56 protein-coding genes and 2 tRNA genes (1 of these 58 only partly in view) are annotated in these 55,536 nt (G+C 62.9%); 29 read left to right on the top strand and 29 right to left on the bottom strand.

Annotation, left to right across the window (positions count from 1 at the left end):
* Window positions 1-743: 743 nt before the first annotated feature.
* From QRO91_RS05245 to QRO91_RS05270, 6 genes are all read right to left on the bottom strand, one after another.
* The gene (locus QRO91_RS05245) at window positions 744-1,394 is read right to left on the bottom strand and encodes a hypothetical protein (RefSeq protein ID WP_171968764.1); all 651 of its coding nucleotides are present in this window, start codon (window positions 1,392-1,394) and stop codon (window positions 744-746) included.
* Window positions 1,394-1,666, bottom strand: a complete 273-nt coding sequence (locus tag QRO91_RS05250) for a hypothetical protein (protein ID WP_171968763.1) — start codon at window positions 1,664-1,666, stop codon at window positions 1,394-1,396. The genes QRO91_RS05245 and QRO91_RS05250 overlap by 1 nt, the downstream gene beginning before the upstream one ends.
* A gap of 348 nt (window positions 1,667-2,014) precedes the next feature.
* Entirely contained in the window at window positions 2,015-3,139 is a 1,125-nt protein-coding gene (locus tag QRO91_RS05255; protein WP_285310307.1) for a hypothetical protein, read from the bottom strand.
* Window positions 3,140-3,706: 567 nt separating this feature from the next.
* Window positions 3,707-4,045, bottom strand: a complete 339-nt coding sequence (locus tag QRO91_RS05260; protein WP_285310308.1) for a hypothetical protein — start codon at window positions 4,043-4,045, stop codon at window positions 3,707-3,709.
* The gene (locus tag QRO91_RS05265; RefSeq protein WP_164207812.1) at window positions 4,042-4,353 is read right to left on the bottom strand and encodes a hypothetical protein; all 312 of its coding nucleotides are present in this window, start codon (window positions 4,351-4,353) and stop codon (window positions 4,042-4,044) included. Before QRO91_RS05265 ends, QRO91_RS05260 begins: the two co-directional genes overlap by 4 nt.
* Window positions 4,354-4,422: 69 nt before the next feature.
* Window positions 4,423-5,196 (bottom strand): hypothetical protein, encoded by a 774-nt coding sequence (locus tag QRO91_RS05270; protein WP_164207810.1) that lies wholly within the window; start codon window positions 5,194-5,196, stop codon window positions 4,423-4,425.
* Window positions 5,197-5,307: 111 nt separating this feature from the next.
* Here QRO91_RS05270 and QRO91_RS05275 point away from each other — a divergent pair, with 111 nt between their 5' ends.
* The 3 genes from QRO91_RS05275 to QRO91_RS05285 all read left to right on the top strand — a co-directional run bounded on the left by QRO91_RS05275 (window position 5,308) and on the right by QRO91_RS05285 (window position 7,024).
* On the top strand, window positions 5,308-5,649 hold the full coding sequence (locus QRO91_RS05275) for a helix-turn-helix domain-containing protein (RefSeq protein WP_088429199.1): 342 nt from the start codon (window positions 5,308-5,310) through the stop codon (window positions 5,647-5,649).
* The gene (locus QRO91_RS05280) at window positions 5,646-5,897 is read left to right on the top strand and encodes a hypothetical protein (RefSeq protein WP_088429173.1); all 252 of its coding nucleotides are present in this window, start codon (window positions 5,646-5,648) and stop codon (window positions 5,895-5,897) included. Before QRO91_RS05275 ends, QRO91_RS05280 begins: the two co-directional genes overlap by 4 nt.
* A gap of 71 nt (window positions 5,898-5,968) precedes the next feature.
* A complete protein-coding gene (locus QRO91_RS05285; RefSeq protein ID WP_164207808.1) occupies window positions 5,969-7,024 on the top strand; it encodes a DUF3800 domain-containing protein in 1,056 nt (351 codons plus the stop codon).
* On the opposite strand, the gene QRO91_RS05290 is transcribed toward QRO91_RS05285, so the two are convergent.
* Window positions 7,021-8,511 carry a hypothetical protein gene (locus tag QRO91_RS05290; protein WP_239591823.1) on the bottom strand — a complete coding sequence of 497 codons (1,491 nt, stop codon included), beginning with the start codon at window positions 8,509-8,511 and terminating at the stop codon, window positions 7,021-7,023. The two genes, QRO91_RS05285 and QRO91_RS05290, sit on opposite strands and share 4 nt — an antisense overlap.
* A 102-nt stretch (window positions 8,512-8,613) precedes the next feature.
* Window positions 8,614-10,005 (bottom strand): site-specific integrase, encoded by a 1,392-nt coding sequence (locus QRO91_RS05295; protein ID WP_164207806.1) that lies wholly within the window; start codon window positions 10,003-10,005, stop codon window positions 8,614-8,616.
* A gap of 387 nt (window positions 10,006-10,392) precedes the next feature.
* Between QRO91_RS05295 and QRO91_RS05300 the strand changes: the two genes are divergently transcribed.
* From QRO91_RS05300 to QRO91_RS05315, 4 genes are all read left to right on the top strand, one after another.
* Complete coding sequence (locus tag QRO91_RS05300) at window positions 10,393-10,632, top strand: hypothetical protein (RefSeq protein ID WP_164207768.1); 240 nt, start codon at window positions 10,393-10,395, stop codon at window positions 10,630-10,632.
* Window positions 10,633-11,005: 373 nt separating this feature from the next.
* On the top strand, window positions 11,006-12,307 hold the full coding sequence (locus QRO91_RS05305; RefSeq protein ID WP_164207804.1) for an SIR2 family anti-phage-associated protein: 1,302 nt from the start codon (window positions 11,006-11,008) through the stop codon (window positions 12,305-12,307).
* On the top strand, window positions 12,304-14,073 hold the full coding sequence (gene herA / locus QRO91_RS05310; RefSeq protein WP_164207802.1) for an anti-phage-associated helicase HerA: 1,770 nt from the start codon (window positions 12,304-12,306) through the stop codon (window positions 14,071-14,073). Before QRO91_RS05305 ends, herA begins: the two co-directional genes overlap by 4 nt.
* Before the next feature lie 612 nt (window positions 14,074-14,685).
* Entirely contained in the window at window positions 14,686-15,453 is a 768-nt protein-coding gene (locus QRO91_RS05315) for a HEPN domain-containing protein (RefSeq protein WP_164207800.1), read from the top strand.
* 502 nt (window positions 15,454-15,955) lie between these two features.
* Here the strand turns inward: QRO91_RS05315 and QRO91_RS05320 are convergent.
* Window positions 15,956-16,453, bottom strand: a complete 498-nt coding sequence (locus QRO91_RS05320; protein ID WP_164207798.1) for a hypothetical protein — start codon at window positions 16,451-16,453, stop codon at window positions 15,956-15,958.
* A 66-nt stretch (window positions 16,454-16,519) separates the two neighbouring features.
* A complete protein-coding gene (locus QRO91_RS05325) occupies window positions 16,520-16,723 on the bottom strand; it encodes a hypothetical protein (protein WP_164207796.1) in 204 nt (67 codons plus the stop codon).
* A gap of 230 nt (window positions 16,724-16,953) precedes the next feature.
* On the opposite strand from QRO91_RS05325, the gene QRO91_RS05330 reads away from it, so the two are divergent.
* Window positions 16,954-18,483 (top strand): MobA/MobL family protein, encoded by a 1,530-nt coding sequence (locus QRO91_RS05330; RefSeq protein ID WP_164207794.1) that lies wholly within the window; start codon window positions 16,954-16,956, stop codon window positions 18,481-18,483.
* Window positions 18,484-18,995: 512 nt separating this feature from the next.
* On the opposite strand, the gene QRO91_RS05335 is transcribed toward QRO91_RS05330, so the two are convergent.
* From QRO91_RS05335 to QRO91_RS05350, 4 genes are all read right to left on the bottom strand, one after another.
* Window positions 18,996-19,769: an NYN domain-containing protein gene (locus QRO91_RS05335; protein WP_049450268.1), complete on the bottom strand. Its 774-nt coding sequence runs from the start codon at window positions 19,767-19,769 to the stop codon at window positions 18,996-18,998.
* Between the two features lie 11 nt (window positions 19,770-19,780).
* A complete protein-coding gene (locus QRO91_RS05340) occupies window positions 19,781-21,277 on the bottom strand; it encodes a restriction endonuclease (RefSeq protein ID WP_204314520.1) in 1,497 nt (498 codons plus the stop codon).
* Between the two features lie 201 nt (window positions 21,278-21,478).
* On the bottom strand, window positions 21,479-22,954 hold the full coding sequence (locus QRO91_RS05345; protein ID WP_164207790.1) for a DUF6538 domain-containing protein: 1,476 nt from the start codon (window positions 22,952-22,954) through the stop codon (window positions 21,479-21,481).
* 84 nt (window positions 22,955-23,038) lie between these two features.
* Window positions 23,039-23,131: transfer RNA gene (locus tag QRO91_RS05350), tRNA-Ser, on the bottom strand.
* A 144-nt stretch (window positions 23,132-23,275) separates the two neighbouring features.
* Here QRO91_RS05350 and dnaX point away from each other — a divergent pair.
* The 4 genes from dnaX to QRO91_RS05370 all read left to right on the top strand — a co-directional run bounded on the left by dnaX (window position 23,276) and on the right by QRO91_RS05370 (window position 26,757).
* On the top strand, window positions 23,276-25,321 hold the full coding sequence (gene dnaX / locus QRO91_RS05355) for a DNA polymerase III subunit gamma/tau (protein WP_197619973.1): 2,046 nt from the start codon (window positions 23,276-23,278) through the stop codon (window positions 25,319-25,321).
* Window positions 25,322-25,327: 6 nt separating this feature from the next.
* Window positions 25,328-25,648 (top strand): YbaB/EbfC family nucleoid-associated protein, encoded by a 321-nt coding sequence (locus QRO91_RS05360; RefSeq protein ID WP_004154630.1) that lies wholly within the window; start codon window positions 25,328-25,330, stop codon window positions 25,646-25,648.
* A gap of 82 nt (window positions 25,649-25,730) precedes the next feature.
* The gene (gene recR, locus QRO91_RS05365; protein WP_049430204.1) at window positions 25,731-26,330 is read left to right on the top strand and encodes a recombination mediator RecR; all 600 of its coding nucleotides are present in this window, start codon (window positions 25,731-25,733) and stop codon (window positions 26,328-26,330) included.
* A gap of 67 nt (window positions 26,331-26,397) precedes the next feature.
* Window positions 26,398-26,757: a histidine triad nucleotide-binding protein gene (locus QRO91_RS05370; RefSeq protein WP_049430202.1), complete on the top strand. Its 360-nt coding sequence runs from the start codon at window positions 26,398-26,400 to the stop codon at window positions 26,755-26,757.
* 112 nt (window positions 26,758-26,869) lie between these two features.
* Here the strand turns inward: QRO91_RS05370 and QRO91_RS05375 are convergent, their stop codons facing one another.
* The 4 genes from QRO91_RS05375 to QRO91_RS05390 are packed head-to-tail and all read right to left on the bottom strand — an operon-like array spanning window position 26,870 to window position 31,236.
* Window positions 26,870-27,397 (bottom strand): Slp family lipoprotein, encoded by a 528-nt coding sequence (locus QRO91_RS05375; RefSeq protein ID WP_008265847.1) that lies wholly within the window; start codon window positions 27,395-27,397, stop codon window positions 26,870-26,872.
* Window positions 27,394-29,343, bottom strand: a complete 1,950-nt coding sequence (locus QRO91_RS05380; protein WP_197619852.1) for a DUF3488 and transglutaminase-like domain-containing protein — start codon at window positions 29,341-29,343, stop codon at window positions 27,394-27,396. The genes QRO91_RS05375 and QRO91_RS05380 overlap by 4 nt, the downstream gene beginning before the upstream one ends.
* Window positions 29,336-30,280 (bottom strand): DUF58 domain-containing protein, encoded by a 945-nt coding sequence (locus tag QRO91_RS05385; RefSeq protein WP_197619851.1) that lies wholly within the window; start codon window positions 30,278-30,280, stop codon window positions 29,336-29,338. Before QRO91_RS05385 ends, QRO91_RS05380 begins: the two co-directional genes overlap by 8 nt.
* Window positions 30,281-30,282: 2 nt before the next feature.
* Window positions 30,283-31,236, bottom strand: a complete 954-nt coding sequence (locus tag QRO91_RS05390) for a MoxR family ATPase (RefSeq protein ID WP_049430196.1) — start codon at window positions 31,234-31,236, stop codon at window positions 30,283-30,285.
* A 42-nt stretch (window positions 31,237-31,278) separates the two neighbouring features.
* Between QRO91_RS05390 and QRO91_RS05395 the strand changes: the two genes are divergently transcribed.
* Window positions 31,279-33,120: a glycosyltransferase family 39 protein gene (locus QRO91_RS05395; protein WP_197619850.1), complete on the top strand. Its 1,842-nt coding sequence runs from the start codon at window positions 31,279-31,281 to the stop codon at window positions 33,118-33,120.
* Window positions 33,121-33,370: 250 nt separating this feature from the next.
* Here the strand turns inward: QRO91_RS05395 and QRO91_RS05400 are convergent, their stop codons facing one another.
* Window positions 33,371-33,940, bottom strand: coding sequence for a nucleoside triphosphate pyrophosphatase (locus QRO91_RS05400; RefSeq protein WP_197619849.1), 570 nt, complete (start codon window positions 33,938-33,940; stop codon window positions 33,371-33,373).
* A gap of 113 nt (window positions 33,941-34,053) precedes the next feature.
* Between QRO91_RS05400 and QRO91_RS05405 the strand changes: the two genes are divergently transcribed.
* The 15 genes from QRO91_RS05405 (at window position 34,054) to QRO91_RS05475 (ending at window position 46,403) form a co-directional block, all read left to right on the top strand.
* Window positions 34,054-34,563 carry a YceD family protein gene (locus QRO91_RS05405; protein ID WP_012479287.1) on the top strand — a complete coding sequence of 170 codons (510 nt, stop codon included), beginning with the start codon at window positions 34,054-34,056 and terminating at the stop codon, window positions 34,561-34,563.
* A gap of 107 nt (window positions 34,564-34,670) precedes the next feature.
* Entirely contained in the window at window positions 34,671-34,865 is a 195-nt protein-coding gene (gene rpmF, locus QRO91_RS05410) for a 50S ribosomal protein L32 (RefSeq protein ID WP_005408308.1), read from the top strand.
* A 91-nt stretch (window positions 34,866-34,956) separates the two neighbouring features.
* Window positions 34,957-35,934, top strand: coding sequence for a beta-ketoacyl-ACP synthase III (locus QRO91_RS05415; protein ID WP_005408309.1), 978 nt, complete (start codon window positions 34,957-34,959; stop codon window positions 35,932-35,934).
* A 77-nt stretch (window positions 35,935-36,011) separates the two neighbouring features.
* Window positions 36,012-36,794, top strand: a complete 783-nt coding sequence (locus tag QRO91_RS05420; RefSeq protein ID WP_197619848.1) for a serine/threonine protein phosphatase — start codon at window positions 36,012-36,014, stop codon at window positions 36,792-36,794.
* 113 nt (window positions 36,795-36,907) lie between these two features.
* A complete protein-coding gene (gene fabD / locus QRO91_RS05425) occupies window positions 36,908-37,852 on the top strand; it encodes an ACP S-malonyltransferase (RefSeq protein ID WP_197619847.1) in 945 nt (314 codons plus the stop codon).
* Between the two features lie 82 nt (window positions 37,853-37,934).
* A complete protein-coding gene (gene fabG / locus QRO91_RS05430) occupies window positions 37,935-38,678 on the top strand; it encodes a 3-oxoacyl-ACP reductase FabG (RefSeq protein WP_005408312.1) in 744 nt (247 codons plus the stop codon).
* A gap of 152 nt (window positions 38,679-38,830) precedes the next feature.
* Entirely contained in the window at window positions 38,831-39,070 is a 240-nt protein-coding gene (acpP, locus tag QRO91_RS05435) for an acyl carrier protein (RefSeq protein WP_005408313.1), read from the top strand.
* A 142-nt stretch (window positions 39,071-39,212) separates the two neighbouring features.
* Complete coding sequence (gene fabF / locus QRO91_RS05440; RefSeq protein WP_049430185.1) at window positions 39,213-40,475, top strand: beta-ketoacyl-ACP synthase II; 1,263 nt, start codon at window positions 39,213-39,215, stop codon at window positions 40,473-40,475.
* 112 nt (window positions 40,476-40,587) lie between these two features.
* Window positions 40,588-41,952 carry an aminodeoxychorismate synthase component I gene (locus QRO91_RS05445; RefSeq protein ID WP_197619846.1) on the top strand — a complete coding sequence of 455 codons (1,365 nt, stop codon included), beginning with the start codon at window positions 40,588-40,590 and terminating at the stop codon, window positions 41,950-41,952.
* Window positions 41,953-42,109: 157 nt separating this feature from the next.
* Window positions 42,110-43,171: an endolytic transglycosylase MltG gene (gene mltG, locus QRO91_RS05450; protein ID WP_049430182.1), complete on the top strand. Its 1,062-nt coding sequence runs from the start codon at window positions 42,110-42,112 to the stop codon at window positions 43,169-43,171.
* Window positions 43,168-43,833, top strand: a complete 666-nt coding sequence (gene tmk / locus QRO91_RS05455) for a dTMP kinase (protein WP_197619845.1) — start codon at window positions 43,168-43,170, stop codon at window positions 43,831-43,833. Before mltG ends, tmk begins: the two co-directional genes overlap by 4 nt.
* Window positions 43,830-44,786, top strand: a complete 957-nt coding sequence (locus tag QRO91_RS05460) for a DNA polymerase III subunit delta' (RefSeq protein WP_043033674.1) — start codon at window positions 43,830-43,832, stop codon at window positions 44,784-44,786. Before tmk ends, QRO91_RS05460 begins: the two co-directional genes overlap by 4 nt.
* On the top strand, window positions 44,783-45,136 hold the full coding sequence (locus QRO91_RS05465) for a PilZ domain-containing protein (RefSeq protein WP_004146965.1): 354 nt from the start codon (window positions 44,783-44,785) through the stop codon (window positions 45,134-45,136). Before QRO91_RS05460 ends, QRO91_RS05465 begins: the two co-directional genes overlap by 4 nt.
* A 116-nt stretch (window positions 45,137-45,252) precedes the next feature.
* Window positions 45,253-45,327, top strand: a tRNA-Val gene (locus QRO91_RS05470).
* Window positions 45,328-45,515: 188 nt separating this feature from the next.
* The gene (locus QRO91_RS05475) at window positions 45,516-46,403 is read left to right on the top strand and encodes a hypothetical protein (RefSeq protein WP_197619843.1); all 888 of its coding nucleotides are present in this window, start codon (window positions 45,516-45,518) and stop codon (window positions 46,401-46,403) included.
* Between the two features lie 43 nt (window positions 46,404-46,446).
* Here QRO91_RS05475 and QRO91_RS05480 read toward each other — a convergent pair whose 3' ends face one another.
* Complete coding sequence (locus QRO91_RS05480) at window positions 46,447-46,854, bottom strand: hypothetical protein (RefSeq protein WP_197619842.1); 408 nt, start codon at window positions 46,852-46,854, stop codon at window positions 46,447-46,449.
* Window positions 46,855-47,417: 563 nt separating this feature from the next.
* Between QRO91_RS05480 and QRO91_RS05485 the strand changes: the two genes are divergently transcribed.
* A complete protein-coding gene (locus QRO91_RS05485; protein ID WP_049430176.1) occupies window positions 47,418-47,798 on the top strand; it encodes a tautomerase family protein in 381 nt (126 codons plus the stop codon).
* Window positions 47,799-47,878: 80 nt separating this feature from the next.
* Here the strand turns inward: QRO91_RS05485 and QRO91_RS05490 are convergent, their stop codons facing one another.
* From QRO91_RS05490 to QRO91_RS05530, 9 genes are all read right to left on the bottom strand, one after another.
* A complete protein-coding gene (locus QRO91_RS05490) occupies window positions 47,879-48,952 on the bottom strand; it encodes a phage late control D family protein (RefSeq protein WP_285310309.1) in 1,074 nt (357 codons plus the stop codon).
* Entirely contained in the window at window positions 48,943-49,158 is a 216-nt protein-coding gene (locus QRO91_RS05495; protein ID WP_049430174.1) for a tail protein X, read from the bottom strand. Before QRO91_RS05495 ends, QRO91_RS05490 begins: the two co-directional genes overlap by 10 nt.
* A complete protein-coding gene (locus QRO91_RS05500; protein WP_197650863.1) occupies window positions 49,142-49,609 on the bottom strand; it encodes a phage tail protein in 468 nt (155 codons plus the stop codon). The genes QRO91_RS05495 and QRO91_RS05500 overlap by 17 nt, the downstream gene beginning before the upstream one ends.
* Window positions 49,610-49,611: 2 nt before the next feature.
* Entirely contained in the window at window positions 49,612-52,059 is a 2,448-nt protein-coding gene (locus QRO91_RS05505) for a phage tail tape measure protein (RefSeq protein ID WP_197650864.1), read from the bottom strand.
* Between the two features lie 120 nt (window positions 52,060-52,179).
* Entirely contained in the window at window positions 52,180-52,470 is a 291-nt protein-coding gene (locus QRO91_RS05510; RefSeq protein ID WP_005412456.1) for a phage tail assembly protein, read from the bottom strand.
* Window positions 52,471-52,550: 80 nt separating this feature from the next.
* Window positions 52,551-53,054: a phage major tail tube protein gene (locus tag QRO91_RS05515; protein ID WP_049430170.1), complete on the bottom strand. Its 504-nt coding sequence runs from the start codon at window positions 53,052-53,054 to the stop codon at window positions 52,551-52,553.
* A gap of 2 nt (window positions 53,055-53,056) precedes the next feature.
* Entirely contained in the window at window positions 53,057-54,259 is a 1,203-nt protein-coding gene (locus QRO91_RS05520; RefSeq protein WP_049430169.1) for a phage tail sheath C-terminal domain-containing protein, read from the bottom strand.
* A gap of 106 nt (window positions 54,260-54,365) precedes the next feature.
* Window positions 54,366-55,025, bottom strand: coding sequence for a hypothetical protein (locus tag QRO91_RS05525; RefSeq protein ID WP_049430168.1), 660 nt, complete (start codon window positions 55,023-55,025; stop codon window positions 54,366-54,368).
* Between the two features lies 1 nt (window position 55,026).
* A protein-coding gene (locus QRO91_RS05530) for a tail fiber domain-containing protein (RefSeq protein ID WP_197619839.1) crosses the window boundary here: on the bottom strand, window positions 55,027-55,536 show its end. 1,482 nt of this gene lie beyond the right edge of the window; only the last 510 of its 1,992 coding nucleotides appear in the window; its start codon lies beyond the right edge, outside the window; its stop codon occupies window positions 55,027-55,029.

A 55,536-nucleotide genomic window follows, 5' to 3' on the forward strand; every position in this document is an offset into this window, starting at 1 on the left:
CCCTTCCATCGTCGCCATAGATCTCGCTTCTGGGCTCGAGACATGCCGGGCCGCCCCATCCTTGCCATATCGTTCGCTCCTATCAGTGCAACTGTTGATCATGTTGCATTGACGGGTTGAACTCACCGCTTCTATTTTTGCAAATCTGGACGCACGAGCGGGACAACAGCGTGGCTAGAAAATTTCGAGACAAGATCAAGGGTCGGAGGACGACGGGCAACTTCGGTCTTGTGCCTGAGGCTGTAATTAACTCTGCGGCATACAAAAGGCTCTCTTGGCCCGCACGCGCGCTTTTGTTGGAGGTTGCTGCCCAGTACAGGGGCTACAACAACGGTGACCTGACTTGTGCGCACACGATTCACAAGGTGCGGGGATGGCAGCGCTCCACCCTTCAGAAGGCGACACAAGAGCTTGAAGGCGGCGGTTTCCTCATTAGGACTAGGCAAGGAGGTCGGAACCGCTGCAATCTCTATGGATTGACGTGGTATGCGCTTGATGAATGTCCTGGAAAAGGATTAGATCACGGATACCCGACCAAAGGCCCACCCTTATCTCTGTGGACGAAATAGAACTAGTAGCCCGCCGCAATGGCTAGGGAAGCTGGGGCTGGCCCATTTGTAGGGCTAGCCTTCGCTCCATGGTTGTACGTGTGGCCCGTGTTTCAGGCTAGTCATCGGCGTTAAAGCACTATTGCTAGCCCGTCGATAGGGCACCTATTAGAGATCACCACGTAGGCGCTCTTATCAGAAGCCCTGAGCGCTTTGTTCCCTTTGACGCTTTTGCTCCAAGTCGAATGCAGCTCGTGACTGGAAGCTTATCAACCCTTCTTCATGATTGACTAAGCCGATATAAATGATGCTGAAGTCAGCAAAGTTCCACTGTTCTTGCAGGCTGGAGAATCGAGCTCCAAAGCCGTTCTGAAGCTCGCTTACGCTGGTGCGGTTTGGGGCTCCCCACTTGCTGGAAAGCATCGTCGATACTTCTGTTTGGTCAGCCGTGCTGAGCGTTTTGAAGTCAATTTGCTCAATCTTCCCCCCAAGCACGACAACGTCGGCGACGTCATACACTCCCCTAGGTACTTCCTTGCTTGGGAACATGGCTTGAAGCTTTCCTTCCTTCGGCATCTCTCTGGGCTTCAGTGATTTGCTGTCGCTGGCCGACACGTCTTTCCAGCAGATGTTTGTGCTGAAGGTCGCATAGTAGATCGAGCCGTAATTTCTACTTTTTGCACACTCTGGAAGATTGGCATCCTGACCCAGTTCTAGCCCCAGGACGGACTTGGACGGCTCAGGTCGCGCGGGCTCAGAAGGCTCAACGCGCGGCGCAGCGCTAGGCGGGCTTTGATTGCAGCCCAGCAAGACGCTGGTTGCAAGAACGAAACAGATGGCGCGCATTAGAGTTTTCCCTCTGTGGTGGCCGAATCGTCTCCACCCTCTTCCTCAAGGAGCCCCGCACTCCTTAGCGCTTCAATGATCACTGTAGGTGCTTCCACTGCATAGAATTTGCCAGTGTCAGCGTTTAGCCGAATCGCAGTGATGGTGTTGACCCCGTCCCCTAGCAGCTCCGCTAAGACGGACCTAGCGTTCTCTTCTGTCAGGCGTAACATTTCTTCGATGCGCTTTTTCTGCTCGGCAGCGAAGGCATCCAAGTCACCGGAAAAATCCATGCAGTACTTCCCCCTTTGTCCTACGCTGATTTCACAGGATTACCCTCACGTGCGCAACGTCCGCTAAGGAAGGGCTCGGTCTAGCGTCGAGGTGGGAACGTGTCATCCTGTCTTTCGAGCCGCCGAAAAGACGGCATCGATTCTTCACTCCCTAAAGCGCGCATCACTCGGTGATGGGACAGTTGTTGGTTTCGGATTGCCGGGTAAAGAAAAAGCCCCTGAAATCAGGGGCTTAGTCTTTTATATGGCGGAGAGAGGGGGATCGGATCAACTCCAACCTAACCCCTTGACCCTGCAGCAGTTCGCAAACCGGACATGTGTCCTGTGTTGTGTCCCGCCATTCTACACCTAAGACTTTTTAGGCTTCCTCCCTGAGCTGTTCTTCCTATCCAACTTCCCATCTTCTTTCTCGTTTTCGAGCGCCTTGCGATGTTGTCGCTCTTTTAGAGTTGGAAATCGTATGGCTTGCTGTGGGGTTGGGACAGTAGATGGGACTGCCGATTCTAATCCTTGTTCGGGTGCTGGCGCTTGCACTGATGGCTTGGCCGAAGGCGAAAGAAGATTGTCCTTTATCAATCGAATCTTATCTTGGTTGGATAGACTTTCGCGGTCTTCGATTAGCGGGACCCAATCCATTGCGGGATCCACACTTGCCTCGTAGATATCGAAGAGATCTTTTGCTGCCTCAACGAAAGCGGAAATCTCGCGAGACGATTCAAGGCTAAGCCAGTCGGGTTGAACTCCAGGCTCTTGGCTGCACCCATCCCGAAGAACGTCGACGAAGTTGGAGTAAGGATGCTCTTTATATCTTACGGTGCCAGGTGACTGATTCTTATTGATTCGATCATTGAGGATGGTCAGAGAGCTCAAGGGAGAGCAGTAGGTTGCCGAGTTTTCGTAGATAAGATAGTGTGCCCACCCTATATTCTTCAGATCTAGTGATGCTTCCTCTAGTTTCTTAATGTCCGCGAGGGTGCTAAGGCAGTAACGTCTTAGCCGAATGAATTGTTGTTCGCTGGGGTAACGTTCTGTCGCAGGGGAGAGGTGTTCTGCCTTGAAGCTGCCTACATCCGATTGACCATTCTTTGCTTGAAAGACCGCTGCTCGAGCAAAGTCATTGCTGTGGCGAATGATCAAGGCGAAATCTGCTCCTGTGGCAGACTCTCCAAGCTTTCCTTTACCGCTCTTGTTGTGCCTCCGCCATGTCAAGGATGAGTTGCTGGTAGGTGGCATACCAGCCACACATACTTGGCAGGATTCACAGAACGAACCAAGGAGCGCCGCGGTAAAGCTTTCTTCATCAATATTATTTGATATCCCAGATCGGAGTAGGTGGAAAACTGCGATCTGGAGTGCCGCGCTAAGGTAGTTGGCTGGCGGGCTTCGCTCAAACACATCCAGCTCACTCAAAATCCAGTCATGGATTGTCGGAGTTGTCACCAAGTCGCTCACGGTTTTTGGTCGAAGCGTCATGGTATCCAAATCTGGATAGGCTGCGATAGTGGCAAGCCCTTTGCACTGCCCACTCATCATGCAGGGGCCCAAGTTCGCTAGCGAGCTTCATGATTTCCAGCTTCCACCGCTGAGGCCGATGGTATTCAGGAAGGCGGGCTGCTGCCTCGCTAAGGTCGGGTGGATACGCGTCGGGCGTCGAGGGGTCCAGCCAGCGTGCTATTGAGTCAATGACGTCAGGGTTGGAATCCGCTGCTTTGCTTATGGACTCATCAATCTGAATGGCCTTGTATAGAATATAGCGGCAGTATTTCATCCAGAAGTTCTCGGCATCGTTCAGTGTCCGGAATCGAAGTATTGGCTTTTGCGCTCCGAGAGGCCGTGATGCCCAGCGATAGTCGTCTATCCGCTCCTGATTTATTGCTACTCCAATCTTTTTAAGGAAGTGCGTTAGTTCGATTCTTGTCATGTTCCGCCCCTGATGTTGACGGAACTTATATCGGCGGCTGGCTTAGTCAAGAGGGTCGGCGCACGGAAAAGAAATGGGCCGCCCAATGGCGGCCCTTCAGGTCCTCTACGCTTGTTTGGTTATTGGGTCAGCTGGGCATACATGACAAAGAGGAACATCGGGAGGCCGCTAATGATGGTCATGGCTCCCACCGCGCCCATCAGGGTCAGCAGTGTCATGGCCCACCACTGCCACCATGAGAAGCCCTTGTCCCGCGCCTGGGCTACCCGGGCTTCTGCCGGGTAGAGCCGAGCCGCCTTCCGGCTTGCGCGTCGGGCCATGAGCGGCCCAACGACGAATCCGAAAGGTCCAGTGAGAAGCAGGGCACCCGAATACCACCAGAAGAATCGGTCCCTGGGGGCCATTAACTTGCGGCGGGCAGGGGGCGACTGGTCAAGAAGAGGGGGAGGGACGCTCATTTGGCGTAGGCCTTCCAGCTCCCTGACTCCTTCGCATACCTAAGGTTCTTGCTGACCGGAATGGGCACCTGGCGGCCGCCGATATCGATGGAGACTTTCCCCTTAGTGTCGCAGCGGTAGCCCGCCATGTCTTGGGCCTCTACGCATCCGGTCAGTTCGAAGTCGCGGATGTCGCCTACCCGTCCAGCCCCGCTTTCCTCCAGAAGGGTGGCGAGTGCCCTTTCGGCATCGTTAGTAGACGGCGGGCCACCGCAAGCAGTGAGGGTAAGTGCAATGGCCAAGCCGGCCAGGGGAAACCTTGCGTTCATGGGTCAATCCTTGAGGGTGATGATTGGGGCGGCCATAGGCCGCCCTGAATGGATGGCGAAAGACAGGGCTTACCGGTCGCGGTTCCCGTCTGCCTTGAAGCCGGCGAGCCACATCCGGCCGTCTTTGAACGGAGTCAGGATCCCGGAAGCCCCAGGGTGCAGGTCGGCGGTCCGAATGAACCCAGAGACCCAGGCCACGCGAAGCGCCACGTCGACGGCCCGGTCGGACACACCTGGTCGGCTCACGTTGAGGACGAACGGCTGGCTGGGCGGGTTAGGGCCAGTGGAGCGGCTGGCCCCAGTGTTGGCTTTGCTGGAGGGCACCCGAACGCCAGTCAAGGTATCCCTGCCTTTCCACAGGGCGGCGGTGTTGAGCTCGGCCATGTCGCCCAAGTCGTCGACCTCGGTCAATGCCGCGTTGGCGCAGGTCCGGAACACCTCGGTGGTCGATGCGGAGGGGCTGGTCCACACACGCGCTTCAATCGTCCAGCAGGGCAGAGACGCCCCCCACTCCTGGAACGTCAGCGACACCCGGGGCCAGTCGAGCCGTCCCTGCTGGGCCAGCTGATGGTTGTCACCCTTGAAGAGCCCTTGAATCTTTCCGGCCCCGCTGACCGGGGTGTAGATCGGCTGCTTGCCAGGGGCTTGACTGGCGGTAGCCCCGGTGGGCTTCACTCCAATCATCTGGCCGCCAGCATCTTTCAAGCTCTTCCCGAGCTGCCTGAAGAAGCCGGGCTTCCCTGACTCCGGGTTGGGCTGGGCGGCTTCTTGGGCCGATGCGCTCTGGCCACTCAGCAACAGCGCGGCCGCCAGGACGGCGGCCATCCTTGTGGTGTCCTTCATTAGTTGCCCCTGTAGACCGCCACGCCGGCGGCATTTACGATAATCGCAGATGTGCAATCGGGTTCCAACAGTCAGACTTGGGAGGAGTTCAGCTTTGGTGCAAGAATCCGGATGCAGCCCAAAACGCCTACGACGGTCTATGGCAAGCGCCTGCGAAGCGCCAGGCTCGCCAAGCGTTGGACACAGGCGCAGCTGGCGGAGCGGATTGGAATGGTGGACTCCGTCTCGGGGGCGACCCGAGTGAGCCGCTACGAAACGGGTCAACATGACCCTGACCCGGCGACCTCTCAGGCATTAGCTAAAGCGCTAGGTCTTCCGGTCGCTTACTTCCATGCAACCTCAGATACGCTGGCCGAAGTGATTTTGTTGGTGTCCAGGCTGCCGGTCGCCAAGCAGAAGGAAGCCCTCCAGCGCCTGAAGGACATGTTGGCTAAATCGGAGGAAGGGCGTTGAAGAAGGTTATCTGGAAGCTGATGATCTTCTTCGCTTCATGCGGTTCGCTGCTTTCAGGCTTCTTTTGGTTCATGTCCGCCAGAATCCAGCGCGAGTTGATGGATGCTCCCGGTGCTCCCGAGCAGTTCTCAAAGACGATGTTGGTCTTGTCAGCTGACATGAACTACTGGGCCGCCCTTGGTGCTTTTTGCACAGGCGCGGCACTGGTCTTGTCCGCCATGTTTGAAGATTCGAACAGCAGCGATTGAGGCTTCTGCCGGGTCTTGAACCTCGACCATCAGTCAGCTTCCTATCCAAACGCGTCCATGGAAGAGACCGCATGTTTATCTACGTCGATGAATCCGGCACGTTCGTTTCTGCTGAGAAGAGCAACAGTTGGTGCGTCGTTGCTGGGTATGTCGTCCCAGAGGTGGCCAGGAAGCAGGTAGAGCAGTCGCTGGCACTGCTCAAAGGGCGCTTGGGGCGCGGTATCCAAGATGAGGTCAAACTGAAAGACCTGTCAGAAGCCAACCTGACGCGCTTCCTGGGCGAGCTTGGTAAGCTCGAAGCAACGCTCTTCGTCTCTGCGATTGACCTGGGTCATCAAGACCCCGAAGTGGTGGTGGCGCACCAAGCAAAGCAGGTCGAGAGCGTGAGAGCCAATCGTCCAAACATGCTCTATGAAGAGGGACGTGCTTCCATCGATGATCTGTCGGACAGGCTGGAACGTCTTTCTCCACAGCTCTACACCCAGATGGTGGCGCAAATCAGCCTGCTGGATCAGGTCTTTCGGGTAGCGACGCTTTATTACGTCCAACGCTTGCCGGCGACACTAAGCAGCTTCAAATGGCGCATGGATGAGAAGAACTCGGTTCGACCGATTTTCGAGCAGACGATTACTCATATGACCCCGGGCATCATCCAGGCAAAGTCTTTTCGAGACCCCGGTGTCTTCGTGGAGGGTTTCGACTACTCCCACTTCGATAGGAACTTTAGAAGTGCCCCCCAGGACATTCCAGCCTACCTCCAAGAAGCGGTTGATCATACGATCAAGTCCGCGGTGAACTTGGGAGCGGTCATGCGAGATTCCAAGTTCGTTCGCTCGCACGATGTTCCTGGCATTCAAGTGGCCGACCTGTTGGCGTCGGCCTGGCGCAGGGTGCTGAGGGGGGAGTTTGAGGACAACGAGGGCGTCGCGCGTCTTCTGGGGGTGATGACGGTTGAGGGGCAAACGCCCAATCCCTCCATCCACCTGATGACATTGGGCGAAGAGCAGTTGGCGGGAGGGACAGCGTATCGCGCGGCCCTGAATGCAAAACGGACCTGTAGGCCAATGGTCTACAAGAGAGCGGCCAAGGGCCGCAATAGCCCTAAGGCAAAGCCTTCAGGGGGTTAAGAGATGGAGGCCTTGGGGAATCGTGCTCTGAGCCTTCCCATGAAGTCGTGCCACTCCCGTTCAAACATTGAGGATGCTGCTCCCCCGTTGGAGAGCTTGGCCTCCTTCAAGAACTGCGGAAAGAGGTAGCCTTTGAAGCGTTGAGTCGACTTTTCCGTAAAGATGCGCAGTCCGTGCTGGCTGATCGAATCCACCAGTTGCGGAAGCGCGGCATAGCCTACGACGGCAAAGGGGTAGCGCTCTTGGATTCCGGCTTCCATGCCCCGTTCCTCGAGCTCGCTTTCCACCAGGGTCGAAAGCGCGTCAACGGACTTGTCGCCAAACAGCACCCAGTCTTCCAGGGTGACGACCAGGCAATAAATCGGTCCGTCTAGCACTTGGATGCCTGCTCGGCCCGACGTTGCATCAAGAATATTGCGATAGTTCTGGACGACTGCCTTGGCCAAACGCTTCAGGCCGGCCTCCAGATCGCCCGGGTTAGCCGCAAGCTTTGCCGGGATGGGAATGCGCATGGTCTTGCATTCCACAAACACGGTGGCGTTGGTATCCGTCAGCAGCCAGTCACTGCCTTGGTGCTGTGCCCCATTCACTACGTATGGGGCGGGACGCTCAGCCGCCGTTTCGCCCTGGATGAGGCCAAAGCAATCCCCTACCACCTCCTCAAATGCATCGCCGTAAGCTTGGGCGAAGCCGGCAGCGTCCGCGAGGTCATAAAAGAGCCCGGCGAGTAAGCGCTTCCCCAACAACTGTGGTCGCGGACAGGCAAGGTGATCTGGTGCGTCGGCGCGGAGCTGGATGAGCGGCCTTACGACAATGGGGTTGGGTGTGTAGTCCCACGAAGAATCATACCTAGCGTCCAGCTTGCATCGGTCGCGTAATAGCCTGGGCGTGCCAGTGATTGCTGCCACTCGGGCTGCGACCACCGAGGGACTCAGGCCAAGCTTGGCGAGCTGCGGGGCCAAGGGCACTTCGTAGCTGCTCATGAAGAGCGCTTGGGTAGCTCCGGCCAGCAGGAAGTAGTCCTCCGATGTCAGTCCCAGTGCGTTGAAAACAACGTTTGAAAGGCGACCCCGCTTGTAAAGTGACCAGTAGCGTCCAAAGTAGGCGGGGCCAAATCGATCAAAATGAGGCAGCTGTTGGTGGCCGATTCGGTGCATGGTTGTCCAGATATCCAGGTCACACCTTGCCTTAGAATCGCTGTAGCTACGGATGGCGTTGTGCAGCGTGCCTAGGTCTTGCCAGTTTCGCAGTGAACAGCGAGCGCCTTTTGAGGCTCCTGCGTGCTGAAGCACTTCTCTCAGGTAGAGATCTAGGTAGAACTCGAAGGTGTAGGCCTTGATCTGGTTCGGCAGCCCTGGCCGAGAGTGCTCATACTCGATGGGGAGTTGGTGCCCATAACCAACATGCAGGCTATAGGCCCAGATATGAACGATGGAGTCTCGCAAGCCGAAGTTGGCAGCGATCTTTGCGAGCTGATTGTAGGTCACGTTGGGGCCTCTTCCGATGAGGAGGCCCATTATCGGCCCTAACGCGGGCCTGGCGGATGCCCGTGCCGACCCGTCGCCTGGGGCCGCCGCTGCGCGAGGCTATCAAGGGTAGAACTTCCGAGGGTCCGACAACGCCGCCTTGAACTGCCCCGCTTGGTAGACCGGAAGTGCCACATCAGGGCGATACTTCTCCAGGACTGCGATCTGCTTCGTTCGTGCCTGCGCTGGCTTCTTGTGGAAATAGGCCTCGTGCAGCACAGGGACCCGCTTGCTGATGGAGTGGCCGGTGACCAGGGCAATGTCCTCGTCGGCCACCCCCATGTGATGCAGCTCCGTGGCAAGAGTATGCCGGAAAGCGTGGAACCCGACGCCTTTAGGAAAGCCGAGATCCTTCATGTATCGGCTGAACTGGTTGAGGACGCCTTGGCTGTAACGGGCGTTGGTGTCGCCATTGTCGCGTCGCACGCCGGCAGACAAGTGGGGGAAGAGGCGAGGATGGCCACAAGCTCGGATGTCCTCCACGAACGCCAGGAAACCAGCATCGAGCAGCGGTTGGGGAATGGGGAGCGTCCGAACGGCTGCTTTGCCTTTTAGGCTTTGGCGGCTCCGGTTCCTGTCTCTGTGGCTCAGGTCCGCGTCTACCGTCTTCTGGATCTTGATGCACCACACACCAGCCTCTTGGACGATGTCGTTCAACTTCAGCTGAGCGACTTCATTGATGCGCGCTCCCGTGTGGAGTCCAATCATCGGCACCCACCACCGGTGGGGCGCTTTCATGGCCCAGGGGATGAATGTGTTGGGGGCAAAGATGCGACACAGATCTTCTTCGTCAAACAAACGCTCGGCCTTGTCGGGGTCAATGACCAGGTCCTTCTTCGCCTCTGGGAAAAAGTGCATGGGGGAGCCCACAATGGCTTTTGCCTTGTCCAGCCGGCCAAAGAAGGTGACCAGGAACCGTCGATGCTTTTCTACGGTGGCCGGTGCGGGCGGCTGGACGCGGAGCGCCTTCCCCTGAGCCACCGCCTGCTCATACGTGAAGTTCCGATACTGAGGGTCCGACTGGAGAAGAGGTGGAGCCCAACGCATCAGTTCCCAGAGTCGGTAGATATGCACATGGTCGACCCGCGACACGGGAATATCCCCACAGGCCATAAGGAGCATCTTCAGTGACCGCGCCGTGGCCTCGATGGTGTTGCGTGTCAGGCCCATGCGCTCGCGGTCAGCCAGGTAGTCCCGGATCTCGATAGACAGCAATCGGGCGGGTGCGGCGACGGGGAGAGGCTCAGGGTGGCGCGTGCCATTCTTTCCAAGGAGCGCTCGACGGGTCCGCTCGCAGGCGTCGTTGATGATCTCTTGAGCATGGATGGCTGCTTCTCGGCCAGTGACGATCATTTCACCGATGCGGACGCGGCCAATGCGCACGTTTGTCAGTTTGAGAGTGCCCGTCGGGTCTGCGAGGTAGGAGTTGAGGTGTTTCGAGGTGGGGGAGGTCACTGCGTTGCTTCCATCTGAAGGATGGAAGTACAGATACTGCGGGCCTAAAAATCGTCAACGAAAAATCGGCTTTTTATTCACGGCCTTAGGCATCGTCTGAGAGGTGCCATTTTGCACGTCTGACTAGCCAATCGTACCGCCCTAAAACACGGTGGCGTTTACATTAGAATCAATAACTTGCACTGGTCAGGTCAGCCCATTTTCGGAGTCATTACCGTACTGTTTAACTGGCATAAGCTAACAAAGGGTGCGATTCAACATGAACGCAAGATAAACGACTTTCGATTTTGTTAGTTTGTTAAGTGCAGTTAATCAGTTGGTGACACCTATCGAGGACTGGCAGTGGTTCGTCGCCGTGTCTAGGTATCGGACGCTTTACATTCTGTGATGGCGATCTCAGAATCGATGCGTCAGGAGGGACCTGACGAGTTTTCCCACATTCGACAGAAGGAGTTTGCGATGGCTGGTGGTAAGTATTGGTCCGGGCAGGAGTGCCCGAAGACTGCGACCTATGGGCAGTACAACGATGCAACGGGAACGTATGCGGGCAGCTCGAGCGATCGCCGCGTCGAAAAGGGCGAACGTTTCCCGCCCAGTCAGAACAACCATCACTTCGAAGAGAAGTGACGGATGGGGGGAGGGCTTACGCCCTCCCTCCTTCTTGTGTGGTTAGGAAAGCGAGGGCGCGCCTCCAAGGAGGGGAGTGGCTTTTTGAGTTCAGGAGAGACCGTGGCTGGGGGAGCAGATGACCATCTTTCGGGTATACGACATCATTTGGGACGTGGATGGCGCGTCGGTGATGCTTCCGTCCGAAGTCGAGATCGCCTGTGTTGATAGGGCTTCCCTGCCGGGCGCTCTATCAGACGCCTACGGGTGGCTGGTCACAGACTTCAAAGTAGTTTCGGCAGCAGGGGCCTAGGGTGCTTCCTACAGCTGCGCTTGAACGCTGCGGTCCGGCCTGTGCGCAGGGGAGGGCAGCGACACGGAAACAGGGGGCTTTATGGGTATTACTGCGTATCGCGGCGGAAAGCCGATCACGGACGAGCTTGAGCTGCAGGCTTACCTCGCATCTCTTTTGCGACTGGAGAACGTAGGCCTGCTGTTGGGGGCAGGGGCATCGTGCTCCGCGGGCGGGCAGACGATGAGGACGCTGTGGACATCCTTCCTGAGGGACAGTCCTGCCGATGCGGAATGGCTTCTGTCCCAGAAGTTCATCACCGAGGATGAGCGGAGATTGCCGCTTCCGCCACTTCCGGCTCTGTCTGCGGGAGCTACCACGGCATCGACAAATCCGTTTATCACAGGGCTCACTGCCAGCTTGCCCAACTTTGAAGTGCTGCTGGACAGGCTGGAGATAGCCATCCTTGAGTGGGAGCGCCAAGAGAGCTCGGAAATCACCCGAGCCCAAGCCGCTAGGGCAGCGCTTTTCAGATCTGTAGTTGGTGCCGCGAAGCTGAAGGAAGATTGGTGGACGTCTCCGTTAGGTGCTGATCTAGCCGAAGAGCTGGGAGCACATCGCTCCATACTTCAGAAGCTCACTGCTGCTCGTCAGCCTGGTCAACCGGCTCCTTGGATCTTCACAACCAACTACGACTTAGCCATTGAATGGGCAGCCGAATCGGTCGACCTTCAGGTCATTAATGGGTTCCTGGGCGTGCACAGCCGCCGCTTCTCACCCCAGAGCTTCGACCTCGGGTTCCGCAATGCCCAAGCCAAGGGCGAAGCCCGTTTCGGCGTCTACAACGTCTACTTGGCCAAGCTCCACGGCTCGCTGACCTGGAAAGAGGTTGACCACAGCTTGTATGAGGTGCCGGCGTCTGAAGCTTGGCGCGATATCGATGAGTTCTTGACAGGGTTCGCGGACAAGCTGAGCTACTTGGTCCTCCCCCGCGCTGCCAAGTATCTTCAGACCGTCGGCTATGTAATGGGCGAACTGCTGCGACGATTCGCGGAGTTCATGGCCCGCCCGCAGACGGCTCTGCTGATAAATGGCTATGGCTTCGGCGACGAGCACATCAACCGTCTCATCCGCTCCGCCCTGCTCAATCCCACTCTCCAGGTAGTCGTGTATTTGCCTGAGTTCAAGGGAGACCCCTCAGCGACGGACCTTCCGCAAACCGTGCGAAGACTCCTTGCTCTTCAGACGCCACGCCTGACCATCGTTGGTGGGGGAAGTAGGGCCTTCACCAGCGCCTTAGCAAATGATCTTCCAGACCCAACGGTCTACGATCAGGAGCTGGCAGATCTGCGCAGGCGACTGATGCCTGAGAAGCCAGATGGGACCGAGGACGACGAGCCATGAGGAGCCGCCAAGCCATAGGCTATGTTGTCCAAATCGATGGCGTGGATATCACTCTGAACCTGATGGATGTCCATCGGGGCCAGTTGGCTGCTCACGTCCATGGCGTCTCGGTCGTCACTGAAGTTGGCAGCCTTCTAGGGATTGAATCCGGTGGGCGGCTGCTGGTGATGAAGGTTCAATCCCTGTCGTTCGCTGAGCCCAAAGAGGTTCATCGGGTCGGACTTTCGGGGACTTCGGCTTCCTCCGAACCCTTGCGTCACCTTACGGGCTTGGTGGTTGGTCGACTGCGCCGCGATTCTGAACGACTAACGTTCGTATCGGATTCGCTTTCCTCGCCGGCGCTGGGTGCGGAGGCCTTCCCGCTAACAGACGACGAGCTCTCATCGATCCTGGGTGGTGACGCAGCCACGCCGGCGGACATCCACTTGGGGGATGACCTCCGAGGCGGCGGCCGTCTGACCATTGATCTACAGAGTTTAGTGTCCAGGCATGTGGCGGTGCTCGGCAGCTCAGGGCAAGGCAAGAGCTGCTTTACGGCTGCGGTGCTCCAGCAGATCGCGAAGATGCCTAAGGCGCGCGTCGTCATCTTCGATATCAACGGTGAATACGAAGACGCCTTCCCCGCCAGCAACTACCCTGCGAATGCCATCAAGGTCACTCGGATCGGTGGGTCGGATTCGGACAGCTACCGCATCCCCTACTACGCATTGGGTCGCCTTGGCCTGCAACGTCTTTTGTTGCCAAGTGACAAGACTCAACGGCCCGCCCTGACCTTTGCCTTGGACCATTTGAACAAGATTAAGTGGTTTGCGTCTTCTAAGGGTGCAGGCCTCGAGAGCGACACACAGGCTTCGCTCTTTGATGACTGTAGAGGCGACAGGGTGTTGGATGCTCAAGCCATTATTCAAGGCCTAAGAGCAGGAACGGCTCCCGTCGCCTCAGCATGGCCGCCCATGCAGGCGATGGGGCCGCTAATAGCAGATAGCCACGCCATTTCGCCAAGCAACAAAGGATTGGAGCGCAATGCCTGGAACTACGGCAACATCTCTCCCCTCATCACACGCATTGCCCGCTTCACTGACGATGACATGTTCAAAGATGTCGTTGACGTCGCGGGAGGCGCGGGCTGCGGCGGCCCACTCAGCTGGCGCAACGAGTCAAAGGCGGTCGTGGAACGACTATTTGGCGGTGATGAGGTCGACTGGCGGGTGCACATCGTTGACCTCCGACGTGTATCTCATGACCTGACCCCCTTTGTCCTGGGTGCTGTTTTGGAGCTCTATGCTTTCGAGCTGTTTAGCCGTGGCCAAGAGAACAAGCGGGAGACCCTGTTGGTGCTGGAGGAGGCGCACCACTACCTACGCCAGATGGGAACCGGCGACGAGGCCGTGAACAACGCCTTGGCATATGAGCGCCTAGCCAAAGAGGGGCGCAAGTTCGGACTGGCGCTCTGGTTGAGCACCCAGCGCCCATCGGAGATCTCTCCAACCGTGCTTTCGCAGTGCAACACCTGGGTGTCCTTCCGGCTGTCGTCGGAGAAGGACCTTTCGGCCATTCAGTCTGCTAGTGAGTGGGCGGACAAACGGGAGGTCCGGCGCATTGCTGGTCTAGCTCGTCAGAACGCCTTGGCCTTTGGTGGCAGCCTACAGATGGCTACCCTGATCCGGGCTCCGACTGCGGACCCGCTGCCTCGTTCGGAGGACGGGCGGTTCAACCAATGGGCTGATAGTCTCGACGACGGGCTCGACGTAAACGAATTCTTGTAGGGTGGCTAGGTCCAAGTGGCAGTAAGCATCAGAGGTAGGGCAACGTGGATCATTTCGAGGGGGTAGTTCTAGACTTCCTGCGGGCTGACCGCAGGCTTTTCGTCAATCCTCAGTGCTGCATCCAGTTGAATCCGGGCAGTAATCCGGACACCAGCGGGCCCCACTGGTATTGCGACGCGGTCGCTGTGAACGTCCGGGACCGGGCTGCCTATCTGTGCGAAATCTCCTATGCGGCCCGCCTACCAACCCTGCTGAATCGGTTGAGGAGCTGGGATGAACACTGGGAACGCCTGCGGACAGCCCTAGCCAGGGATTGCGGTATCCCAGCCGATTGGACGGTTCGGCCGTGGCTGTTCGTGCCTAACGATCGCTTGGAGCGCTTGCGTTTGGGCACAGCTGCGCTATCACTTATGCCAGAGCCACGGGTTACGGCATTGGAGGAAGTCCTTCCTTGGCGCTACCGATCTTGGGACCGTGGAGACTACCAGGATTTTTTATCATGACCGATGGTTACATTGCTGCTCTCCACCCTACGTTGGTCGGATCATCGTCGAGCTGCTGGAAGCTGGCTTGCGCTCACATCTACACGGATATGTGGTGCGGGAGGCGCGGTTGAAGATGAAAAACCGAGACATTGGAGCGGAGATCGCGGCCGCGCGAGCTGCCTATCGACCGCCAACGCTTCACGCGAGGGTCAATCTCTTCGCTATTCGATGTTTTCGGGACACAGGAGACGGGGACTACATTGCTGCGCGATTGGCGATGAGAGCGAGGCTGTATCCGCAGTATCTGGCGGCAGCCGAGCAGGCGGTCGAGAAGTATCTAAAATGCATCCTTATGCTGAATCGCTGCGACACAAAGCGCCTTGGCCACAGACTGGCGGACGCGTTCGACGACGTTCGAACTAAGCTGTCACTTGATTTAGAGCTGACAGAGGTGGAGCAGGAGACGTTGGACAACCTCGTCCGCTGGGACTTTGATCGCTATCTGGTTCGCTCCTACCAAGTGGAGGATAGCGAGTTGGGTGGCCTAGATTTGCTCGTTTGGCGTCTACGACAGTATTGCGAGCCCCTTGACGTGGCCCACTACGCTGATGCCCCGTCCGCGGTGCTCTTCAGGAAGAATGTGGCTGCGATTGCCGCCCGAAGCATCGCCACACCCAAGGTAGGGCATCTCCCCAACGGTGATTTGGAGAAAATCCTGGCAGACAGGAATCATCCTGCCAGAGAAGGGCTGGTGTGGCGAAATCTCCGATTTAACAATGCCGGCCGAAAGCGCGCACGCGTGTCTGCGGGCTGGCGAGTCGTGAACTCGCCTCTTGATATGACCGATGATCAGGCTGTTGTGGAAGACGCTAAGCGTTGGATGAAGCTGGGCTGAGGCATTGCTTCAATCATCTTTGACGCCTTGCGCGCTGATAGCATGCAAGATGAACGTTAAAGGGATGAAAGGTCCTTCTCCGCAGGTCACCGGCATCAATGACGACCTTGGCCTCGATCTGTTCCACGTATGAAACAATGTGTTCCGGTTATGGTGTGGACGACTTGGCGTGAATGGGAGAGTATACGTCTACACCGACAAACCGGAAGTCCTTCTTGCGTAAAGATTTGTAAGAAGGTGTAGGTGTCTCGATGGATTCGTCCATTCCTAGCCTGGAGCGGGGTTTCGGTAAAGCCGGAAAGAGAAATCCGAGTATAAGCTTCGAAAAGCGCCCCAGCAATGGGGCGCTTTTTTTTATATTGTTCCGAGGGTCGGCTGACGGAGCGTGCAATGGGTCCGGTTAGTTGGCCGCTGGGCGCTAACCAAAGCCCCAGATCCTGCTAAATAGCAAGCGCGCTGCTTGGGAGCTGTAAAAAAACTCACTATTGCAAAAGCTGAGCGATCAGATGAGGGGCAAGTCTGCCAGCTTACGCTTGAGTGCGACCATCACCGTGTAGAGCTTGCCTTTCGGCAGGGTGTGGATGCTTTTGAGCGGATAGGAGGATATTACTTTCAGATGAAGCACGCCCGGGTCGGGGTGGCGGATTATCATGAAAATGGCAACGCCTTCGAGTTCCGTCTGATACATCTGTTCCTCGGATACCCAGTCGCCGTTGATTTTCTTGCTTTTCTTGAAGACCCTGACATGGCCAGCTTCGAAGCGATTGGCCATGTGGTGAACTACGTTAAAGCTCTCTTCGTATCGCGCAATGCAGAAATAGCGCTCAGCCGCCAAAAATGGGATCTGATCGCCGTTTGCCTTCTCGTCGCAGAAGACATGGGGGCCAAAAGATATCGAAAGCGTTATTCGCGCGCCTTCAATGATGATGTCTCTAGAGAAATCTTCCAAGTGGGAAAGATCATATTTCTTTCCTTTACTTATGACCTGAGGCCAACTCATTTACTGTTACCTACCATTCGGTGCGCGACATGCCCGATTGGGCCGGTATCTTCGAATGCTCAGGATCTAAAGTTTTGAGCCACCCGGCTTCCTAACTGCGCGACCAATCCTTCCACGCTGGAGGGTTGAAGTAAGAAGATCCTCCATTTCATCCAGAATCGAGATTGGAATGCGAATCGTAGTATCTGCGTCGGCGTCCTCGAACCCTTTAAGTTCAGCGCTGACCTGCGCGAGGAGCTTTTTCGCACGTTCTTCCGTAGCCTTGTTCATCCGCGATCTCCTTGTCAGATACTGGATTGTTCGTCAATGCCTGCATCATAGCAAGATGAGAGACGGATTCTTCTTGAGATTTGTAGAGGCTGTCCAAGGTTGGAAGAGCGCACTTAGGCATCCTGGCGGATGCGCGCGCCAAGGGCTTCGCCCCTGGGACCCCAAGCCTCTGCGAGGCTTGCCAACGGCAAAAGCTGATCCATAAAGAACCTGTTTTCACAGGAGTCTTTATGGCCATCTTCCACACATCAGTCAAAACCTTCAGCCGAGGCAAGGGCCAGTCCGCCGTCGCCGCAGCCGCCTATCGGGGCGGTCTACTGCTGTCCGATTTCGCGACCGGGCAACAGCACGACTACCGCCGTAGGAGCGGCGTTGTCGAAACCTTTTGCCTCGCGCCGCCAGATGCACCCGACTGGGCGCTGGTGCCCGGCGAGCTTTGGGCCGTGGCCGAAGCCGCCGAGCGCCGTAAGGACGCTACGGTGGCTCGCGAGTTCGAGCTGTCGTTGCCCCATGAGCTTTCGGACGAACAGCGCGCACACTTGGCGTTTTCCATTGCCGAGGCGTTGGTAGACCGCTACCAGTTCGCCATTCAAGCCAGCATTCACTCCCCTGGAACCCCGGACGGGCTCAACCATCACGTGCACCTGCTTGCCAGCACCAGGCGCATTGGTCCGGATGGGTTTGGACAGAAAACGCGCGAGCTCGATGGGGGCGTGTCGGGGAAAGTGCAGGTTCAATGGGTCCGGGAAATGGTCGCTGAAACGACCAACGCACATCTTGAAGCCGCTGGCCTGACGGTCACGATTGACCACCGCAGCTTGGCAGAGCAGGCTCGGGCGGCGTCGGACCGGGGAGACGAACTCCAGGCGGTGGCATTGTCTCGAGAGCCGACCAAGCACCTGGGCAAGGCGGCTGCCGCGCTGTCCCGAAAGGGCATGGACAGCCGGCTGGTAGCAGAGAATGACGCCATTGAGGCCGGCAACGCCGAACATCTGGACCATTTCACCATTCAAGCTGGGCGTGAGGGCAGGGCCGTGCCCATGCATCCGTCAGTCGGTCATGGCCAAGGTGGCCGGCCGTCCTCCATGCGGGGCTTGGCTCCTGGCTTGGAGATTCGAGGCGTGTCCGGAATGCGGCTGCCTCAGGTCTTGGGCCGCCAGCACGAAGCGAACGAAGATCAGCGGCCCATCAGCCTCGCCGAGCGCGTGGCTCAGGCCCTGCGAGACCTTCAGGACATCGCGCGCGCCAGGGCAGACCTGGCGACCCAGCGCATCCGTGCTGGTCTCGAATGGGCTCAAGCCGAACTTGGGCGGGCTGGGGAGACCGTCCCGTTACGGCAGTGGATCACCAAGGCGGTTCTCCAGGTCCGGGCACTGCGAGCGGCAATCCTGGGGCGTGCCTTGCGATTGGTGTCGCTGGGCAGGGCTGAACGCCTACATCACCTGGCTCAGCACGAATGGGAGCGCTTCAACACCGACTACCCCATGGGAACCAACGGCTACTCGCGCCCAGAATGGACGCAGCGCCGGGAGCGCCGCCTGTCTGCGCTGGAGCAACGGACCAAGGAGCTGGAGAAGGCGCGGTCGCGGGGCTCCGCCGAGGCATTGGCGGAGGTCGATGCGGATGTTCTTCGTAGAGCGACCGAACTGGAGGCCATGCCTTCGCCGTCACAGTTCGTCCTTGAGTGCCAGACCATGGCTCCGGTTGTCGCCGACTCCCCGGTGCCAGTTTTGAAGCCACGGCCGCCCACCCTCCATTGAACGAAAGAGCCCCGCAGATGCGGGGCTTTGCCTTTCAGTGAATCGTCGGTCCAGAAGGCTTTCGAGGAGCCGGCGCGGGAGCCAGCCCGCGTGCCTTGCGCCATTCGTCGGGCGAAATGAACGTTGGCGGCACCTGATCTCGGCTTACAGTCGCCGCCCGTGGGGCAGGTCGCGCCCCGGCGCTGGGCACATAGGCTTGCTGCGCTTGTCCGGCAGGTGATGCTGCGAACCGGCGCATCAGAGCGGCGGCTACATCCAGAGCGTGTTGAATATCGGCTTCGCGTTCGGCGACGTCTCTGGTCCCGCTTTGCGCCATGAGGGCGGGCAGAAGGCGGCTGGCGATGCGAAGTTCTACGTTGGCAGGCATTGGATCTCTGAAGCTCTCAGTATGAAGGGTCTTCACATCGAAGCACTTCGTCCCAGTTTGGCAAGAGACGGAATCTGCGCTGGTTCACAAATATTGAAGTTGACTCTCAATGCCTAGGGATGACAGAAGCCTGCCGGTAACAAAGTCATGCAGCTGTCGATTCGGGTTGTGGTGCCAGTCTGACTAGCCAATGCCCGCCGGGCGCTTGTGTGGCTGTCAGCAGGTCATATGTCTGGATCATGTCCAGGAGGCCGGAGTGGCCGTAGGCCTTCGGCGAGAAGGATGGGTCAGTCCGCTTCAGATAGTGGCCGAGTGTCCCTAGCACCACTTCCCCGTCCGTGGTCCCATCGGCTAGTAAGGCAACCGCGTCGACAAGGAAGCGAGGGCGGCGTTTGGGAATCGGCTTGGCCACTTCGGCTTTGCTGGGCGCGACTTTAGCAGTCGGAGCAGGCGACTCTTCGCAGGTCGCATTCGACTCCGTTGGTTGCCACTCAAAAAACTGGTCGCAGGCGTTACGCAACGCCTCTGGCGTCTTAGCTTCACCCACGATGCAAACCGTGGCTCCTCGTTCTCGAAGCTTACGACACAGGTAGGCGAAGTCAGAGTCACTGGTGACCAAACAGAAGGTGTCTGCGCGCTGGTCGAACATGGCTTCTAAGGCGTCCAGCGCCAACGCGATGTCCGCCGTGTTCTTGCCAGCGGCGTATTGGTATTGCAGGCATGGGGTAAACGCTTGCCGGACGAGTGTTTCCTGCCAACGCTTGGTCAGCGTGGAGTGGTTGCCGTAACCCCTCCGAACCACCACCCGGCCGAACTGCGCTCCCATCAGTAGGGCATGGTCAACGATCTCAGGGTTTACATTGTCGCAATCGACCAACACAGCCACTTTGCTATCGTGAGCGGCGGATCCGTTTGCCATTTTGTTGGTCCTTACGCTGCGATACGTGCATCAAGGCCTGCATGCTCCCTTAAGAGGTAGAGCAGGCCGCCTCCATCGATCAACTCGATGGGCTTATCCTTTGCGAACTCGAACGCCGCAGTGCCGTAGCCGCTGGTGCAAACTAGGATGCCTTTGCTGGCACCTTCGTTGAGCATGGTTCCGTAGAGGTCCCGAACCGCGCTGACGCCAACTGTGTCCTTATAGCGCTTGGCTTGAATGACGACCTTTCCACCAAGCACCGGCCGGGTGTCGAAGGCCACCGCATCCACGCCGCCGTCGCGGGAGCTGCGTGTCAGCTTTGTATCCAACCCCATTTGACTAAAGAGATTCGATACCAGCGCTTCGAACTCACCAGGGGTCAGCTCCAGCAGGTTGGGCCGCGACTCCAGGCCCGAGAGCACGTCTGTCTGGGCAATGAAGCGCTTATCGACCATGTTGAACTCAACAATCGGCTTGATGGCTTGTAGCTCATCCGGCCGGCTGGATACCTGAGCGCCCAAGTTTCGGAGGCATGGGATCTTTTCTACTCGGTCCAGCCGTAGTTGCAGGAAGGAGGCCTTGGTCGCGCGGACCGAGACCACAGGGACGCGGACCTCTTGCCCAGTGGTGGGGTCGTGTGCATCGACCACGCCATTGAAGGTCACCAACGCTAAGGCATCCGCTTGGTCGGCTTCAAACACCTCGTGCAGTGTGCGCAAGGTGATCGAGGCGATGATGTCCTGGTAGAGCGCTTTGATGTCGCTTGCCTTACGCGCCTTGGCGTCGATAGCATCCCGGGTCTTGACGTAGCGGTAGTCGGCCTCCGTGGGAACGACCGAAAGCTCTGGAAGGTCGTATTCGATGATCAGTTCCTTGGACGCGTCCGCATACGCGAGCTTGTATCGCTGGGGAAAGCCTTGGGCCGGGTATTCCGAGCGTGCCAAGACCATGTCGTTGTAGGCCACGATGGCATCAGGCTCATGGGCCAAGTAGGCGCGTTGGAACTCGTCAACTTCCCCGTTTCGGCGGGCCACGTCGGCCTCGTAGAGGGCGCGAGCAGCCTCGTGTTGAGCACGCAGGTCAGCCAGCTTCTGCTTCTTTAGCGTCTCTGCCCGTTGGAACTGGTCGAGGATTTGCTGGTGGGCCTGTTGCGCCGCCGCCAATGCAGCCGCGTGCTTCTTCCCGGCTCCCGGCCAAAAGCGGGCAAGGCCCGTCGGTGGGACGATCTCCGCAGCGGCTGGTGCGAAGCCGGGCACCAACTCCTTCGGCACCTCAAAGGCAGGGTGGGGGGCGGTGTGACGTAGGCTGTCAAAGCGGATGGTGTCGTTCACCGATAGGGTGTGCACCAGCAACCCCTCGAGCTCCTCCAGGCGGTCCTTCAACTCGGCGTTGAGATCGTCGACCTCGCCCTGTCGATCTTCTAGGTATCCCGCTTTGGCTTGGCGAGCGGCTTCACGTTCCGACAGCTCGTAGGCGCGAATCTCTCGCAACAGCTGTGCGGCCGCCATGCGCTCTTGGCGCTCCAACTGCCTCTGTTGAGTGGCTTGCATCCTCTGCTGGCGTTTGGTCTCCCGCTCTGCCGCTGCCGCTGCCCGGCCGGCTGCCCGCAAAAACCCTTCTAAGCCGCTTCGCCGTCCCATACATCCTCCTGATGTTGAAAAGCTAAAAAGACAAACCGCTTCACCCGCCGTCGCGGGGTGTTTAGCGCTTTAACCGGTCAGGAGACTCCTGAGGAGCGGCAGAGTCAACCCATACGAAAGCACCGCCAGCCCCGGCGAGACGCCTTTAAGGCCTTCCAGCTTTTCCCGGACCGTGAAGGTCCTGCTGTAGGTCGCATGGTGCTCGTCGTCCAGCTCATGGCCCACCAGTTGGGCCCGGAGTTCGGACACTACGCCAGCGCCCTGAAGCTCTTGGATGAAGGTCTTGCGCAACGAATGGAAGCCCCTTTTGGCTTCCGGCCAGTTTGCCCCGACCTGTTCCAGGTGTCGGCCAAACGCCTTCGTGATCCAGTTGCCCGCACCGTTTTTGGCGTTCGCCTTGGCGGCGGGGAAGAGCCGTGGTGCCTTCTGCGCTCGAAGGGTGCCCACCCAGTCCAAGAAGCCCAGCTCAATGAGGTCGGGATGCACGGGGATGGTGCGCAGGCTCACCTCGGTTTTGACCTTCTGGTGCTCCCCCTCGTCAGAAATACGGATGCAGGGCAGTCCGTCCACCGTCAAGACATCCTCGACCAAGAGCTGACCGACCTCTGATGCCCGGGCACCCGTGTAGAGGCCCAGCAACGAGGCCCAACGGGCGGACAGGGCCAGGTCTTGGAACGCGGCCGGTGCGAACAGCGCTTGGACCTGATGACTGTCATAGGCTTTGAAGCCGAACTTCTTCCGCGCCCGCTTCTCCCTAGTGGAGTAAGTGATATGGCCGGCCGCTGGGTTGTCGCCTTTGGGGTAGTGGCCGGATGCAATCGCCCATTCGAAAAACCCTCCGCGGCCGCCGACATAACTTTGCTTGTTCGTAAGGGTGGGGGTGGCTGCGCCCCCGTCCCGCATGAACTGATACCACCGAGCCAGGTCGGACCGGGTGACCGAGTGGAGTTTGGCCTTTTCCCCCAGGAAGGACACCAGTGCCTCGATGGCGGTCTTTTTAATGGTGAACGTTTTGGGGAGGCAGCCGGGCTGGATGCTGGCCAGCCAAGCGTCGCGGGCCTTGCCCAGGGTGATGGTCTCCACGGCAGGCTTGGTCACGCGACGGGCCACGGGCATGGGCGGCACGCCCTCACGGATCAACTCGCTCAGCTCACTGGGCTGAGAGGCAGAGAGCTCCATCATCTGCTGATAGAGCCTGACATCGTCTGGCGTGTCGATTTGCCAGTGCTCGGTCACCGTCCCGTCTGCTGTCTTGGTCCGGTTCAAGATCAACTGCTGTAGCGGGTCGCCATCGGTCAGGCGCCTGAGCAGCGCGTCGATGTCCTCTTCCTTGATTCCCATGCGTTGCTCCCTCAACACGTCGAAGGCTTGAGCATAGCGCGCCGCCAGTTGCAGGGCGCGCAACTGGGCCACGGCCAGCTCGGACGTGCGCAGGGTGCGCTTGAAGATGCGTCGGCCAACGATGGCCTGGAGATCGGTGGGGACCCGTTGCCGGAAAGACCAGAGCCCTGAGGGCGCGCGAACGAGGTGGTGTGGGATGCGCATCGCGAGATGTGTCCCGATTTGTGTCCCGCCGAAGATCACCCCAGAAAAGCAAAAACCCCTGCGTAAACAGGGGTTTGCGTAATCTGGCGGAGAGAGGGGGATTCGAACCCCCGAAGCGCGGTTTAGACGCTTACACACTTTCCAGGCGTGCTCCTTCAACCACTCGGACACCTCTCCGGATCCCTGCCATCGGCAAACGCCTCAGCAGGGGCGCAGATTCTAGCGGGCTGCGCGGCACTTCACAAGCACCCCGGCCAAGAACCTGCGAAGGGCGTGCCGGAGGCGAGGGGGCTGGACAGGCATGGCACAATGGAACATCCGATGGAAAACGGTGGCCTGATGTCCTATCTCGTCCTTGCCCGCAAGTGGCGTCCGAAGCGTTTTGCCGAGCTGGTGGGCCAGGAACACGTGGTCCGTGCGCTCAGCAATGCGCTGGACAGCGGCCGGGTCCACCATGCGTTCCTGTTCACCGGCACCCGCGGCGTGGGCAAGACCACCATCGCGCGCATCTTCGCCAAGTCGCTGAACTGCGAGCAGGGCACCAGTGCCGATCCCTGCGGCCAGTGCGCGGCCTGCCTGGACATCGACGCCGGCCGCTACATCGACCTGCTGGAAATCGACGCCGCGTCCAACACCGGCGTGGACGACGTGCGCGAGGTGATCGAGAACGCGCAGTACATGCCCTCGCGTGGCAAGTACAAGGTCTACCTGATCGACGAAGTGCACATGCTGTCCAAAGCGGCGTTCAACGCGCTGCTGAAGACGCTGGAAGAGCCGCCGGAGCACGTGAAGTTCCTGCTGGCCACCACCGACCCGCAGAAGCTGCCGGTCACCGTGCTCAGCCGCTGCCTGCAGTTCAACCTCAAGCGCCTGGACGAGGACCAGATCCAGGGCCAGATGACCCGCATCCTGGCGGCAGAAGAGATCGAGGCCGACGGCAGCGCCATCGTGCAGCTGGCCAAGGCCGCTGATGGCAGCCTGCGTGACGGCCTGTCGCTGCTGGACCAGGCGATTGCCTATGCCGGCGGCGCACTGCGCGAGGACGTGGTGCGCACGATGCTGGGCACCGTCGACCGCACCCAGGTGGCCGCGATGCTGGATGCACTGGCCGAGGGCGATGGCCCGCGCCTGCTGCAGGTGGTGGCCGCGCTGGCTGAATTCTCACCGGACTGGAGTGGTGTGCTGGAAGCGCTGGCCGAAGGCCTGCACCGCATCCAGGTGCAGCAGCTGGTACCGGGTGCGGCCGTTGCCGAAGGCCTGGATGCCACCGCATTCGCCGAGCGCCTGCGCCCGGAAGTGGTGCAGCTCTGGTACCAGATGGCCTTGAATGGCCGCCGCGACCTGCCGCTGGCGCCGAGCCCGCGCGCGGGCTTCGAGATGGCCGTGCTGCGGATGCTGGCATTCCGTCCGGCTGCCGCGGTACCGCCGGTGCCGAAGTCGGTTGAAGGTGCAGCAGGCGGCAACGTTGCCGGTGGAGGCAGCGGTGCCGGCAACCACGAAGCGGCGCCGGCCGCTGCCGCCGCTCAGGCGGCCCCGACCCCGGCGACGCAGGCGGCCGCGCCGTCCGAGGCTGCGCCGCGCGAACCTGACCCCGAGCCTGAGCCGGCCCCGCAGCCCGAGCCGGACCCGACGCCGGAACCCGAGCCTGTTCCGGTGGAAGAGCCCGTGTCGCCGCCGCCGGTAAAGGCCGAAGCAGAGGTGCCGCCGCCGGCCGCTGAAGCAGAAACGAGCGACGATCTGCCGCCGTGGGCCACCGACGAAGCCGAGTCTCGTGACGCAGCACTGGCGGCCGAGATGGCCGGCCCGGAGGCGGCCATGGTCGCGCCCTGGCACGAGCCGCCGGCTCCCGCCGCGGCCCCCAGCGAACCTGCCCCGCCCGAGCGCCCGTTCCGCGCCGATGGCATTGCCATTGCACCCGCCGAACCGGTCCCGGCGCGTGATACCGCGCCGCAGGACGGCGTCAGCGAGCTGGCCACGGCCGAGGACTGGCTGGATCTGGTCGCCAACAGCGGTCTCAGCGGCCCATCGCGGCAGTTGGCCGCCAATGCCGCCTTCATCAGCTGCCAGCACGGGACCTTGAAACTGGGCCTTTCGCCCGGATTTGAATACCTGCGCTCGGAGCGCGCGCTGGCCGCCCTGGGCGAGATGCTGGAAAAGGCCCTGGGCCAAGCGCCGAAGATCGTGGTCGAGACCGTGGAAACCGAACACGTTCCGGCCGAGACCCTGCACCAGCGCGCCGACCGCCAGCGTGGCGAACGGCAGCAGGAAGCAGAGGCCGTTTTCATGGACGACCCGGAAGTGCAGGTGCTGATCCAACAGCACGGTGCCCGGGTTGTTTCCGATTCCATCCGTTCTTTTGACGAGTAAGACACCATGCGCGGAAACATCGCCCAACTGATGCAGCAGGCCCAGAAGATGCAGGAAAACCTGCAGAAGGCCCAGGAAGAAATTGCCAAGATCGAAGTGACCGGCAGCGCCGGTGGCGGCATGGTCAGCGTGACCCTGACCGGCGCCAAGGAATGCCGCAAGGTGCGCATCGACCCGTCGCTGGCCAGCGACCCGGAGATGCTGGAAGACCTGATCGCCGCCGCCTTCAACGACGCCTCGAACAAGATCGATGCCGAGTCGAAGTCGAAGATGGGTTCGGCCACCGCCGGTATGCAGCTTCCGCCGGGCATGAAGCTGCCGTTCTGATTTTCGGCGTGGCACCCGTGCAACCGGGTGCCACGGAACCTGTAGCCGTCGAGCTTGATCGACGCCATGAAAGCATGCCGCCGTGTCTGCACCCTTGCTTGAACAATTGATCGACGCGTTGCGGGTGCTGCCTGGCGTCGGCCAGAAGACCGCGCAGCGCATGGCCTACCACCTGCTCGAACGCGAGCGCGAAGGTGGCCAGCGTCTGGCCGAGACACTGGCATTGGCGGTGGAGCGCATTGGCCACTGCGCACAGTGCCGCGATTTCAGCGAATCCGAGTTGTGCCCGACCTGCGCCAACAGCAGCCGCGAGCGCAGCCAGCTGTGCGTGGTCGAATCGCCCGCCGATCGCCTGGCCATCGAGAACGCCACCGGTTTCCGCGGCGTCTACTTCGTGCTGCAGGGCCGTCTGTCGCCGCTCGATGGCATCGGCCCGCGCGAACTGGGCCTGGAACAGCTGGAGCAGCGCCTGGCCGGAGGCGAGGTGCAGGAACTGATCATCGCCACCAGTGCCACCGTCGAGGGCGAGGCCACCGCGCACTATCTGGCGCAGTTGGCGCGCGCGCGCAAGGTGCAGCCGAGCCGCCTGGCGCAGGGCCTGCCACTGGGCGGTGAACTCGAATACGTCGATCGCGGCACGCTCTCGCACGCGTTCGGAACGCGCAGCGAATTCCGCGATTGAACGCCGGCCGGGCATCCGCCGGCGCGGCCGGCCTACAATGCGGATGACATTTCCGCCGAGGCCGAACATGAGCACTGAAACCCTCTTCAGCAAGATCATCCGTCGCGAGATCCCGGCCACCATCGTCTACGAGGATGACGAGGTGCTGGGCTTCAAGGACATCGCACCGCAGGCGCCGGTGCATGTGCTGTTCATTCCAAAGAACGAGATCATTCCGACCCTGGATGACCTGCAGCCCTCGCAGGCACACCTGATCGGCAAGCTGGCGCTGGCCGCTGCCGAGTACGCGCGCCGCGAAGGGTTCGCACAGGACGGCTACCGCATCGTGATGAACTGCCGTGAAGATGCCGGGCAGACCGTGTTCCACATCCACATGCACCTGCTGGCGGGTGCACAGCTGGGGCATTTCGGTACGCCGGGGCGTTGAAGCCCCTATCCACGCAGGAGTACCACGGGTACCCCGCTGTAGATCCACGCCATGCGTGGATGAAAAAGGCCGCCCGAGGGCGGCCTTTTCCGTCACGCGTGCCGGTTGGCGATCACCACCAACCCCAACGGCCGTAACCGCCCCAGTACGGGCCATACGGACCCGGGCCCCACGGACCATAGGGGTAGGGCACCACGTCGACCTGGCGCTGTTCCGGCCACAGGTAGATCACATCGGCCGACAGCTTCGGCAGGCGGTAGTCGTAGTCCCCGATGCGGGTGTTCTGGTAGCCATCGATCTTGCCGATGAAGGTCACGTCACGGCCTGCTTCAAACACGGCCGGGTCGTAGAAGCCGGCGCGGCAGGCGATGAAGCGGCCGTCGCTGGCGTCGGACGAGGTGGTGTTCGGGCGGCCGCTGGCGTTGAGCGGGCGCGAGATCATCTGGAAGCAGGTCTCGCCCTGGCCGGGCTTGGTTTCGATGATGCGACCGCCCCAACGGACCGGCGTGCCGACCTGCTGGGTGGCGACCGAATCGCGCGGGGAGACCAGGCTGAACTGTCCCTGCAGCGGCTTTGGGGCCGTGGCGCAGGCCGACAGGGCCAGCGTGGCCACAGCGGTGAGGAGGAACTTGGTGTTCATGGGGAGGCTCCGGAAGTCGGGCGATGCCTGCGCAGGTCCCGCAATAATGAAGCGAGGTCGGTGCAAGTTCCAGCGTAACGCGCGTCGGCGAAACGCTGGCTGAGTGCGAGCAGGGCGGGATCGGGACGTTGGGCATGGACCCGCCGTGCCCAGTCCTGCGCGGTTTCGTGGGGTTGCCGGCCCAGCCCGAGGCGGGCATAGCGCCGGCCCAGCCCGCGCCAGGCACGCAGCAGCGGGTCACGTTCGCGCTCGCCCCGGGCCAGCAGCCAGGCCATCCACGCCAGGGCCAGCACCGTTGCCACCACGAAGCCAGCGACAAGTTGCGTGGGGCCGAGATCATCCAGTCCGAACGGCTTGAGCAGCTGCTGCTGGCGGCGCGCATCGAAGGAGAGCACCAGGTCGTTCCAGCCGCGGCGCAGCCAGTCGCCCATCTGCCCCAGCTGCTGCCAGCGTTGCCGCAGCGGGCTGTCGGTACCTGCCTGCAGGCGGTCGTCGAGGGTATCGAGGATGCGTTCCGGTGCCACTGCGGCGGTAGGGTCGACCCGTACCCAGCCGCGCTGCGGCAGCCATACCTCGGCCCAGGCGTGGGCGTCCATCCGCCGCACGATCCAGTAGTCGCCAAGGCGGTTGTAGGTGCCACCAGCAAAGCCGGTCACCACCCGCGCCGGAATGCCGGCGTTGCGCATGAGTACCACGAAGGCGGAACTGAAGTGTTCGCAGAAGCCGGCCTTGTAGCCGAACAGGAACTCGTCGACCGGATCGCGTCCCGCCGGTGGCGTCTGCAGCGTGTAGGAGAAATCGGTGGTGATCCATTGCAGCGCGCGGCGGACGATGGCTTCGTCATCACCGCCGGCATCCTGCCGCCATTGCTGCGCCAGTGTGGCGGTGCGCGGGTTGAAGCCGCTGGGCAACTGCAGCGCGGCCCGTCGCAGATAGGGCGACAGCGTGCTGTCGAAGCGTTGAGGTGGCGCCGAATGCAGTCGCCAGCGGCTCAGCGACGCCAGTGGCCGCTCGCTGCTCAGGCTCATGTCAGCATCCAGCGTGCTGCCTGCTGGGGCGCGGCTGGGCAGGTCCAGTGCCACCAGCTGGCGCCGGTCGGTGGGCTCGTAGTCGATCTGGTAGTCCCAGTCCTGCGTGCCGGCCTCGACCACGGCCGCCGGTCGTCGCTCGCTGGCGCGGTCACGTGTCCAGCGCCGGCCATCGAAGGCGGTCAGTACCGGCCCTCGCCAGTAGCGTTGCATCGGCTCGGGCACCGCACCGAAGAACTGCACGCGCAGCGCCGGGGCGTCGTCGGCCATCAGGTCCAGCCACTGGCCGGGTTCCATGCTGTCGGACAGCCCCGGCGTGCCGACCGCGCGCTCGGGAACGCCCCATAGCGGGGTCGCCAACCGCGGGAACAGCCAGAAGCAGGCCAATGCCAGTGGCAGGCCGATCGCCAGCAGGCGGCCAACGCCGCGCAGCTGCCCTCGCAGTGGCAGGTGGCCGGCGTGGCCTTCATCCCCGGCCAGGCGCTGCAGGGCGAGCAACGCGCTGATCCCCGCCAATGCGGCCAACACGGTGGTCAGTGGCCCCTGGTCGAGCAGGAATGCCGCAAACGGGGAAAACAGCGCGAAGCCGAGCAGGCTGCGGGCATCGCGCCGGCTGCGCAGTTCGCTGGACTTGATCGCCAGCATCGCTGCCAGCAGGGCGCAACCTGTATCGCGCCCGGGTCGAACCATCCCCATCTGCCAGACGATGGCACCGAGCATGGCCAGCACCAGCAGCAGGCGCACCGGCATGGGCAGTACCTTCCGCCACGACAGGGCTGCAGTCACGAGCGCCGCGGCCGCGATCACGCCAGCCAGCAGGGGCGGCAGCTGCAGCAGCAACGGCAACAGCGCCAATGCCGCGCTGGCCAGGGTCCAGTTGCGGGCATTGCGGTCGAGGGCGGGCGTGGTTTCAGTCATGCGGCATCAATGCCAGTGCGCGCAGGCACAGGTGGTGGTGACTGGCGCCCTGCCCGGGCCCGAACGGTGGATGTGCAGGCAGCAGCAGGGTGTAGCGGCGGCCTTCGCGCTCGGCCATGTCGACCCATCGTGCCAAACGCGCGATGCGTGCTTCATGGCCCAGCGGAGACAGCCTGCGCCAGTCGAGGATGACTTCGATGCCGACTGGCTTTTCGTACTCGCGCACCAGCAGGCTGTCGCGGCGTGCCGAGTGCTTCCATGAAATGCTGCGTGGTGCATCGCCCGCACGATAGGGCCGCAGCTGATGCAGTTCCTCGCCACTGGCATGGGCGCGGGTATGCAGCGGATCGTTGCCGCTTTCCGGCAGTGCAGGCGCCAGCGCTTCGGGTTGCGGATAGACCAGCAGCGTTTGTTCCGGCCACACCCACGACCATGCCCGGACCAGGCCCAGTGGCTGGGTGGTGGACAGGCGGATGCGTGGCAGTTCCAGCCAGCCGCGGCGTTCGGTGGTGACCTGCAGCTCCACTTCGCCACGGCCGTGCGCAGGCAGTGACATCCAGGCTTCGCTGTCACCCAGCTGCAGGTGCAGGCCGTGGCGTGCGCGCGGATCGTGCAGTGACAGGTCCACGCGCAGGCGCAGCGGTTGTCCGGCCGGAGCCGGTTCGGCGGAGATCGCATCGATCTGCACGCCCGACAGCTGCAGGTGCGCGGCGATGGCGCTGGCGATCGCCGCTGCCGCCAGCAGCAGGGCCAGCAGCAACGCCGGGTTGTTGTTGTAGTTCAGTGCGCCCAGCAGCATTGCCGCCAGCAGCGTGGCGACGAACAGGCCGAAGCGGGTGGGCAGCACGTAGATGCGATGGCGGTCCAGGCGCTGCGGCAGTGCTTCAGGCCTGCGCGGGCGTGCCAGCAGTTGCAGTCGTGCCCAGCGCGTGGCCACCCTCAATCCACCGCAACGGTCTGCAGGATGGCTCGTGCCAGTGCCGGCCCCGAGCTGGACTCGGCTTCGGCCACCAGGCGATGACCGGCCACCGCCACGAACAGGGTCTGCACGTCCTCGGGCACCACGTGGCCGCGGCCCAGCAGCAGTGCATGCGCCCTGGCCGCGCGCAGCAGCGCAAGGCCGGCACGCGGTGACAGGCCCACGCGCACGCCGGCGTGCTGGCGGCTGCGGGTCAGCAGGGCCTGCACGTAGTCGACCAGTGCATCGCTGGCATGGACCTGGCCGACGGCCTCACGCAGCGCGCGTACCTGAGTGTCATCCAGCTTCGGTACGGCACGTGCGATCAGGTCACGACGATCGGTGCCGCGCAGCAGTTCGCGTTCGGCCTGCGCGCTTGGGTAGCCCATCGCCAGTCGCAGCAGGAAACGGTCCAGCTGCGAATCCGGCAGCGGGAAGGTGCCGGACAGGTCCACCGGGTTCTGCGTGGCGATCACGAAGAACGGATCGGGCAGGGGGTGGGTCTGTCCATCCAGGGTGACCTGCTGTTCGGCCATCGCCTCCAGCAGCGCGCTCTGCGTGCGCGGTGGCGCGCGGTTGATCTCATCGGCCAGCAGCACGTGGGTGAATACCGGCCCTGGATGGAACTGGAACTGGCGGCTGCCGGCTTCGTATACCGAGACGCCCAGTACATCGGCGGGCAGCAGGTCGGAGGTGAACTGCACGCGCTGGAAGCTGAGGCCCAGGCTGCTGGCCAACGCATGCGCCAGCGTGGTCTTGCCCAGGCCGGGCAGATCCTCGATCAGCAGATGACCACCGGAAAGCAGAGCGACAAAGGCCAGCCTGACTTCCGGCACCTTGCCCAGCACCAGTGCGTTTACCTGATCCTGTGCCTCCCGCAGGGCCTGGCGCAGTTGATCGGTTAGCATGGTGGGATTGGGGGACGAGGCTGGCATGATCGTCTCAGGTCTGGAATCCATTCGATTATCCATAGAGCAATGCAAGGCGAACAGCGCGCGCGGACAATATTTCTCTGGTTATGGACGCTGGTCACAGCGGCCAAGCTGGTGGTGGCTGCGCGCCTGCCACTGTTCGTTGACGAGGCGTTCTACTGGCAGGAAGGCCAGCATCTGGCCGCCGCGTATTCGGACCTTCCCGGACTGACCGCATGGCTGGCGCGCCTGGGGGTGGAGATCGGTGGCCACCATGTGCTCGCGTTGCGCCTGCCGTTCCTGGCCATCGGCGCGCTGCTGCCGTTGCTGGTGGTGCGCACTGCCACGCGCTGGTTCGGCAATGTGGCTGGTTGGCAGGCGGGCAGCCTCACGCTGTTGATGCCTTTGTCGGCGACGCTGGGCCTGCTGGCGGTGCCGGATGTACCTATGGCGCTGGCCGCGGTGATCTGCCTGCACGCCGGTGCACGGCTGCTGCACAACGTCGATGCATCGTCGGCGATGAAGCTTGCGCTGGGCCTGTCGATCGGAGCGCTCAGTCACTACCGTTTCATCGGTGTCATCGGCGTGGGCTTCATCGCGCTGCTGGCGCTGCCGCAGGGGCGGCGCATGCTGGCCGATCCGCGCGTATGGGTCGCACTGGCGGTAGGCGTGCTGGCCTGGCTGCCGCTGCTGGCATGGAATGCGGACAACCACGACGCTGGCCTGAAGTTCCAGGTGGTCGAGCGCCATCCCTGGACGTTCGAATGGAACGGGCTGTGGTTCCTGGTGATCCAGCCGATGCTGGTCACCCCGATCCTGTGCATGGCGATGTGGAAGGTGGCGGTGGCCGGTACCCGCAGGGGCGGCGGCACGCGTGTGCAGTGGCGCTACTTCGGCCTGGTCGGGGGCGTATCCACGCTGGGCATCTTCCTGCTGGGCTTCTTCACCGACGTCGAGCGGATCAGTTTCCATTGGCCACTGCCGGGCTACCTGGCCCTGCTGGTGGCGGTGCCGGTGGTGCTCAACGGCTGGCCACGCTGGCTGCGGCGCACCGGCTGGTGGCTGGCCGGCGCAGGCATGGTGCTGGCGTTCGGCTATTACCTGATGGCCTCCACGCCTGCGTTGCGTGAGCAGCTGGCAGGCAGCAAGTACTACCCGCGCAATTTCGCTGGCTGGCAGCCGTTGGCGATGACGGTGCGCGAAGAGTTGCAGCAGATGCCGGCGGGCACGCGGGTGCTGGCGGGGAACTTCAAGGTTGGCGCCGAGCTGGGCTTCCAGCTCGGCAATGGCGATATCGAAGTGCTGCCGCACCCGCTCAACGACAAGCATGGGCGCACCGCGCAGCTGGCGCAGTGGGGTCTGCTGCATGAAGGCAAGCGCTCGGCGCCGATGCTGCTGGTGCTTTCACCCAGCGATCAGCGTTACCGCGATCTGCTGGCGCGCTATCACGCCATCTGCGAGCAGGTGGGGCCGTTGCCGGCGCCGCGGGTGGTCAGCAGTGACCATGGCTTCCAGCGGTTCCTGCTGTTCCGCCTGCCGGCGCAGCGTGCGCCGGGGGCGTGCGTGACTCCGGCAATGGCGTGGCTGGATACCCCTTCCAACGGCGAAAAGGTGTCCGGCGTGCTGGCCATCAAGGGGTGGGCGTTCAAGGACGGTGTCGGCCTGGCACGGGTTGAAGTGCTGGTCGATGGCCGCTCGGTGGGGGATGCGCGCTATGGCCGCGCATTCGACGTGCGCCAGACCTGGCCGGACAGCACTGACCCGCAGCATCCGGCGGTGGGCTTCGATGCGTCATTGGACACGACCACGCTGGCGCCCGGGCGGCATTGGCTGGGCCTGCGCCTGCACGGCCGCGATGGCAGCGTGGAGGAATGGCAGGAGCAGCCGTTCGAGGTTCGCGGGCGCTGAGGCGGCGCGCGGTCCAGGTTGGTCGCGTACTCCGGGTTGGTTGCGCGTGCCAGGTTGGTCGGGTGCTCCACGTTGGTCGGGTGCTCCGGGTTGGTAGAGTCGACTGTTAGTCGACTGCTCTTCCAGCCGCTGGCAAAACCCCGCGCTGCGCGCGATAGTCGACTGACAGTCGACTCTACCCGGCTTGGGTCCTACCCGGCCCAGGTCCGGCCTGTTTCCGCGATCGGTGCCGGCAGTCAGCGTGCCGCCTTCAGGGCACCGCGAACCCTGCCTGGCGCAGCAACCCGCACAGCGCGATCAGCGGCAGGCCGATCAGCGCGGTCGGGTCGCGGTTGTCGATTGCTTCGAACAGGCTGATGCCCAGGCCCTCGCACTTGAAGCTGCCGGCGCAGTCCAGCGGCTGTTCGGCGGCCACGTAGCGGGCGATCTCCTCCTGGCCCAGCGCGCGGAAACGGACCTCGGTCAGATCCACGGCGCTGAGTGATTCTCCGTCTCGTGTGAGACTGATTGCGGTATGGAAGCGTACCGTCTGCCCGGACATCGCCGCCAGCTGCGCGCAGGCCGCCTTGGCCGTGCCCGGCTTGCCCAGCGGCCACCCGTTCAGGTCCGCCACCTGGTCCGAGCCGATCACCCAGGCGCCGGGGTAGCGGGCGGCGACCTCGGCCGCCTTGGCCGTGGCCAAGCGCGTCGCCACGGCCAGTGGCGTCTCACCGTTCAACGGGGTTTCATCCACCTCCGGGCGGGCGCAGTCGAAGGGCAGGCCCAGCCGCTGCAGCAGCTCGCGGCGGTAGCGGGAGGTGGAGGCCAGGACCAGTGACATGCGACAATTCCGGGGCGGGGCGCGGCAGTCTGGCCCGTGTGCGGCGCCAGCAGCAAGTCCTGTATGGCGGGCATTTGACAGCAGCCCCCCCGATCCTTAGTATTCAGCGGCTTATGTCCGCGAACGTGCCCGAATCGCTGGATGCTTGGCGGATGGTCGTAGCGCGCAGGCGCTTCGACGGCCAGGTCTCCCTGGCTGAATTGACCCGCCTGCAGGGGCTGGTCGCAGATACCGACGGTGAGTGTTCCTACTCGCTTGAATTCGGTCGCGACGAAGTCCTGCGGGTATCCTATGTGGAACTGACCATCGACACCGCGTTGCCGCTGACCTGTCAGCGCAGCATGCAGCGATTCCTGTTGCCGGTGAAGGTGACCCAGAGGCTTGGCCTGATCCGCGACGAGGACGAGGAATCGTCCCTGCCGGAGGAGTACGAGGCGTTGCTGGTGCCGGAAGACGGCCAGCTGCGTCCGCTGGACCTGGTCGAAGACGAGTTGGTGCTGGCGGTGCCGGTGGTACCGCTGTCGCCCGACGGTGAAGCAGTCGACAAGGACTGGGCACCGAGCGAAGAAGAAACGAAGAAGGCCAACCCGTTCGCGGCGTTGGCGGCATTGAAGAAACAATAGCAGCCGGATTGTCGTCGGCGGCTGCGGCGAAAGCGAAAGTGTGCTGGGCGCTGGCGTCCTGCGCGACGATACGACGAAGCAAAACGAACCGAGTTTGGAGCAATCCCATGGCTGTGCAGAAATCCCGTGTTACCCCGTCCCGCCGCGGCCAGCGCCGTTCGCATGACGCCCTGAGCGCCAAGCAGCTGTCGACCGACCCGACCACCGGCGAAGTGCATCTGCGTCACCACATCACTGCCGATGGTTTCTACCGCGGCAAGAAGGTCATCCAGACCAAGACCTCGGCCGTCGAAGAAGATTGATGTGCCGGGAAGGCCGCTGCCCCCGGGCAGCGGCCTTTGCCCTCTTTCCCGGGCGTGCCGGTGATCGGCGGCCCGCGCAACAGGAAACATGATGAGCAAGCGGATCTATTCGAGGATCGCGGGCACCGGTAGCTATTTGCCGGAAAAAGTCCTGACCAACGCCGACCTGGAAAAAATGGTCGAAACCTCGGATGAGTGGATCCAGTCGCGCACCGGAATTCGTGAACGGCACATCGCGGCCGAAGGCGAAACCACCAGCGACCTTGGCTACCAGGCCGCGTTGCGCGCACTTGAAGCGGCCGGTATCGACGCTTCGCAGCTCGACATGATCGTGGTCGGTACGACCACGCCTGACCTCATTTTCCCCTCCACCGCGTGCCTGATCCAGGCCAAGCTCGGTGTTGCGGGGTGCCCTGCCTTTGACGTCAACGCCGCCTGTTCGGGCTTCGTGTTCGCGTTGGGCGTGGCCGACAAGTTCATCCGTTCCGGCGACTGCAGGCATGTGCTGGTGATCGGCACCGAAACGCTGACCCGCATGGTCGACTGGAACGATCGCACCACCTGCGTGCTGTTCGGCGATGGCGCCGGCGCCGTCGTGCTCAAGGCCGACGAAGAAACCGGCATCCTCAGCACCCACCTGCATGCCGACGGCAGCAAGAAGGAGCTGCTGTGGAACCCGGTGGGCGTCTCGACCGGCTTCAAGGACGGCGCCAACGGGGGTGGCACCATCAACATGAAGGGCAACGACGTGTTCAAGTACGCCGTCAAGGCGCTGGACTCGGTCGTGGACGAGACCCTGGCCGCCAATGGCCTGGACAAGTCCGACCTGGATTGGCTGATTCCGCACCAGGCCAACCTGCGCATCATCGAAGCCACCGCCAAGCGCCTGGACATGTCGATGGACCAGGTGGTGGTGACTGTCGACAAGCACGGCAACACCTCGTCCGGTTCGGTGCCGCTGGCGCTGGACGCCGCAGTGCGCTCGGGCCGCGTCGAGCGTGGGCAGCTGCTGCTGCTGGAAGCCTTCGGCGGAGGCTTCACGTGGGGTTCGGCCCTGCTGCGCTATTGATAGCGCAAGTTACGACAATGTGAAGCTTGTCGTTACGGCCCCACTGGGGCCGTAACGCGTTTATAGGAGTACCTGTCATGGTTGAGCCCATCGTCATCGAAGGGCAGCGCGCCTGGCTGAAGCAGTACGGCAAGGGAGGCCGCGCACTGGCCCTGGGCCTGCTCAATTTCGTTGCCCGCCGTTTCCATCTGGACGCCCTGCGTCCGCCACCGCACCGCGGCGGTGATGCCGCCCGCGAAACCGAAGCCCGTCGCCTGGGAGAACTGCAGGCGCAGGGCGTGAACGTGCCCGACGTGCTGGGCAGCGGCCACGCCGCGCTGGTGATCGGTGACAACGGCAGCTCGTTCAACACCTGCCTGCGCCAGGCCGACGAGGCCGGCCGCGACCGGCTGGTGATGGCTGCCATGCAGGCCATCGCCGAAGCGCATGCGCGCGGCGCCTATTTCGGCCAGCCGCTGCCGCGCAACCTCACCTGGGACGGGCAGAGCGTGGGCTTCATCGACTTCGAGGAAGATCCGCTGGAAGTGATGGATCTGTCCGAAGCGCAGGCCCGCGACTGGCTGATGTTCGGCTACGGCGTGGCCAAGTACTACGCCGACCGCCCCGAGCAGCTGCAGGCGATGATGGCCGAGGCGATGGGCGATGCCCAGGCGCCGGTGCGCGAGCATGTGCATGCGGTCAGCGGCCGGCTGCGCAGCCTGGCCCGGGTGTGCATGAAGCTGGGCCGTTCAGCGCGCGCGCTGGCCCATTCGATCTTCATCGCCCATGGCGCCAGCACGGCGGGCGTGCTGATGCTGGTGGGCCTGTGCGTGGATTTCCTCGCCGACGGCGACCTGGACGTGCTGCAGCTGTTCTGCTGACGCCGTGCGCTTGCCCGGCTGCGCTCCATACGCCTGCATACGCGCACGTACAGACGACACAGCGGATTCGCCCTTATCATGGCCCGCTTCGATTGCAACAAGCGGATGACCGCGTGACCGTATCCACCCTCGCTTTTGTCTTCCCCGGCCAGGGCTCGCAGTCTGTGGGCATGGTGGCCGAGCTGGCCGAACTGCACCCGCAGGTGCGTGAAGCCTTCACCGAGGCATCCGATGGTGCCGGCGTCGACCTGTGGGCGCTGTCCCAGGGTGGCCCGGAGGAAATGCTCAACCGTACCGAATACACCCAACCGGCGCTGCTGGCCGCGAGCATCGGCGTGTGGCGCGCCTGGAACGCCGTGGGCGGTCCGCGCCCGTCGGTGCTGGCCGGCCACAGCCTGGGCGAGTACACCGCCCTGGTTGCCGCTGGCGCGCTGAGCCTGCATGACGGTGCACACCTGGTTCGCCTGCGCGGCCAGCTGATGCAGGAAGCTGCACCGGCCGGTGTCGGCGCCATGGCCGCCGTGCTCGGCGCCGAAGACCAGCTGGTGCTGGACGTCTGTGCCGAAGCTGCAGGCAGCCAGGTGGTGGTGCCGGCCAACTTCAACTCGCCGGGCCAGATCGTGATCGGTGGCGACGCCGATGCGGTCGACCGCGCGCTGGCGTTGCTGGCCGAGAAGGGCGTGCGCAAGGCGGTCAAGCTGGCCGTGAGCGTGCCCTCGCACACCCCGCTGATGCGCGAAGCCGCCAACCGCCTCGCCGAAGTGATGGCCGGCCTGTCCTGGCAGGCGCCGCAGCTGCCGGTGGTGCAGAACGTCGATGCCAAGGTGCACGAGGGTGTGGACGCGATCCGTACCGCGCTGGTGCAGCAGCTGTACCAGCCGGTGCAGTGGACCGGGTGCGTGCAGGCGCTGGCCGGCCGTGGCATCACCCAGATCGCCGAGTGCGGCCCGGGCAAGGTGCTTACCGGTCTGGTCAAGCGCATCGACAAGGCCATCGACGGCCGTTCGCTGGCCACCCCGGGCGACTTCGAAGCCGCCCGCGAGGCATGGTCGGCCTGACTCCCCCTGTTCCTGCCGACCGTACCGGTGGCCGCTGGACGCGGCACGGGTGCGACGGCCGCCCCAGCCTGAGGAAAACATCATGAGCAAGCCCCTGCAGGGTGAAATCGCACTGGTCACCGGTGCCAGCCGCGGCATTGGTGCCGCCATCGCCGATCTGCTGGCCGCCCAGGGCGCCACCGTCATCGGCACCGCCACCACCGAATCCGGTGCCGCCGCCATCGGCGAGCGCCTGGCTGCCCACGGCGGCCACGGCCGCGCGCTGAACGTGACCGACGCTGCCGCGCTGGACAGCGTGCTGGACGGGATCGCCAAGGAGTTCGGCCCGATCTCGATCCTGGTCAACAATGCCGGCATCACCCGCGACAACCTGCTGATGCGCATGAAGGACGAGGACTGGGCGTCGATCATCGACACCAACCTGACCAGCGTGTTCCGCACCAGCAAGGCGGTCATGCGCGGCATGATGAAGGCGCGCAAGGGCCGCATCATCAACATCGCATCGGTGGTGGGCGTGACCGGCAATGCCGGCCAGGCCAACTACGCGGCCGCCAAGGCCGGCATCATCGGCTTCAGCAAGTCGCTGGCCAAGGAAATCGGTTCGCGCGGTGTTACCGTCAATGTGGTCGCTCCCGGCTTCATCGACACCGACATGACCAAGGCGTTGCCGGAAGAAGCGCGTACCGCGCTGATCAACGACATCGCCCTCGAACGCCTGGGTTCGCCGGAGGACATCGCCCATGCGGTGGCCTTCCTGGCCAGCCCGGCTGCCGGTTACATCACCGGCGAAACCCTCCATGTGAACGGTGGCATGTACATGCCGTAAGCAAGGGGCGCAGGGATTGCGCCGCAAGTGGTTGATCTGCTGGGGTTTTTGCTGCAATGCAAGGCCGCGCCGGTTTCCACTACACTATCCCACGGCCATCGCCTTTGATGGCGACCACTTTTGAACCACAACTCCATCTGGAGCGAGATCCCATGAGCACCATCGAAGAACGCGTCAAGAAAATCGTCGTCGAACAGCTTGGCGTCAAGGAAGAAGAAGTCACCAACAGCGCATCGTTCGTCGATGACCTGGGCGCTGACTCGCTGGACACCGTCGAGCTGGTGATGGCCCTGGAAGAAGAATTCGAGTGCGAGATCCCGGACGAAGAAGCCGAGAAGATCAGCACCGTGCAGGCCGCCATCGACTACGTCAAGGCCCACGTCAAGGCCTGATGTCAGACGGCAGTGCGCGTGCGGGTCATCCTCGCCGCGCACCGCACCCCATGGGGCCGCTGTTGCGGCCCCGTGTGTTTGAGCATCACATCGAAGCAAACCGAGTTGCCCGTAGAATCCATCCGGGTCAGGAGAAACAGCAATGAAGCGTCGCGTCGTCGTAACCGGCCTGGGTATCGTCTCGCCGTTGGGCAATGATCTGGCCAGCAGCTGGGAAGGCATCACCCACGGTCGTTCGGGCATCGGTCCGCTGACCAACGTTGCTGATGCCTACGTGGATCGGTTCACCACCAAGATTGCAGGTGAGGTCAAGGGATTCGACATCACCGCCGACAATGAACTGTTCGGCAAGTATCGGGTCAGCGGCAAGGATGCCAAGAAGATGGACCCGTTCATCCATTACGGCCTCGGTGCCTCGTTCATGGCCCTGCACGACTCGGGCCTGGAGATCACCGACGCCAATGCCGAGCGCATCGGCGCCATCGTCGGCGCCGGCATCGGCGGCCTGCTCGGCATCGAAGAGCAGACCATCGAGTTCCACGAGGGCAAGAAGATCTCGCCCTTCTACGTGCCCAAGACCATCATCAACATGCTGCCGGGCCAGCTGAGCATCATCACCGGCCTGAAGGGCCCGTCGTTCTCGGCGGTGTCGGCGTGCGCGACCTCGAACCATTCGATCGGTACCGCGATGCGCATGATCCAGTACGGCGATGCCGACGTGATGGTGGTCGGTGGTGCCGAGCGTGGCTCGTCGCCGACCGCGCTGGGCGGCTTCTGCGCGATGAAGGCCATGAGCACCCGCAACGACGCCCCGGAACAGGCCTCGCGCCCGTGGGACAAGGACCGTGACGGCTTCGTGCTGGGCGACGGCGCCGGCATCCTGATCCTGGAAGAGTACGAGCACGCCAAGGCACGCGGCGCGAAGATCTACTGCGAACTGGCCGGTTTCGGTGCCAGCTCCGACGCGTACCACATGACCGCCCCGAGCGAGAACGGCGAAGGCGCCGCGCGCTGCATGGTCATGGCCATGAAGGACGCCGGCGTGACCCCGGAACAGGTGGGTTACCTCAACGCGCACGGCACTTCCACGCCGCTGGGCGACCTGGGCGAGACCATGGCGATGAAGACCGCCTTCGGCGACCACGCCTACAAGATGATGGTCAGCTCCACCAAGTCGATGACCGGCCACCTGCTGGGCGCCGCCGGTGGCGTGGAAGCGATCTTCTCGGTGATGGCGCTGCAGGACAACATCATTCCGCCGACCATCAACCTGGAACAGCCGGGCGAAGGCTGCGACCTGGACTACGTGCCCAACGAAGCACGCCAGGCCAAGGTGGACGTGGTGATGTCCAATGGCTTCGGCTTCGGCGGCACCAACGGCACGCTGATCTTCAAGCGCGTCTGACCGGCATCGTCGCGCCGCGACCCATCGGCAATCCGACAAACGGATCAACGCCGTGCACCACGGAGCCGCCGCAAGGCGGCTTCCGTGCATCTGAACCCCCGAACTGGCCATCATGACCCACGCACCGCTGATCCACCCGCTGCCGCACCCGATCGATCTGTTGGCGCTGCAACAGCACGACCCGGCGCGTTTCCCGCTGCTGATGGAATCCACCGCCTCGGGCACCGCCCAGGGCCGCTGGAGCCTGCTGCTGGCCGCGCAGGGCGAGGGCCTGCGGCTGGACGCCGATGGCCAGGTGCGTGACCTGCACGACGCCGTGCAGCCCGGCACGTTCCTGCAGGCGCTGGATCGCGCGTGGCAGGCCGAACGCCTGCCACATGACGGCAGCCACAGCCTGCCGTTCCGCGGCGGCTGGGCGCTGATGCTGGATTACGAAGTGGCCAGTCAGATCGAACCGGTGCTGCCGGCGCGTGCACGTGACGATGGCGGCCCGACCGCCGTGGCGCTGCGTTGCCCGGCCGCCGTGCTGCACGACCATCACAACGACGCCAGCTTCGTCATCGCCGAAGCCGGTGAGCAGGTATTGCTGGATGCGCTGGTAGCACTGGCCTCGGCGGCGTTGCCCGACGCCGGGCAGGGCTGGCAGCCGCCGCAGTCGGTGGGCGAGGATGCGCCGCAGCGCTTCACCGACGGCGTGCGCCGGGTGATCGAGTACCTGCGTGCCGGCGACGTGTTCCAGGTGAACCTGTCGCGGCGCTGGGGCGCGCAGTTCGCTGCGCCGGTCAGCCCGCAGGCGCTGTATGCACAGCTGCGCCGCGCCAACCCGGCGCCGTTTGCCGGCCTGTTCAGCGCGCATGGCCGCCATGTGGTCAGTTCCTCGCCGGAGCGGCTGGTGTCGGTGCACGCCGGCCACGCGCAGACCCGTCCGATTGCCGGCACGCGTCCGCGCTTCGAGGGCGACGATGATGCCGCGCGCATCCAGGAGCTGGTCGGTCACCCCAAGGAGCGCGCCGAGCACGTGATGCTGATCGACCTGGAGCGCAACGACCTCGGTCGCATCTGCCTGCCGGGCACCGTGGTGGTCGATGAGCTGATGACCGTGGAGAGCTACGCGCACGTGCATCACATCGTCAGCAACGTCAGCGGCCATCTGCGACCGGAGATCACGCCCGGCGAGGTGATCGCCGCCACGTTCCCGGGCGGCACCATCACCGGCTGCCCCAAGGTGCGCTGCATGCAGATCATCAGCGAACTGGAGCAGGTGCCGCGCGGTGCCTATACCGGCGCCTTCGGGTGGCTGAACCGCGATGGCGACCTGGACCTGAACATCCTGATCCGCACCGCTGAAGTGGATGGCCACGAGGTCAGCTTCCGCACCGGCGCCGGCATCGTGGTGGACTCGGACCCGGACAAGGAACTGGACGAGACCCGCGCCAAGGCGCGCGGCCTGCTGCGGGCGCTGGGCCAGCAGGGCTGATTGACCGCCCCCGCCGGGCATGACCCGGCGCTGCCGGTTCCGGTTTTGGTGGGTGCCGATCTTGGTCGGCACGGATGCGGGTGTCTGCCTCCCCGGTCATGACCCCACACCACCGGCACGGTATCCTGCACGACGGAATCGAGTTCAGAGGTAGTCCATGGCGGGAGCCAAGCGCGGGTGTCTGTTCGTGGTAACGCTGGTGGTGGTGCTGGCCGCCGTCGTGGCCGGCGTGGGCGCGTGGTTCTTCTACCAGCAGACCCGCTTCGCCGATGCTCCGATCACCCCCACTGCCGAAAGCGTGGTCATTGCCAGTGGCGATGGCATGAACAGCGTGCTGCGCAAGCTGCGCGACGCGGGTGTGGATGAAGGCCAGGACACCCAATGGCAACTGCTTGCGCGTCAGCTCGATGCCGCCGGCAAGCTGAAGGTGGGCGAGTACGCGCTCAGTGGGGAGCTGACCCCGCGCGAGCTGCTGCTGCGCATGCGCGCCGGCAAGGTGCTGCAGCACCGCGTCACCCTCGTGGAGGGTTGGAACATCCGCCAGCTGCGTGCCGCGCTCAAGCGCGCCGAACCGCTGCTGCACACCACCGACAACCTGGATGACGCCGCGTTGATGCAGCGTCTCGGCTTCGGTGGCCAGCATCCGGAAGGCCGCTTCCTGCCGGAGACCTACGTCTACCAGCGCGGCGACAGCGACCTGGACGTGCTCAAGCGCGCCCACGCCGCGATGGAAAAGGCACTGGATGAAGCCTGGGAAAGCCGCGCACCAGATCTGCCGATCAACACGCCCTACGAACTGCTGACGATGGCCTCGATCATCGAGAAGGAAACCGCGCTGGCCAGCGAGCGCCCGCAGATTGCCGGCGTGTTCATGCGTCGCCTGAAGATCGGCATGCGCCTGCAGACCGACCCGACCGTGATCTACGGCATCGGTGCCGCGTATGACGGCAACATCCGCCGCCGCGACCTGACCACCGATACGCCGTACAACACCTATACCCGTGCCGGCCTGACCCCGACCCCGATTGCCATGCCCAGCCGCGATGCACTGATGGCCGCCGCGCAACCCGCAGCGGGCGACGCGCTGTACTTCGTCGCCGTGGGCGATGGCAGTGGCGCACACGTGTTCTCGCCCAGCCTGGACCAGCACAACGCCGCAGTCGCCCGCTACCTGCAGCAGCTGCGCCAGCAACGTACCAAGGAGACCTCGGCGCAATGAGTCCCGCGCTGCTTCGCCACCCGCGTTTCGTCAGCCTGGAAGGCGGCGAGGGCGCAGGCAAGACCACCGCCATCAACGCCATCCGTGACTGCCTGCGCAGCCACGGCCACGAGGTGGTGCTGACCCGCGAGCCGGGCGGCACGCCGCTGGCCGAGCGCATCCGCGGCCTGGTGCTGAAGCCCGATGCCGAGATCGCCGTCGAACCGCTCAGTGCCGAGGCCGAACTGCTGCTGGTGTTCGCCGCGCGCGCGCAGCATGTGCGCCAGGTGATCCAGCCGGCACTGCAGCGCGGCGCCTATGTGCTGAGCGATCGCTTCACCGATTCCAGCTACGCCTACCAGGGCGGTGGCCGTGGGCTCGATCCGCAGTGGATTGCCGATCTGGAGCGCCGCGCGGTCGGCCTGTTGCCGGGCCTGACCCTGCTGCTGGATGTGGACGTGGCCATCGGCCGCGCGCGCGCCAACGGCCGTGACCTGTGGCCGGACCGCATCGAAAGCGAGCAGGACGATTTCTTCCAGCGCGTGCGCGAAGTATTCCGCGGCCGTGCGCAGCAGGATCCGCAGCGCTTTGCGTTGATTGATGCGGGCCAGGAGCAGGAACGCGTGGCGGCCGATGTGGTCGCGCGTGTCGAGCGCTGGCTGCAGGAAGGGGAGGGCGCATGAGCACGTTCTCGCCCTGGCAGCAGCGCGCGTTCGACCAGACCGTGGCCGCGCTCGATGCCGGTCGCCTCGGTCATGGCCTGCTGATCTGCGGGCCGGCCGGGCTGGGCAAGCGTGAGGTGGCGCTGGCATTGGCCGACCACGTGCTGGCCCGCGGTGACGCCGCGCATGCCACGCGCACGCGCCAGCTGATCGCCGCGGGTACCCATCCGGACCTGCAGCTGGTCAGCTTCATCCCGAACAAGAGCGGCGACAAGCTGCGCACCGAGATCGTCATCGAGCAGGTGCGCGAGATCACCGACAAGCTGGCGCTGACCCCGCAGTACGGCGTGGCGCAGGTGGTGATCGTCGACCCGGCCGATGCGATCAACCGTTCGGCCGCCAATGCGCTGCTGAAGACCTTGGAAGAGCCGCAGCCGGGCCGCTACCTGTGGCTGATCAGCAGCGATCCGGCGCGCCTGCCGCAGACCATCCGCAGCCGCTGCCAGCGCCTGGAGTTCAAGCTGCCGCCGCAGCACGAGGCGCTGGCCTGGCTGCAGCAGCAGGGCCATAGCGAGGCCTCGGCGCGCGAAGCGCTGGAGGCTGCACGCGGCCATCCCGGCCAGGCCGACAACTGGCTGCGCGAAGATGGCCTGAGCCTGCGCCGCGAAGTGGGTCGCGAGCTGGAACAGCTGGCCGCCGGCAAGACCGGTGCGGTGGAGCTGGCGCAGAAGTGGTGTGGTGACGACAACGCAGCGCTGCGCCTGCGCTTTGCCGCCGACCTGGCGCTGGCCCAGGCCAGCACCGATGCCTTGACCACGCCGGAGCGATTGCACAAGCTTGCAGCCTGGTTCGATGCGGCCAACCGCACCCGCGACCTGCTGCGCACCACGGTGCGTGCAGACCTTGCGGTGGTCGAGTTGCTGCTGGCCTGGAACAAGGTGAACGAGCGGCCTGCCGCAAGGGGAAATCGATGAGTGCCAGCAACGCCCGCCAGGGCATCCTGTCCCTGGCCGTGAAGGACAAAGCCGCGCTGTACAGCGCGTACATGCCGTTCGTGAAGAACGGCGGCATCTTCGTGCCCACGCCCAAGCGTTACTTCCTGGGCGACGAAGTGTTCCTGCTGCTGACCCTGCCCGATTCCAGCGAGCGCCTGCCGGTGGCCGGCAAGGTGATCTGGGTGACCCCGGCCGGCGCGCAGGGCAACCGCACCGCCGGCATCGGCGTGCAGCTGGCCGACGGCGCCGAAGGCGAGGGCGTACGCCACAAGATCGAGACCCTGCTGGCCGGCCTGACCAGCTCGGACAAGCCGACCCATACGATGTGATTCCGGTAGCGCCGGGCCATGCCCGGCGACGACCTCGAAACACCCGTGAACACGAATGTGAAAAACTGTTGACGGCCTCTGAAAAGCCCCTATAATGAGCGGCTCAGCAACACACCGGGCGGTTAGCTCAGCGGTAGAGCATTGCCTTCACACGGCAAGGGTCACAGGTTCGATCCCTGTACCGCCCACCATGTTGTTATCGATGATAAAGGCCACCCGAATAGGGTGGCCTTTGCATTTCTGCTTTGAGAACTGCGCAAAAACTGACCTAAAGCGCCCGCGGCTGTGTCGATTCCGGCTATCAGGTGGATCACTACCATAGCTGTGAGAGCAACAAACAATGGCTCGGTCCGAGTCGTCGTTGGCGTCAAGTCTTGTCATGCGCGTCGTCGAGTCGCACCCTATGGGGCAATCCAAGGGGGATTCGCAAGTGCCAGAGGAAGCGCCAAAAATGCCTGCTGCGCGCAAGAGAGCAATGGCCAAAGAGGTAGTTGGTCCGACTCCGCCTCAGGCGCAGGCTCCCGACTGGAAAAACCATCCCGTTCTGATCGTCGGCGGCGCAGTTGTCGCAACGGCCATAACGTGCCTGACGTACTTCAATCAATTTGCACTTCCGCAGCGAACCGCGGCCTTGGAGCATAAGGCCAGTCAGGCGACAGAAGAGGCCAATAGGCTCACGGACGCGCTAGGTGTCGAGCATGACTTGAACAAGAAGCTCCAAAGAGATGTCGCGGGTCTCCAAAAGCGTGAAAAAGAGTTGTCAGGGCTTTTGTCAGAGTCCAGAGCAATCAATATGTTCCAAGCGGGAAGTGCATATCCAAATGGATTTTCATTGGTGAAGGTTGGAATGACTGAGGCGGATGTATTCAAGTCATATCCGGTTGATTCAATTACGCCAAATGAGCGCGGCTATCTGAGTGTGAAGTTTGAAAATTCTCCTTTTTCATCAGCCACTTACTACTTTGATGAAAATACAGAGAGTAAGATCATTACTCATATTTTATTCATGGTTAATTATAAGTTCCGGCAAGGTCAGTTGGGGCTCGTCAAGCGCATGTCGGAGAATCTTGGCAAGCCATTCGTCATCCCGCCCGACTATTACGCATGGCCTGCTTCTGGAAATGTCAATGTTTTCATGGGTGACGACACATCCTATATCGTAATGCGCCCTGGATCTCGACCTGCAAGTTGGCCAACAGAGAAAGAGAATGAGATCGTCTGCAAGGCGGCTGCGCAGGCGAAGGGAGTCTGTCCCATCAATCAATAAGTGGGTTCCTGTAGTACTGTTGCCTGAGATCCTATTCAACTAATCAGTACGGGCCGTCGTTTAGACAGTGATTGGCCTCGCGCACCAGTTGCCGTGCGGCCACGATCAGTCCGTCGGTATGGAAGGCGCCCAGCTGTTCTTCCGGGCCGGCCTCGGCACGCGCTCGGTCGGCGGCCTGCAGCAGATCGAGCACTGCGCTGAGCCCGGACATCGAGCGGCGCAGCGAGGCGTGATTGCTGGCGCCGAGGGTGAGGTTGCGGCACGGCTGCCCGTCCTCGCCATCGGCGTGGCTGATGGCGTTGAGGCAGGCGAAGAAGGTGGGCGACTGCATGGGCAGGTTCTGTTCCTGCAAGGCGCATTCGATCTCGTGCGCAAGGTCTTCAGGCACGTCGGTGGCGATGTTGCCGATCAGGGCGTGCAGGCGGGGATGGATGGCGGTGCGGTTGGTCATGGCGAAACCCTCACTGGCGTAGGTCCACCTTCCGGAGCGAAGGTGGCGGACGGTGCGGGTTGGCGTACCAAGGCAAACAAGCTTCAAGGGAGAAGAACGCCTGGCGGATCTGGTGATCCCCACACACCGTCCGCCATTGAGGACAGTCGGTGCATTCTCTCAGCTGCGATTGTTTTCGCAGGCCTTGAAGCTTGTTCGTTTATTCGAGACGCCAATCCCGGCCCAGGCAATCTGCCTCGGCGCGGCGATCATCACGCCGGGCAATCACATCGGTCTGTAGGGAAAGTTCTCAACTTTCCCTAGGCAGGCCAGACGTTTTCCGTTGTGTGCCGTGCAACACCTGCGAGTAGTGCGGCACGTCACTGATGGCGCAGATCGCCGCCCCTGCCGACCGTGCGCATGACGCCTGCGGAGCCGCGCCGCCATGCCAATCACGTCACCTCGCGCGGGAGAGGGGGCATGTCACGAATGAAGGCAGAGGGTTCCATCCCTGCGCTGTTCCGCCGCCCCGGGCAGGCGTAGTCTCAGCCTGTCACCGTACCCATCCACGCTGGAGTGCCACCATGCCGCTCGCCCGCATCGATCTTCGCAAAGGTAAATCCGCCGACTACCTGCAACGTGTCGGCGAAACCATCTACCAGGCCATGCGCGCGGTGGGCGTGCCGGAAAACGACCGCTTCCAGATCTTCCAGGAACACGAGCCAGGCACGCTGATCTACGACGCCAGCTACCTGGGCGTGGACCGCACCGACGATTTCATCTGCATCCAGATCACCTGGAACGAAGGGCGCACGCTGGAGCAGAAGAAGGCGCTGTATGCCGGCATTGCTGATGGCCTGCACGCGGCAGTGGGCATCCGCCGCGAGGATGTGTTCATCAACCTGGTGGAAGTGAAGAAGGAGAACTGGTCGTTCGGGAGCGGGGTTGCGCAGTACGTGAGTTGATGCGCGAAAAGCATCCACGCATGGCGTGGATCTACCGAGCTTGGTCGAGGCCGCCGATGTAGATCCACGCCCGCGTGGATCTACACCTCGCTGCCGACCTGCTTGCCTTCGGTGGCGGCGGCACTGCGGGCCGCCTTCACTGCGTCGGCACTGTTGGGTTGTTCGCACTCGATGCTGGTCACGTAGCCATCGTGGCTGATGTTGTGCTCGGCGCGCTTGACCAGCCACTGCCCATCCACGCCATCGCGGAAGCCCTGCATCACCACCGTGGCTTCGGCCATCAGCGTCTCGCGGCCGGGTAGGGTGTAGCTCAGCGTACGCGTCTGCCGGGCCTGTTCCTGGTGTTTGGCACGCGCTGCAGCTTCGGCGGTTTCGCGGTCGGCGTAGGCCATGCGCAGGCGCACGATCGGCTCACCGCTGCCCAGCTTCACTTCCTGGCGCGTGGCACCGCGGACATCGCGGTAATAGGCAATGGTGGTGCCGGTCTTCTCGCGCGAGACGATGTTCACCTTGTAGCCACTGCCATCGGCCGGGGTCAGGGTGACGTCGGGAATGCGCTCACCGCTGGCACTGGTGGATTCGCCTCGCTTGACGAACATCAGGCGGCCGCCGCCCGGCTTGGCGATGGCGTCATGCTGCTTGGCCCGGCGCAGCAGCAGGTTCATGTCCGACTCCTGCGACTGCACCGTCAGTGGCAGCGCGATCGATGCAAGCGACCCGCTCACGGCAGCCTCCATTCCGTGTTCGCCGGCCATGCGTTGCACCATGCCGCCGATGGTCGTGCCCTTCTTCCAGGTGCGTGTCTTCTGCGTCTGCAGATCGTTCTTGCCGCCCTTGCTGGCCTCGAACGGCGCCGCGCGGGCGCGCAGGGTCATGCTGCCCGGGTAGCCGGAAATCTCCACCTCGTCGCAGATGTACAGGCCCATGCGCCGCACGTCACCGTCGTAACCGATGAAGGCTTCCAGCTCCGCGCCTGCCGGCGGCAGCTGGATCGGATCGGAAGGATCATGGTCGGCCAACTGCAGTTCCAGCATGTCCGAGTTGTTGTCGGTCTCGTCGGTGATCCGCAGCGACTTGAAGCGCGACCTGATGGTGTCGGTGATGTCCTGGTTGTTGGCCACCACGCGGAATGCCGGCGTGATGTTCAGTCCCACAGGGCCACTCCCTTGCGCTCGTTTGCCGGGCGCTGCACATCCGGCAGGGTGATCGCCATGCCGGCAGGCAGTACCGCGCCGCGTGCGGCCAGGCCCGGGTTGGCGTCGAATACCGCGCGCAGGATGGCTGGTGATTGTTCGCCATAGTGCGTGTACGCGATGCGGTCGACGACGTCGCCGTCGCGGGTGTTATACGTTCGTGCCATCGCTGTGCTTCCGCAGGGAGAGGGTGAATTCGTGCCGTTGGATTCCAGCATCGGCAGTGAAACCGGAGGCGGTGGCGTCGATCTTGTCGATGACCCACAGCCCCAGGTTCCCGCCCTTGCCGGTCAGCAGCCGCTGTGGCTTGCCCTGCGCGGCCAGCTTGCGCAGCTGCGAGAGCTCATTGCCGGCACCGCGGAACGCATAGTGGATGACGCCAGGCAGCGTCATGCTGGCCTTGCCGGGCCCGGTGTACTGCAGCGCAGCCATCTGGCCGATGCATTCCTGCGCTGCCCAGCCATACTCGTTGCTCTGCTGGATGTCCTGGAACACGGCGGTGTTGAGGCTGAACTTGAAACCACCCAGCATCAGCAGCACCGGAGCGTTGCCGGAATCGTTGGCTTTGAACTGCGACAGCAGCTTGTCCACTGTGCCGGTTACGAACTCGCGCTTCATGCTCAATTCCTGTCTGCAAGGCCACCACGGGCGGCAACCGCGTTGCGACGCTGCAGTTCGTCGGCGGTGCGACGTGCTACGGATTCGCTGGATTCACCTGGTTGCTGGTGGATGGTGATGTTGTTGGTCTGTTGTTGCTGCACGGTGGTGGGTGCACGGGTGGTGGGCGAGGGCATGGCCGGTGCAGTGCGTCCCTGCGCACCGCTCAGCTCAGCCATGCGCCGGTTCAAGCCATCGTTGCTGTCGGTGCCGACGGCATATGCGACCCGTGCCATGTCACCAATGCCACCACCACCGCGTGCCTTCATGCTGCTGTAGATGTTGGCGGCGCCCACTGCGGTCTGCAGCCCGTCCTGGGCAACGCCCAGTGCCTTGTCCTTGGCCGCGCCCACGCCGCCGCCGAGCTTGTCCATGAACCAGCCAACGCCTTCAATGACCGGCTTGAGCTTCTCCAGGATGCGGTCGAACGCCGCCGTTGCCTTCTCGCTGATCGACTCCCAGATGCTGCCGAGCGTCTCGCTGATGAAACCGGCGACGGTGCCGAGCATCTCGCCCAGCCACACCACTGCCCCCACCACGCCGCCGATGACCTGGATGACCAGCCGGAAGTTGGTCAGCAGCGCCTCGCCTACCAGTGAGCCGATCTGGCCGACGCGTGACAGTTCGTTGCCGGTGTACTGCGCCGGTTCCAGCATCTTCGACAGCCAATCCCAGGCCTGCCCGATCAGCCCGCTCATGACTTCCCAGGCGGGGCGCAGCGGTTCGACCGCGCGCATCAGTTCCCCCATCGCCGCGGTGCCTGCACCACTGAGACCTTCCCAGACGCCGCCCAGGAACGCCTTGATCGGCTCCCAGTACTTGCGCACCAGCAGGGCGCCGGCGGTGATGGCGGCGACCGCAAGAGCGATGGGGCCACCACCGATTGCACCGACGGCGGTAGCGACGATGCGGAAGCCCGACGCCAGGCGCATCGCCATCGGCCCGAAGCGTCCCAACTGGGCCAGCAGGCTGCCGCCACGGAACAGCTCGAAGGCCTTCTGCACGGCCAGGATCGGGCCCTGCAGGAACGTCCAGGCGTAGCGGGCGCCGAGCACCGCGGTGCGCAGGCCGAGCATGCCGACCACGATCTGCGTGGTGTTGGCGATCAGCTTCGGGTTCTCCTGCACGAACGAGGTGACCCCGTTCAGCAGTTCGGTCAGCTTGACCGCCGCTTCGCCCACCGCCGGTAGCAGCGCGGCACCGAAGGCCTTGGACAGGTTGTCCACGGCGATCTTGGCGCCCTCGATCTTCTGCGGGTCGGTCTGCATCGCATCGGCATAGGCTGCATCGGTGGTGCCCGCCGATCCATTCAGCGCCTTGTCGCGGACTCGAACGTAGGTGTCCCAGTTCTCGATCATCGGCTGGACGAAGTTCTTCGCCTGCGCATCGCCGAACAGTGCGCCGATCTTCTTCTGGTCGCCCGCGGTGGCCTGGATGATCCCCTGCATCGCAGCATCGAAGGGATTGCCGCCGCTGGTTTGTGCATCGCCGATGATCTTGCGCAGATCCAGGTTCAGGCTCTTCTTGGCCTTCTCCTGAATGTCCGGCGAGAGCACCTCGGACATGAAGCTCTTCATGTTGCTGGCGGCCTTGTCGGCGCCACCTGCCGAGTCCAGCGTGGCTTCCAGTGCCGCACCCAGCGTAGCCGCCGCCGATGTACCCTGCAGCTTCATCGCCTCGAACGAGGAACCCAGCACCGGCAGCACCTGGGCCATGTCCTTCAGGCCCAGGCCGCCCTGTTGGCTGTTCACTACCAGCACGTCCAGCGCGTTCTGCATGCGCGAGGGATCGATATCGAACGACTGCTGCAGGGCGGCCGCGGCCTGGGCCACATCATCGATGCTGGCACCGGTGACGGTGGTGGTCCGCCCGACAGCACCGAGGCTGGCCTGGGCCGACTGCGCATCCATGCCGGCGTCGATCATCAGCCTGATCGAGCGTTGCAGCGCGTCGGCGCCCTGGTTGGTTGCACGCGACTGTTCCAGGATGGCCTGCCCCAGTGCGCTGACCTGGGCGCGGCTGAGGTTGGCTGCCACGCCGATCTGCTGGTTCTGGCGGGCGAAGCCGGAGGCGTTCTCGACCGGCTTGGCCAGTGCGGTGACGGCGGTGCCGAGTGTGCCGCGTGCCTCGCCAAATGCCGAGCCGAGCTTCCCGCGCTTCTCCAGGTTGGCGTCGCGCTTTGCTTCGATGCTCTCCAGCGCCACCTGCGAGGCACGCAGAGCATCGACCTGGGTACGCATGCGGGCGTACTCCTTGCTGGTCGTACTCATGCGCGCGAGCCTGCGATCCAGCAGGGTCACCTCGGTGCCGAGGCGCTTGATACCATCGTTGGCAAAGGAGAAGGCGTCCTTCAGTGACTTGGACACCTCGCCGCCGATCGTGATCGTTGTCGTTTGAACGTTACTGGCCATGTACCGGCAATCCCTGAATCCACCAGATGAACTTCGACACCCGCAGTGTCATGATCTCGCGCAGGCCCCAGCCGGTATGGCCGGCCAGGGCGAGCACTCCCTGCCTGATCTGAGGCAGGGTCAGGTGGTAAAAAGCGCGACGCCTGCCTGCAGTCGTGCGTAGTCGCGCAACGGCATCTTGCGCACGTCGTCCGGCGAGATCTCGCACAGGTTGGCGATCATCCGCACCTCACGCTGGGCGTCGCTGCCCTTGTCGTCCTGGTAGCGCTCCATGTCTTCCACGGTCGGTTCGCGCATGCGCAGCACGGCGGTCTCCATGCCGTTGACCTGGCGCGGGCGGGTGAGGGTGATCTCGGCAAAGCCATCGCGCTCGATGACGGTGTCGGTGGGGGTCTTGGTCTTGCTGGACATGGATGCGTTCCTGGAATGCGATGCGGTGCGATGGATGCGGGGGCGCGAGGCGCCCCCGGGTTCTTCAATGCGGCGAGGGTTCAGATGCCCAGTGCGCCGCGGATGCCGGCCAGTACGTCCACGCCACCCTGGCGCGCGATCATGTTGACCACGTCGATCTCCTGCACGACCTGGGCGCCATGGGTCAGCTTGTAGTAGCTCAGCGCCAGGTTGACCTTGATCGTGCCTTTCTCGCCAACCTTGGTTTCGCCGCGGTCCAGCAGCTTCACCTTGCCGCGCATGTTGTGCACGACCTGGGTCACTTCGCCGTCGTCGCCTTCCAGCGCTTCGCGGGCGGTGAAGCCGTACTCCTTGCTCTCGATGACGTGGAACTTGGTCATGATCTCCGCGTCATCCGAGGCGAACTCGACATCAGCAGTGAGCTTTTCATGGCCGAGCACGATCTCGGTCGGGGCGAGCATGCCGCCGGCCTGGAAGTCCTCGGTCTTCAGCGACAGCTTGGGGGCGGTGAAGGACATCACGCTGCCGGCATAACCCTTGCCGTCGACGTAGAAGTTGAAGTTTTTGCGGATCTTGCGCGCCATGCTTAGAAGATCTCCGAGACGTAGTTGTTGTTCATGTGCATGCGGAAGGTCAGCTGCTCACCCGGGTAGGTCGGGGTGAAGTCGAAGTCCCAGTAGAAGCGGCCCTGGGCCACGCTGTCCGCTGCGTTCAGTTCCGGGTCGATCCAGCAGTTGCCGCCGAGGATCGCGCCCTGGGTCTTCAGCCCGCGCAGGAAGGCATTGACACCCTCGCGCACGTCATCGACGTAGGTCTTGCTGATGCCGCGGTCGACGGCCCACAGGTGGGCGGCTTCCAGGCTGTCGGCGATGATGTCGGCGGTGCGTACCACGCACAGGAACTGCCACTTCGGATCGATGCTGGTGGTGCGGTTGCCCCACAGGCGGAAGCCCCCTTCGCGGATGACCGTTGCCACGTTGGCCTGGTTCAGCAGGTTGGCGCGGCTGGTCGCATCGGACAGGCCGAAGTCGATTGCACGCGCGGTGCCGACCACGCCGTTGAGTTCCAGGTTCGACGGCGACGCCCACCAGCCGCGCTCGTTGTCGCTGCGGGCGATGGCGCCGGCCACGGCACCGGAGGCATAGCGGGTGACGATGGCATCACCGGACTGCACCAGCAGCGCCGGGTCGACCACGTAGACACGCTTGGAGCCGGTCAGTGCAGCGGTGGACTTGGCCGCGTCGTCGTTGCTGTTCGGGCCATCCTTGATGATCACTGCGCGCAGCTTGTCGGCAATGCCGAGCAGTTCCGCGACGACCGGGTTGGCCAGCACGGCCTCCGGCTTGGCCGGGTCGGCCGGGTGCACATGGGTGAAGCCGGGTGCGACCAGGATGCGCGGCTTGACGCCGACGATGGACTTGGCGGCCAGCAGCGCATGCACGCCTTCGTACGCGCCGGTCTGGGCGTTCACGCCGCCCAGCACGTTGGCCAGGGTGGCGCTTTCATTGGCGCCCTTCTCGACGCGGACGACGACGACGACGGCACTGGACTGGTCGAAGATCGCGTCGAGCGCACCGGGCAGGGTGCCGGCATCGGTGCCGGTGGTGGCCGACAGCTTGGCGGCCTGCGACGGCGAGGTCACCAGGACGGGCGTGTTGACGGGGAACGCTTCGGTGTCGGCCAGCGGTGCGGTGCCGACGATGCCGATCACGCTGCTGGAGGCGATGGCAATCGATCGGGCACCGGTATCGATGTTGACGACCTGTACGCCATGGAGAAATTCGGTCATTCGGGGTTCTTCCTCGGTGTGGGTGTGTGCCGGCTTGTGCAGGCGACGGGGTAATGTTCGGAGAATGTGGCGGTCGGGATAATTGCAGCGGTGGCCCGATGTGCAATCAGTACCAGCCCGAGACAGCGACGTTGGCGTATACGGTTGAAACCTGAGCGGGGCTGCCGGAACGACGGAGATGAACGGCTATCTCAACCGTGACGCTCTCGTACATGGAAGATGCCGCAGGAATGCTGATGGATACGGTTGCCGAGCGCGATGTCGCAAGTGAGGAGAACGACGGTGCGCTTGTGCTGAACGAAGCAGCCCCTGTGTTGCTGGCCGTGAACTGCACTTCGTACTGGCCGGGATTGGCACCCGCCGGTGCCCAGCGACCGGAATCCACCTGGGCGGTGGCATCGTTGCCACCGCCGTAACTGTTGCTGTGGACGGTGAAGTTGCCGTCGGACAGCAGGCTGATCTGCACCGACGCCGTGACATCGCCGAATGAGTTTGTTTTGGCGCCATTGCCGGCTGAGTAGTCCTTGCCGTGGAAGGGCAGCCGGTAGCTTGCGGTGCCCCGGGCCGCCCACAGGTTGGATACGTCCATGCCGTTGATGCGATGGCCTACGTCGGCACGTTTGCTGCCGTACTGGATGTGGGCGTAGCGGCGGCTCAGGTCGGTGCCGCCGATACGGCGGCTCGAGTCCTGTGCCTGCGGACCTTCGACGTACGGATCGAACAGGTCGTCAAAGTCGATACCGGAAGAGCGATATCCGCTGGGCATGTCAGCGCTCCGCTTTCAGTGCGCGCACTTCGGCGGCCAGTTCCTGGATGGCCTTGGCCATGACCGGCAGCAGCTGGTCGAGCTTGACCGACGCCACGCGTTCACCTTGGAACTCGACACCTTCCAGGTCGACTGCTTCCGGCACCAGCTCGGCCAGCTGCTCGGCGACGAAGAACAGGCGGCGACGACCGTCGTCGTTGTACTCAGGCTTGTAGTGGCCGGCGGCCAGTTCCATTTTCTCTACAGCAGCCAGACCGTAGGGAAGTACGCCCTCGATGTTCTTCAACTTTCGTGAGGAGCCGAAGTCGTATCCGCCTGTGGCAGATACACTACCGATGAAGGCATGACCGGTGAATCCATTCTCCGCAGAGTACTGGATCCGATTTCCATCCCCCCAGCCTACGTATCCCATACGTGTTCCATCCGCACGATGGAACGCAACGTAGCCGGCAAGTACATCGGTGCCTGCGTTTGTTCGAACGCAGCCACCAGCACTGATGAGCGAGCCTAC

Origin of the sequence: Stenotrophomonas maltophilia group sp. Smal32 (assembly GCF_030237085.1) — a bacterium.
GTDB classification, from domain to species: Bacteria; Pseudomonadota; Gammaproteobacteria; order Xanthomonadales; family Xanthomonadaceae; genus Stenotrophomonas; species Stenotrophomonas maltophilia_Q.

What these genes read in the sequence shown, in the direction of transcription:
- QRO91_RS05245 (WP_171968764.1), bottom strand. Translation starts at nt 1,394, where the DNA reads ATGCGCGCCATCTGTTTCGTTCTTGCAACCAGCGTCTTGCTGGGCTGC.
- QRO91_RS05250 (WP_171968763.1), bottom strand. Translation starts at nt 1,666, where the DNA reads ATGGATTTTTCCGGTGACTTGGATGCCTTCGCTGCCGAGCAGAAAAAG.
- QRO91_RS05255 (WP_285310307.1), bottom strand. Translation starts at nt 3,139, where the DNA reads ATGACGCTTCGACCAAAAACCGTGAGCGACTTGGTGACAACTCCGACA.
- QRO91_RS05260 (WP_285310308.1), bottom strand. Translation starts at nt 4,045, where the DNA reads ATGAGCGTCCCTCCCCCTCTTCTTGACCAGTCGCCCCCTGCCCGCCGC.
- QRO91_RS05265 (WP_164207812.1), bottom strand. Translation starts at nt 4,353, where the DNA reads ATGAACGCAAGGTTTCCCCTGGCCGGCTTGGCCATTGCACTTACCCTC.
- QRO91_RS05270 (WP_164207810.1), bottom strand. Translation starts at nt 5,196, where the DNA reads ATGAAGGACACCACAAGGATGGCCGCCGTCCTGGCGGCCGCGCTGTTG.
- QRO91_RS05275 (WP_088429199.1), top strand. Translation starts at nt 5,308, where the DNA reads ATGCAGCCCAAAACGCCTACGACGGTCTATGGCAAGCGCCTGCGAAGC.
- QRO91_RS05285 (WP_164207808.1), top strand. Translation starts at nt 5,969, where the DNA reads ATGTTTATCTACGTCGATGAATCCGGCACGTTCGTTTCTGCTGAGAAG.
- QRO91_RS05300 (WP_164207768.1), top strand. Translation starts at nt 10,393, where the DNA reads ATGGCGATCTCAGAATCGATGCGTCAGGAGGGACCTGACGAGTTTTCC.
- QRO91_RS05305 (WP_164207804.1), top strand. Translation starts at nt 11,006, where the DNA reads ATGGGTATTACTGCGTATCGCGGCGGAAAGCCGATCACGGACGAGCTT.
- herA (WP_164207802.1), top strand. Translation starts at nt 12,304, where the DNA reads ATGAGGAGCCGCCAAGCCATAGGCTATGTTGTCCAAATCGATGGCGTG.
- QRO91_RS05320 (WP_164207798.1), bottom strand. Translation starts at nt 16,453, where the DNA reads ATGAGTTGGCCTCAGGTCATAAGTAAAGGAAAGAAATATGATCTTTCC.
- QRO91_RS05325 (WP_164207796.1), bottom strand. Translation starts at nt 16,723, where the DNA reads ATGAACAAGGCTACGGAAGAACGTGCGAAAAAGCTCCTCGCGCAGGTC.
- QRO91_RS05330 (WP_164207794.1), top strand. Translation starts at nt 16,954, where the DNA reads ATGGCCATCTTCCACACATCAGTCAAAACCTTCAGCCGAGGCAAGGGC.
- QRO91_RS05335 (WP_049450268.1), bottom strand. Translation starts at nt 19,769, where the DNA reads ATGGCAAACGGATCCGCCGCTCACGATAGCAAAGTGGCTGTGTTGGTC.
- QRO91_RS05340 (WP_204314520.1), bottom strand. Translation starts at nt 21,277, where the DNA reads ATGGCGGCCGCACAGCTGTTGCGAGAGATTCGCGCCTACGAGCTGTCG.
- QRO91_RS05345 (WP_164207790.1), bottom strand. Translation starts at nt 22,954, where the DNA reads ATGCGCATCCCACACCACCTCGTTCGCGCGCCCTCAGGGCTCTGGTCT.
- dnaX (WP_197619973.1), top strand. Translation starts at nt 23,276, where the DNA reads ATGGAAAACGGTGGCCTGATGTCCTATCTCGTCCTTGCCCGCAAGTGG.
- QRO91_RS05360 (WP_004154630.1), top strand. Translation starts at nt 25,328, where the DNA reads ATGCGCGGAAACATCGCCCAACTGATGCAGCAGGCCCAGAAGATGCAG.
- QRO91_RS05370 (WP_049430202.1), top strand. Translation starts at nt 26,398, where the DNA reads ATGAGCACTGAAACCCTCTTCAGCAAGATCATCCGTCGCGAGATCCCG.
- QRO91_RS05375 (WP_008265847.1), bottom strand. Translation starts at nt 27,397, where the DNA reads ATGAACACCAAGTTCCTCCTCACCGCTGTGGCCACGCTGGCCCTGTCG.
- QRO91_RS05380 (WP_197619852.1), bottom strand. Translation starts at nt 29,343, where the DNA reads ATGACTGAAACCACGCCCGCCCTCGACCGCAATGCCCGCAACTGGACC.
- QRO91_RS05390 (WP_049430196.1), bottom strand. Translation starts at nt 31,236, where the DNA reads ATGCCAGCCTCGTCCCCCAATCCCACCATGCTAACCGATCAACTGCGC.
- QRO91_RS05395 (WP_197619850.1), top strand. Translation starts at nt 31,279, where the DNA reads ATGCAAGGCGAACAGCGCGCGCGGACAATATTTCTCTGGTTATGGACG.
- QRO91_RS05400 (WP_197619849.1), bottom strand. Translation starts at nt 33,940, where the DNA reads ATGTCACTGGTCCTGGCCTCCACCTCCCGCTACCGCCGCGAGCTGCTG.
- QRO91_RS05405 (WP_012479287.1), top strand. Translation starts at nt 34,054, where the DNA reads ATGTCCGCGAACGTGCCCGAATCGCTGGATGCTTGGCGGATGGTCGTA.
- rpmF (WP_005408308.1), top strand. Translation starts at nt 34,671, where the DNA reads ATGGCTGTGCAGAAATCCCGTGTTACCCCGTCCCGCCGCGGCCAGCGC.
- QRO91_RS05415 (WP_005408309.1), top strand. Translation starts at nt 34,957, where the DNA reads ATGAGCAAGCGGATCTATTCGAGGATCGCGGGCACCGGTAGCTATTTG.
- QRO91_RS05420 (WP_197619848.1), top strand. Translation starts at nt 36,012, where the DNA reads ATGGTTGAGCCCATCGTCATCGAAGGGCAGCGCGCCTGGCTGAAGCAG.
- fabG (WP_005408312.1), top strand. Translation starts at nt 37,935, where the DNA reads ATGAGCAAGCCCCTGCAGGGTGAAATCGCACTGGTCACCGGTGCCAGC.
- acpP (WP_005408313.1), top strand. Translation starts at nt 38,831, where the DNA reads ATGAGCACCATCGAAGAACGCGTCAAGAAAATCGTCGTCGAACAGCTT.
- fabF (WP_049430185.1), top strand. Translation starts at nt 39,213, where the DNA reads ATGAAGCGTCGCGTCGTCGTAACCGGCCTGGGTATCGTCTCGCCGTTG.
- QRO91_RS05445 (WP_197619846.1), top strand. Translation starts at nt 40,588, where the DNA reads ATGACCCACGCACCGCTGATCCACCCGCTGCCGCACCCGATCGATCTG.
- mltG (WP_049430182.1), top strand. Translation starts at nt 42,110, where the DNA reads ATGGCGGGAGCCAAGCGCGGGTGTCTGTTCGTGGTAACGCTGGTGGTG.
- tmk (WP_197619845.1), top strand. Translation starts at nt 43,168, where the DNA reads ATGAGTCCCGCGCTGCTTCGCCACCCGCGTTTCGTCAGCCTGGAAGGC.
- QRO91_RS05460 (WP_043033674.1), top strand. Translation starts at nt 43,830, where the DNA reads ATGAGCACGTTCTCGCCCTGGCAGCAGCGCGCGTTCGACCAGACCGTG.
- QRO91_RS05465 (WP_004146965.1), top strand. Translation starts at nt 44,783, where the DNA reads ATGAGTGCCAGCAACGCCCGCCAGGGCATCCTGTCCCTGGCCGTGAAG.
- QRO91_RS05475 (WP_197619843.1), top strand. Translation starts at nt 45,516, where the DNA reads ATGCGCGTCGTCGAGTCGCACCCTATGGGGCAATCCAAGGGGGATTCG.
- QRO91_RS05480 (WP_197619842.1), bottom strand. Translation starts at nt 46,854, where the DNA reads ATGACCAACCGCACCGCCATCCATCCCCGCCTGCACGCCCTGATCGGC.
- QRO91_RS05485 (WP_049430176.1), top strand. Translation starts at nt 47,418, where the DNA reads ATGCCGCTCGCCCGCATCGATCTTCGCAAAGGTAAATCCGCCGACTAC.
- QRO91_RS05495 (WP_049430174.1), bottom strand. Translation starts at nt 49,158, where the DNA reads ATGGCACGAACGTATAACACCCGCGACGGCGACGTCGTCGACCGCATC.
- QRO91_RS05500 (WP_197650863.1), bottom strand. Translation starts at nt 49,609, where the DNA reads ATGAAGCGCGAGTTCGTAACCGGCACAGTGGACAAGCTGCTGTCGCAG.
- QRO91_RS05505 (WP_197650864.1), bottom strand. Translation starts at nt 52,059, where the DNA reads ATGGCCAGTAACGTTCAAACGACAACGATCACGATCGGCGGCGAGGTG.
- QRO91_RS05510 (WP_005412456.1), bottom strand. Translation starts at nt 52,470, where the DNA reads ATGTCCAGCAAGACCAAGACCCCCACCGACACCGTCATCGAGCGCGAT.
- QRO91_RS05515 (WP_049430170.1), bottom strand. Translation starts at nt 53,054, where the DNA reads ATGGCGCGCAAGATCCGCAAAAACTTCAACTTCTACGTCGACGGCAAG.
- QRO91_RS05520 (WP_049430169.1), bottom strand. Translation starts at nt 54,259, where the DNA reads ATGACCGAATTTCTCCATGGCGTACAGGTCGTCAACATCGATACCGGT.
- QRO91_RS05525 (WP_049430168.1), bottom strand. Translation starts at nt 55,025, where the DNA reads ATGCCCAGCGGATATCGCTCTTCCGGTATCGACTTTGACGACCTGTTC.